This is a genomic window from Vreelandella azerica, from assembly GCF_013112225.1.
GTDB lineage: Bacteria > Pseudomonadota > Gammaproteobacteria > Pseudomonadales > Halomonadaceae > Vreelandella > Vreelandella azerica.
On the sequence record NZ_JABFHI010000004.1, the window covers coordinates 173,015 to 230,685 of the forward strand.

Genomic DNA, 57,671 nt, shown 5'->3' on the forward strand with positions numbered 1-57,671 from the left:
AGGGGTCAGTTTCAAGGCCTTGGCGGGCATCTGCCAGTAGTGACCCGGCATCTCGTCTTCATTGGGCAGGTCAATGTCCACCGCTATGGTGCGCTCATTACTGCCTAAGTCAAAGTCAATCTGAGTCTCGCGCGGCCAGTCAATCTCCTCCAGCCGCTCGCGTAACGCCTGTTGCATGGCATCCATATCCGTATAGACGCCTGACTCTTCACGCTGCTGGCGAGCAGACTCAGCGGCATCAAAATCAGACTTGCGCTTTTCCCACCGCCGATAAGCGCTGTCAAAAGCTTGCTGACGCCGACCTTGCTCGGCTTCCAGGCGCTTGCGTGTGGCCGGCCATAGGCGCTGCCACCATTTCATTCTGAGCGGCGCCGGTGGCGACGGTGCGGGTGCTGCAAAGGATTGAGGGGTATAGCCGCGGGTATCCGGGCAAGGCGTGCTCCAATGCAGCTGACCCAGCACATCAACAGCCGCATTGCGCTGATCACAGATAACCTGAAGACGCTCGCGGATCATCTCTTCGCCCTGGCGCTTGACCTCCCGGACATCCTCGCTGGAAAGCGGCTGGCCGTCTGGCCATTGGTAATCAACGTTACCCTTATCATCAACCGCCAGTCGCAGGTCGATATGGCCTGACTCAGGCAGGCGTGACGTGGTGTTATCAGGCCCGGAAGCGGGGGAAGCAGCGGATGATGGGCTTCTGGCTCCTCGCCGATTCAGTTTAGTGCGGTAAGCAAGTCCTGTACCTGGAATACCGGCATGGGCATGGGCGCCACTTGGCCCGATACTGACACTGGCGCCACGCGGCCCGACCGATAGCCCCAGCCCCCGTTTGCTAAGGTTGAGCCGCACGCCTGGTGCCAGCCTGATCCGTCGTTGAAATCGAAACGCCATTGACTATGTGTTACCCAAACGCTTGTATCGCATTGTCCAACTCAATTTTTAATCGGCTAGCTACTTAAAACAAATGATAAATTCAATCATGCAATGATTCCATCATCGCCTGTCGTCACTCCGACCTCGTTCCCGCCACTGATGGCAAACTCAAATTCGAGCACTCCACTGGTAGAGCCATTGGTCGCAGAAAGTGAATAGCTTGCCGTTGTGATACCACCGCTACTGAAGCTTGATGATGACGTCGATAAAGCTCCCCCGCCCTGCAAGGATACATCATCCAGAGTAACTGTAGAGGGATACTCCAGAGTAAAACTGATGCTGTTGCTGCCTGATGTCCATTGATCACTCAAAGTCAGTTCCAGGCGTAAAAGATTCGGGTCTGTTTCGGGTTCGGGTTCGGGTTCGGGTTCGGGTTCGGGTTCGGGTTCGGGTTCGGGTTCGGGTTCGGGTTCGGGATTTTGACAGCCTGGATATTGTTCTCAAGCGCTTGTTTATCATCTTCTGCGGCGGCTTGTGCCAGCGTAAATGCTAAAGATGAAAGCGTTAATGCACCGCTATCAAGTTGCTCAGCCCAGTAATTACGGCCCTGGCTTCAGCATCACGGCCTAACAAATGCTGATAAAGCGTATTCACCTGCTGTTGGGGAGTCTAGTCTGTCCAGCATAAAGTTCATCAAACTCAGGCGCTTGTGTGAACGCTTGGTTTACCGCATCAAGTCCACTGGCCTCAAGCTGTTCCGCCCAATAAAGGAGCCCCACCCAATCAGCGAGGCGGTTATAGACAGTCAAATAAAGCGTTTAAATATCAGTACGACCGGGCATCGTCCTTCTCTATGATTGATGATTATGTGACTGATTTACATATTAATTTAATAATTACAATTTGTAATACATAAGTAAACAATAACAACACAGTAAGGATAAGGAAAGGAACTAATAGGATGGTCGCAGCGATGATCAACAAACATCGCCCTCTTGATGGCAGGCGCCAGTATTTGAAAGGTGGATATGCAACTTAATGATTACGCCTGATAGTCGGCGACGTTAGTTTGGCACGAATTGCAAAAAATTGACCGGATTGGTCAACTCAGCACACGTGTTTATTTCTAGCATGATGTCTTGGCCCATTCTGGTGATGACCAGACTCCACGGCTGAAAACTACATCGGCTATCTCCAATAACAACAGCAAAGGCTACACAATGAAAATAACGCAATGTCTTTTCCTCGGTACCCTCGCTACATCCGTAATGATGGCTGGTCACGCCGACGCTGACGAGATTACTGACAACGAAATCCGAATCGGTTATCTGGCAGATATGTCCGGTGCTTACCGTGACCCCATTGGCCCACTGGGCCAAGACGCCATCGAGATGGCTATCGAGGAGGTGGGTGGCAACATCGCCGGTGCTAACATACAACTGTTCAGCGCCGATGATCGCAACAGCCCCGACGTTGGCTCCAGCGTGGTTCGCGGCTGGATTGATGAACAAAACGTGGATATGGTGACAGGGCTTGTTGCCTCATCGGTCACTCTGGCGGCCGTCAGGCTGCTGGAAGAGGAAAACCGCCTGGGATTGGTCAATGGCGCTGTCTCTTCCGGGGTGACGAATGAAAGCTGTTCTCCAAACCATATTCATTGGGTCTACGACACCTGGGCAATGTCCAACGGCACCGCCAGCGCCATCACTCAGGAAGGTAATACCGACTGGTTTCTGCTCAGTGCCGACTATTCCTTTGGTCATGCGCTTGAGCGCGATGTGACCCGCGTAGTGCAAGAAAACGGCGGTACCATCGTCGATTCCATTCGGCATCCTTTCCCCAGTAATGATTTCTCCTCCTTCATGCTACAGGCCCAGGCATCTGGTGCTGATGTGATAGCCCTGAATAACGCAGGTTCTGACACGACCAATGCCATTCGTACTGCAGGCGAGTTTGGTATTACTCAAGCGGGGCAGATTCTGGCTGGAATGGTACTGTTCAGTACCGATGTACGCAGTCTCGGGCTGGAAGCAGCACAAGGCCTACAGTTCACCACGGCCTGGTACTACGACCTGAATGATGAAGCACGCGCCTGGGCTGAACGCTTTAAAGAGCGCACTGGCAGCATGCCTACTCAGGTTCACGCGGGCCTCTATTCCAGCACCCTTCACTACCTGCAGGCAGTCGATGCCGCCGGCACCGACGAAGCACTGGCGGTCCGCCAACAGATGGCCGCTACTCCGGTTGACGATATGTTTGCCAGCGGTGGGTATATCCGCGAGGACGGCCGCATGGTTCATGACATGTACCTGGTGGAAGTCAAAACACCCAGCGAGTCGACTGATGAAGACGACCTGTTCCGCCTGGTAAGCACTATTCCTGCTGAAGAAGCTTTCCGCCCCTTGAGCGAGAGCGACTGCCCCCTGGTCAATAACAACCGTTAATCCTTCTCTCTTTCTGACAACAATACCAACGAAGGAGATGTGATCACCATGCAAAGCCGTATCCAGCAAAACACCATCGGTGCCGCATTTGCACGCAGCGCCAGAAAAAATGCCAGCTGTATGGCACTGACATTTAACCAACGTCAGTGGCGCTATGACGACCTGAACCGGTCTGTCAACCGAGTTGCCAACCACCTTCTGGCTAAAGGGCTTAAGCCAGGGGATCGCCTGGCCGTCTATGGTAAAAACTCAGATGCCTATGTAATCGCCTGGCTGGCAGCTAGCCGCGCTGGCCTGGTTCACGTACCGATCAACTTCGCTCTGAGCAGTGAGGAACTAAGCTATATCCTTGGGCAATCCGGCGCCAGCGGGTTATTAAGTGATAAAAGCCTGGCTGATACCGTCAACGCTGCCTGCCTATCGCATCACCTGACGCTCTCCGGCACGCTACACGCCGAAGAGAACACGGACTTAGATGTGCTTCAGATAGCCCTGGCCACAGGGGATGATGAGGAACCCGAGGTAGAGCTGGATAGCCAGAGTCTGGCACAGCTACTGTATACGTCGGGCACTACCGCCGCCCCCAAGGCAGCAATGATGACGCATCAGGCGCTGCTGGCCGAGTACATGGCCTGCATGGTGACTCTGGAAATCAAGAGCAGCGAGCCAATGCTTGCTGCTCTGCCGCTTTACCATTCTGCACAGATGCATGTCTTCCTGATGCCGGCATTGCTGTTGGGTGCCCCGGTGCACCTGCGCGAAGCGCCCACGCCGGATGACTGTCTGGCACAGATCCAACATCACGGTATTGCCTCGTTCTTCGCCCCGCCAACGGTATGGATCGGCCTGCTGCGCCACCCCGATTTTGACACCCACGACTTGAGCCACCTGAAAAAAGCCTATTACGGCGCCTCGATCATGCCGGTACCGGTACTCGACGAACTGCGCCAGCGAATCCCCGGCGTGGGACTCTATAACTGCTACGGGCAAAGTGAGATTGCCCCCTTGCCACGGTATTGAGGCCTGAAGAACATCATGACCGTCCCGCCTCGGCGGGCCGCCCCATACTGACGGTCGAGACACGCATTGTCGACGTCGAGATGAACGACGTGCCAGCAGGACAACACGGCGAGATTGTTCACCGTTCGCCCCACTTGCTCACCGGTTACTGGGACAAACCCGAGATGACTGAAGAAGCATTTATGGGTGGCTGGTTTCACTCCGGCGATGTGGGTTATATGGATGAGGCGGGATATCTCTTTGTGGTTGACCGCATCAAGGACGTGATCAATACCGGCGGCATCGTGGTTGCCAGCCGTGAGGTGGAAGAGGTGCTTTTTCAACACCCCTGCGTATCGGAAGTTGCTGTAATCGGCCTGCCTGATGATAGATGGATAGAGGCAATCACGGCTGTGGTGGTGCTCAAAGAAGGGAAAGAAGTGAGCGAAGCAGCGCTGATCGAGCATGCCAAAGGCCTCATGGCGCACTACAAGGTGCCCAAGCAGATCCATTTTGCTGACAGCTTGCCAAAAAGCACCGCCGGCAAGATCCTCAAGCGCTATCTGCGCAAGGAGCTCCACGCGTGACTATTAACACACCAGAGGATGAACTGACCCCACTGTTCCACGACATGATCTGCCGTTTTCTGGAGCAGGAAGTTGCCCCCACTACGATTCCTGGGAAGCAGCTGGCGAAGTACCGCGCGCACTGTGGCAGCACATGGGCGAAAAGGGGCTACTGGGTATCGATATGCCTGATACGCTGGGAGGTGCCGGCGCAGATTTCACCATCACTCAGCTCGTTATCGAGGAAATCTCGCGACATGGCTTTGGCGGATTGGCCAGCGCCTATAATATCCATGCCAATATTGTAATGCCTTACCTTTGGCACATCGCCACGCCCGCACAGCAAGAGCGCTGGCTGCCGGCCATGGCCAAAGGAGACGCGATCGGCGCTATTGCCATGACTGAACCCGGCGCTGGCAGCGACATGGCAGCCATGAAGACCCGCGCACAGCGTACCGAGCATGGCTGGCAGCTAGACGGCAGCAAGGTGTTTATCACCAACGGCCAGGTAGCGGATATGGTCATTGTCTGCGCCAAGACAGATCCCGGCGCCGGGTCCAAAGGTGTTTCACTGTTTTTGGTGGATACAAGCTTGCCTGGCTTCTCCCGTGGTCACCCCATCAGAAAAATCGGCCAGCACGCCAGCGATACCGCCGAACTGTTTTTCGACGGCATTGAATTGCCCGAGGATGCCCTGCTGGGTGAAGAAGGCGCGGGCTTTGTCTACCTGATGCAAGAACTGCCCAGAGAGCGTTTGGGCGTAGGGGCGCAAGCCCTCGGTGCTATGGAGGGGTCTCTTGCATTGACACTGGAATATGTCCAGGAACGCCGCGCCTTTGGTCAACGCATAGGCGATTTTCAGAATACTCGTTTTACACTTGCCGAGGTGCGGGCAGATATCGAAATGGGCCGCGCCTACCTGGAAAAGTGCATGTCCCAGTATCGTCACGGCAAGATGGGACCCACCGAGGCTGCGATTCTGAAACTTCGCCTTACCGAGATGCAGTGCTCCACAGCCAACACCTGTTTGCAGCTGTTTGGCGGCTACGGCTATACCCACGAATACCCGATTTCACGCTTCTATCTTGATGCACGCGTGCAGACGATTTACGCGGGCACCTCGGAAATCATGAAAGAGGTAGTGGCTCGTTCGCTGCTGGGCAAACCCTGACAGACATTCAGTTTAATCTGCTTATTCCGCTAAAGAAGGGTAAACGCATGCGTTTTGATTCTGTTGTCATCCTTAGCGGCGTCCGTACGGCCATTGGCGGCTTCGGTGGCAGCCTTGCGGGGCTTGCTCCATTTGAGCTAGGTACCATTACCGCCCGGGAAGCCATCAAGCGCTCTGGCGTCGACGCCAGCGACGTAGACCATGCGGTCTATGGCCATATCATCACCACCGCCCCACAGGATGCCTATCTTGCCCGTCATATTGCGCGAGAGGCAGGCATGCCCGACAGCGCTGGCGCCTTGAACGTCAACCGCTTATGTGGCTCAGGCGTACAGGCGCTGCTGTCAGCGGCTCAGCAGATCGCTCTGGGCGATAGCTGTCTTGCTCTTGCAGGTGGCGCGGAATCAATGAGCCGTGGCGCTACCTTGCTACCATCACAATCACGCTCAGGGCTACACATGGGCCATGCCGTCATCACTGACCTGACGTTAGGTATCCTGAGCGACCCCTTTGGCAGCGGCCACATGGGGATAACCGCCGAGAACATTGCCAAGCAGTACGGCCTTACCCGGGAGGACGTCGATATCTTCGCCATGGAGAGCCACCACAAGGCGGCGCGCGCCATCAGTGAACAGCGCTTTACCGAACAGATAGTGCCGGTTACTGTGCGTACAGGTAAAAAGGAATATATTTTTGATCAGGACGAGCACGTTCGTGCAGGCGTCACGTTAGACGACCTTGCCAGACTCAAACCGGCTTTCCAGAAGGATGGCATTGCCACCGCTGGCAATTCCTCGGGACTCAACGACGGTGCCGCAAGCCTGGTACTGGCAGATGCCGACGAAGCCCAGCGCCGTAGCCTGACTCCAAGAGCACGGCTTTTGGTAGGCACGAGTAGCGGTGTCGAACCGCATTTGATGGGGCTTGGCCCGATCCCTGCTGTCACCCGCTGTCTTTCCCAGGCAGGCCTATCGATCTGCGATATTGACGTCATTGAGTCTAACGAGGCTTTTGCGGCCCAAGCCATGGCAGTGGCCCACTCGCTCGACTTTCCTGCAGAGCGGCTTAATCCCAATGGCGGTGCGGTGGGGCTTGGGCACCCGGTTGGCGCCACTGGCGCTATTCTGACACTCAAGGCGCTGGCCGAACTTGAACGCACCGGTGGCCGCTACGGGTTAATTACCCTGTGCATCGGCGGCGGCCAGGGCATAGCAATGCTGATTGAACGCTGTTAATTCATCCGCACAAAGGATCCACAATAATGACAACTGTCACACCTAAAATTCTGCCTCCCACGGCGTCGGCAACCAACCCACCTCTTTTAATCAGCGAACTGCTGGAAAGCGGCGTGCGCATGGGAGGGGACAATCAGATTGTTTACCGCGACATAAGCCGTCACAGCTACACCCGCTTTCAGGAAAGGGTTCACCAACTGGCTCACCTGCTGACCTCCCAGGGCGTGCAGGCCGGCGACGTGGTCGCGATGCTTGACTGGGATAGCCATCGCTACCTGGAAGCTTTTTTGCTGTACCGATGATCGGGGCGGTGCTGCACACGGTGAACATTCGGCTCTCTCCCGAGCAGGTTCACTACACCATGGAACACGCCGAAGACGTCTACGTTCTTATCCACTCGGACTTTATTTCCTTGTTGGAGCCACTTCACACGCGTCTGCCGCTTATTCGCGGGTATCTGCTTTGCCAGGACGAGCCAGAAAAGCCCGATACCACCTTACCCCTTGCAGGGGAATATGAAGCTCTGCTTGCCAGCCAGCCCACCCACTACAATTTCCCCACCTTCGATGAAAACGCCGTAGCCACGCTCTTTTATACCACTGGCACCACCGGCAACCCCAAGGGCGTCTACTTCACCCACCGCCAATTGGTGCTGCACACCCTGACCGAAGCCAGCACACTCCAGGCGCCCGGGTTTGAGCTTATCAATCGCGACAAGGTTTATATGCCGATCACGCCGATGTTCCACGTTCACGCCTGGGGCATTCCCTATACCGCGACGCTGCTGGGTGCTACCCAGGTCTACCCCGGGCGCTACGAACCCGAGATGCTGATCAAACTCCTGGTCAACGAGAAGGTCGATTTCTCCCACTGTGTGCCAACACTGCTCGGCATGGTAGTGGGTGCCGAGGCGATTGAGTCAGGCAAGGTGGATCTCAGCGGTTGGAAAGTGCTGGTAGGTGGTAGCCCACTCACACAGGCGCTGTCACGCCGCGCCTGGGAGCTCGGCATCGATACCCGCAGTGCCTACGGAATGTCGGAAACCTGCCCGCTTCTGACGGCAGATATTCTGCCTGAGGATATTAACAAGGCTGACTTCGAGACGCAGCTACCCTGGCGGTGTAAGGCCGGCATACCCATTCCATTGGTACACCTGCAGGTAGTCAATGAGGATGGCGAGCCATTACCCCACGACGGCGAAATTGTGGGTGAAGTCCGTGTCCGGGCTCCCTGGCTGACTCAGGCTTACTACAAAGAAGTTGAGCGCAGCGAGGTACTATGGCGGGAGGGTTGGCTGCATACCGGGGATGTGGCAACAATGGATGCTCGCGGCTTCCTCCAGATCCGAGACCGTATCAAGGACGTCATCAAAACCGGGGGCGAATGGGTTTCCTCGCTTGAGCTTGAAAACCTGATTGCCCAGTCCCCTGACGTTGCCGAAGTCGCGGTGATCGGAGTAGCGGACGATAAATGGGGTGAACGGCCGGCTGCGCTAATAGTACCCAGCGATCTTAATGCACCGCCAGAAAACGAGGACATTCAGGCATTTCTCAACCAGTTTGTCGAGCAGGGCAAGATCAAGCGCTGGGCACTGCCTTCTTTTATCCGTATCGTCGATGAGATACCCAAGACCAGCGTCGGCAAACTCGATAAAAAGCGTATTCGCCAGAATGTATGAGTACTGGCCAGTCAGTCAGGGCGTTGGCATCACGCTGGCACGCCGATAGGCGGCGGGTGAGTTGCCTGTCCAGATGCGGAATGCGCGGCTGAAACAGGCCTGGTCTTCAAAACCGAGCCGTTCGGCAATACCCACGAGCGGTTCGCTGCTGCGGGTAAGCGCCTCGACAGCCATATCACGGCGTAGCTCGTCCTTGACCGCCTGAAAGTGCGTGCCCTCAATGTTCAAACGTCGCGAGAGGGTACGCACCGACATATTCAGCGCTTCTGCCACCTCTTTTACATTGGCAGGAGGGCCCTTTCGCAGTAACGCATACTCCTTGACCAGATACTCCCGGACGCGGTGCGAAAATAGCCTGTCTTCAAAGGACACATAAAACCAGTCCGCCGGCGCCCGCTTGAGGAACTCACCGAGCTGGCGTTTGGTTTGACGAATAGGCTCTTCCAGCAGCGCGCGATCGAAATAGAACACCGTCTGTGGGCAATCAAAGGTGACGCTCCCCGGGTAGAAGTACAAATAATCTGCGCTATGCTGAGGCTTTGCGTAGGCACACTCCATCATCGCTGGAGGAATCTTGCGCGCAATCAGCCAAGAGGCAATACCATGAAAAAGCTTGAGCATCAATTCATGTATCAGCACGCGATTGCCATTCAATGGCTGCTTTTCAACCAATGCAATACGCGCCAGATCCCCTTCCGTGCTGTAATCGTAGGCAAATTCATCAAGCAGAATATGGAAAAACATCGTATAGCGATGAAGCGCCACCTTGAGCGTCGGCGCTTCCATTAGGCTTAAACACAGGAACTTGAGAGTACCGCCGCGCAGGGGCGCGCAAAAAACCCCGGTGTTTCGTCGTCGTACTCATTAACCAACAGCCGATAGAGGGTGGCAAACTGAGCGACCGTCACCCGACCGTGGGATGAATGCAGCAAAAAAGGTGAAATACCTGCACGCTTAAGGTAACTCTGCTGCGACATCGCTACCTGCGGCAAGCCATCAAACAATGACCTGACAAAGTGCATCGAGATGGTTGCTGTCAGAATGCCCTCCTATTACCGACTGAAAATACTTTAGAAATAGCATACTACATCGCCTACTCCACCCCCAGCGCGAGCGTCATGGCAACTTCGGCATTGTCAGGCGCTTGAGTACTTCAATATTTGTGCGGTGCTGAAACCACTCTTCATACAGCACATTGTCGGGTCAGGTTTGCTGTGTGCATTGCCTGAACGGCGTGATAGCTTGAACAGCGTGACAGAATTATACCCGTACATGACTTCGTATAAGTCATGTACGTATTAATCAGAAACCCCTTACCCACCTAGCAGGAGCCACCATGAAAGACTCAGATTCAACCAAGAAACAGCCTAGCGACGGCCAAGAGCCTAAACAGCCTGAATCAAACAGGATCAGCCCTGCCGAGCAGTTTTTATCGTCGGCGGCTTCACCCTGCTTCAGAAACTGCTGCTGGTCATCACCGGGCTCTTGACCCTGAGCGCCGCCGCCAACGAGTTGTTCGGAGTTTACCAGCGAGGCAACGTCGAACTGGCCGATATTCTGCTGCTGTTCTTGTACACCGAAGTCGTCGCCATGGTGCTGGTCTCCTACACCGGACGCGGCTCGCCGTTTGTCTACCCAATCTTCATTGCCATCACCGCCATTGCCCGCTTGATCGTTCTGCAAGGCAAGGAAATGAACCCGCAGAATATCGTGTTCGAGGCCGGTGCCATCGTCTTACTGACTATTGCTGCCACTGTATTAATGCGTTTGCCACGAGAATAGATAAAAGAAATAAAAAGGACAGCCCGTTATTCCCTATTCCCACCACCACCCTGTCATTCCCGAGTGGGGTTGTCGGGAATCCAATTTGAAATTTTCAGCAGAGACCAATCAAAGAGACGGTTAACGCTTGCCTGAACCTTTTGTCCAGAAACAGACATTCATTACACGCAAAAAACCCCGGATAATATCCAGGGCATAAATAAACTTAAAGAACAGTCAACCTTCCAATACAGCGCGTATTAGAAGTAAAAACGTGTACCGATCATAATCTTGGTGGCGGAATCAGAAAGCTCATCACCATCAAAATTAATGTCGTCGGTAGAAATATTGTGGTTAACTTCGCCAGCAATCGCAACATTGTCATTAATGAAATACTTGATGCCACCTGACAAACCAACACTTAGTGCTGTTACATCTTCAAAATCGACATCAGCGGTGTCTTTGAAGTCTTCATCAAAATCAAAATTAGCACTTGCCAGCCCAGCAGAGGCTCCTACATAAGGTACCCAGTTGGTGGCATTATTGAAGTTATATTCAGTAAACAGGCCCAGATCAAAATTCAGAACACTGCCTGTTGCGCCAACGCCAGATTTCACACCTACCTGCCAATCATCGCGAATAAAGCGACCATATGTAATATCGAGGTTCAGTTCAAAATCATCCTGTGCATCAAGGTCCAGATTTCCCTGCACACCCAGTTCCTGTGTGCCTTGCTCAAGACGTGCTTCAGCCATCATTGAGGTCATACCCAACACAGCAACAAACGTGGACAAAATAATATTCTTTTTCATTTCTTTTACCTCTACGCATTATACGTTTCATCTTGCAAAAAGTAGCAAGCCGCGCGGATGCTACATTAGCGCTGAACGAATGGATAGAGGATTTGACGCTACTTAAGCAACTTAACTAACAACAATTATTAAATAAAAAATGAATTTTTCTCAGCTGCCCAATTTGACCTTTTGGCCAAAGCCACGGTTTTAAATCAGAATGGATTCGTGATTACCCCATTCAGGTATGACGAGCGGGTGGCGAATTCCTCCGTGAGCATTCGCTGCCAAAATACCACGCCGAACCCGTAGGGTGAATTCGCGAAGCAATCCACCGTCTAGCTGAAGGCAATAACGTCTAATTCACCACCGACATTTTCTCCCAACCGGGTTAGCGCCACGCAACATAGGGCCGCTTCAGCTCGGGAATGGCAATAGCCAGCTCGGTCTCGACGTAAGAAGCTATTCTCTGTGAATTTGCATAAAGACCTCCTCGCAGGAGTCGGTATAACCGCTACCATAAGTGGCCGAGCGAAACGAGGTCCGGCGCAAGAAGTGCGTGTACTTAATGGCTTGGTTACGTGTTTGCATGATTAACCATCTTAACGTGAGGAACGCCCGTGCGAGAAGAATTGTAAACTGAGCCAGCTATATTTGGGGTAGCGGTGCAGGTAGGCTAGGCATCCGAAGGATTTCTGCTTGCCCGAGGAGAACAGCCAGTAGAAGGTATCCGAGCGTCAGCAGACAGATCAATACGGGATTTACTGGCGGTGCCTGCGTGTTACGCTGGAGCCAAGCATAAACCTACGCAGCATGGAATGAACAGACATCTTGTAGCGGCTCTCCGTCGAGTTAGGCGGACGTTTACACAGATTTTTAAAGCACATTTCGCTCGCTGCTCTGGCGCTGCCCGTAACAAACAGAGGTTTTCCAATGAAATACCAACTTGCCGACCTGCGTAATGGCCCGCATGGCGATATTTTCGATACCCCAGAGGCGGCCACTGCTGCGCTGCATAAAGCGATTAATGAAGAGGCGGAGGCCAACATCCGCGACAGCGATATGCTGCCGGATGAAGCCTATGCTCAGGCTCGTGACACCTACTGGGTGGTTGACGTTGTTGAATCTCGTTGAATCGAACCGGAGCTGACGCCGGTACCGTTCACAACATGGCCGTTGGCGCTGAGTCATCTAAAGCAGTCAACGGCCATGTTCATTCAGCAGATTTTAGTCGGCAGGGGTGTTCTTGAGGGCTTTTTCAAGGCGTTCGATTTCGGCCTGCGCATTGATGAGTTCGCTTGCATCATACTGCACGCCCAGATAGTAGATTAATTGACCCTCGTTATCATACAGCGGCTGAATCATCAGCCGGTTGTAGAACAGGGTGCCGTCCTTGCGGTAGTTGCGCAGCGTGACCTCAACGGGTTCATGCACTTTAAGAGCAGCGCGGATTTTATCAAGCTCGGGTTGATCACGATCCTCCCCCTGCAAAAAGCGACAGTTACGCCCCAGAATTTCTTCCTGGCTATAGCCGGTCAGCCGCTCGAAAATGCTGTTGGCATAAACAATCGGGGTATCCGGCTGATCCGGGTCAGAGAGCGTGACGCCATTGACGCAGGTATTCAGAATCTGTGTCAGTACATGTGGAATAACGCCAGTATCTTTATCAGGGATAAATAGCATGGTTTCTCCAGCCGAGGGGGTGCGTTATCAAACCTATTAGTCTGTTTTCTGTTGACCAAGTTCTCGTTCGGCCAGTGTTTTCAGATCGCGCACAACGCGATCCGTACCATCCTTGACGGCAACACGGATAAGTTTTTCAAATGGCCGCAACCCAAGGCTCAGGCGTGCCATTTCGAAACTGAAGGTGAGCCGCGTGTAATCAAAGTGCGGCTCAAAAAAGTAGTTGATTTCAAAAGGGTCTTTGATCCCTTTAAAACACACCCGACGTTCAGGCTCTAGTGCAATGACCTTAAAATCGGCCTCGGAACGGCGCCCTTGATCTATTCTCACCTGCCGCGCCGTCCATCCGACGGCCAGCGGCCCGCTGCTTAAAGGGGTCAGCGATTGAACTTCAGGCGACCACCGCGGATAGTTGCGGACAAAATCGGTCACCACGAAGTGAAAGATATCAGACACCGAACAGCGAATCAGGATACTGGATTGAGACTTCACCATCGTTCAAACACTTCCTATGAGGACGGTTGACGGTAGTTCGCCATGCTGCGGGCATTTGCGCGAACAGGATCATCACCAGGCCCTGTTGCAGGTAATCATCACAACACGCTAGCAGAAAGCCTGGCAGACCCTCAAGGCATTATTTGCCCGAGTGGCTGATATCATCAGATCCACGGTTGCATGCGACCAGAAGGCCTTAGGCCACCGTCCAGTAACTGTAGGCAACCCAAAGGATTGTCATTGTTTTTTTGCATCTCTTTCAGGCGTGTTTTTGTCATCGATGACGCTCCCATAATCTGCCTTTTGCCTTGAACGCATCACGCCCAGAGAGTGATGGCGCTTACTCCACCCCCAATGCTTTCACCACGGCATCCACGGGTTCCGAGTAGAAGCTGGTCTGGAACTTGGTGAACAGCTCACCGGGAATGGTCGGGATATCCACGGCGCTGCTCATCGGCAGGGTGACGCGCTTGCCACTTCATCAAAGGCTACCAGATCCCACATGCCGACCAGGCCAATCCGCCGAGAACTCATGTTGTAAAAGAGATTGGCCACCGTGGTCTGTCCGCCAGAAACCAGAATGCTGTTGGGCGAGCATTCCTTGTAAATATGGCTCTTACCGGTACCCCTCGGGCCCAGTTCGCAGACGTTATAGTTATTCTCGACAAAAGGAATCATCCGCGCCAGCAGGTGCCATTGTACGTTTTCGTCCAGCTCAGCGGGTTCCATGCCAATCGAGCGGATCAACATCTCGCGCCACTGGGCCGTGGTAAAGCCGCGCCGCCCTTCAAACAGCTCATCCATGTTCATGTGAGGCATCTGGATCGGCTTGAGCAGGCTGACGCCAAACGGTGATGCGGATTGGCCTTCCTCATGGAAATAACTCAGGGTAGCAATCACCCAGATGCCACCGAACGTTTCTTGGTCTTGAAGGCAGTGATGGGTTTATCGCCCAGCACCGTCTTATCGGTGGCGTCCAGGGCGCTGCGCTGAAACAGAAAGCCGTGGTCCGCCGTTACCAGTACGGTACTGGTGTTCAGGTGCATCAGGACCTTGCGGGTCAGCTGATCCAGCTCTTCAATGGCATCCTCCACGGCAGCGAAGGTCTCGCTTTCGGTGCTGGCGGAATCACCCCGAGCATCCACCACGTTGTGGTAGACATACATCAGCTGAACGCCCTTGATCTTCTCGCGACCCTGCTCCAGCGACCAGCACGCTATCACTACCCGGCTGATAGGCCAGTTCACGATGAGAAAAGAGCGCCGCCATGCCCAGGGTGGTGTAGCTGGGCACCACCCCCAGCTGGCTGCTCAGGCTGGCCTGACTGTAACGCTTGGTATTGATGCGCTCGCCCAGCTCCAGCTGCAGCTTCACCCCCAGGGTGGATCTGCCACCCATATTGATGACCTGCACCCCCTCCAGACCCAAGGTATCCAGGGTTTCAACAAAGTGGCCGGGGGTGTCGCACCAGAACACAATGCGGTGGCCATCCTGGAAAAACGCCTTGCGCAAGCCCTGCTGAAGTTGTTCGAGCTGCATCAGGCCTCCTTGCCGGTTCAGGAACAAACATCATGGCTTGTCTAAAAAGACAGGCATAACGAGAAATGAAGAAATATTATCATGCCAAGCATAATGGAGCCTGCCCGTCGTTCCCGCATGTTTTTAGCGGGAATGACAGATTAACGCTCCACCACAAAAGGCCGCTGTAGCTCGGGGATGGCGATCTTGTCGGTGCGCATATCGGCCAGCACCCGGCTGACGGCGGTTTGTTTGACTTCGTACTTGGCCATGTAACGTCCTTGTTGTCTCTTTTGAAAACCGCTTTAACCGGGCTTGCCCATTGCTGCTTCCAGGGTATACCAAATAGCGTCCAGCTCCTCCTGTAACGCTAGGCTTTTTACCTCTTTTATTGATATTGATAGATCGCCAACGATCAACTCCAGCCATGTCTCCTCGACAGTTACGCGATGGAAGCCATCAACACCCGCCACTTTCTCAAAAATAGCCTCTACGTCGGGAAAAGGATACCCGTACTTTAAGATCAGGCTCGCCTCTCTGCCAGTGATCTCCACCACTATGCTGTTTGACACGTTGGCTCTCTGGTTTGTGACTGTAAAATTTTTTAAATGCGGTATGTTGAGGGTGCTGTTTCTGTTTCGTCGATCCTAAAAAAACGGGTTTCAATGGCAATTTTCTACAAACTCGTTAGGTGTTACCTAAAAAATAACGAATTTTCGCGGCTGCTCTTTGGCTAATATTAAGTAGTTATGCAAAAGTTATCGTGTTATCTACGCCATAACCGTTACAGACGCCTTTCACCGCCTGACAGAGCCTATCGAAAGAGCTATAGGCCGTCAGTGGTAACCAGCGATATTTGATTTCACGCCAAAGAATTTCGATCAGATTCAACTCAGGCGAGTATGGCGACAGATAAATCAGGTGAATACGGTGGGTCATCCAATCAATGATTTTCCGTCGAAATGCCTTGGAGTGATGCATTTTGGCATTGTCTAGCACAACAACAGCGAAGGCATCAGGATCTTTCTGTGCTGCAAATTGGTCAAACGCCTCTATAACCGTTTCACTATTCACCGTGTCCATTGTCATATGATGAAAGAACATCCCTTTTCTGGATAAAAAACCTAATACATTCAATCTCTTGCTATGAGAGTAAGCAGTGACTTCCCAGGGTTGCCCTATTGGGCTCCATGCATAAGGCAGTGATGAAGACTGCGAAAATCCAGTTTCATCAAAGAAGTAAAGATCACAGGTGCCGCTGTCTTCCCATTCTTTCAATGCGTTGATCAGGCCTTGCGTATTGCGGAAATCTGTCTCGTCACGCCGTGCCTTCAGCGAGTAGCGAACACGTTTACAACTGTTACCGTTTTTTTAGAGCACGACGTAGGGTATCTCGACTGACCACTTTCCCGGTTTTTCTTGAAACTTGGCATGCAGCACCGGCAACTGATGAGGATGATCTTCAACAAGCTGCTGCAATAACGCTATCTCGCCATCATTGAGAAGGTTTGGCCGCCCGTCGCGGGGTTTGTCTTGCAGACCGTCAATACCGTCTGCTTCCCACTGGGATAGCCATGTCGATACCGTATCGCGCTTGACCCCGAGAATGTCACGAATTTGATTGATCGTGTGCCCTTTATGGCTCAATAAGATGGCATGAGCGCGACGGCGTAAGGCTCGCTTTTCACCGTACTGATAAGCGTTATTTACAATGCGCTGTTGGTCTGGTGTCAAAGAGATGAAGCGTAACGGCTTGGACATGATGTATCTCCTCGTTGAGTTACATCTTTATACCCTATAATTATTGCATAGGCACTTAGCTTGGAAATTCTGAAGCAAACTCAGTAATCAATTTGCTTTTACCACTGCCTGTATCTCCCACGAGCAGCATGCATTGTTGTTCACCACCCAATAGCTGGTTGTTTTTTAAACGATGCAAAGAGTTCATTGCTTTAATTAAAGCCGCATGTTTAACAAAACAATTTCTAAATTTAACCAGTTGAGAGCGACTATTTTCAGGAAGCATAGCATTCATTCGTAAGGCTCCACATCATCAGCAATATTGTGCCAATCATCAACATGTTCAAAAATTTTTGAATCTGTCAAGCCGACTTCTGAAGAGTCACACATAGCATTATCTCTACTTTTCAAGTCACGATGCACACTTTCAAAAGTCGTATCACCATCAGTATCCACGCCTATGAAAGCAGCAACGCTTTTCATTCCTTTTAGGTTACTTTTCTTCTTGGCTAAAGCATTTTCCTTTATATCATCCATTCTCTCGCTGAGCTTCATATTTGCAAGTGCAAGCCCCTCATAATCGGTATTAATTTCTATATAATTATTCAACAACCTTCTCATGACTTGGTACTGGAAAATAGAGACGCCCTCTAACTGAAACTCCTGGCTAGTAGCATTAACCTTAATATACTTCTCCAATTCAGGTAAGAATACATACACAAAAGAAACATCAGACGGGTCTCGCTTAACACAAAGCTTATGCTTTTTCTGACCAGGAGGCGGGGGATGATTTTTTCTGAACTCTACTAGCATTTCGCTGCTATAGCTTATATGATCTACCTCTATCCCAATTGGTCGTAAATCGCGATAGACGGTAGGAAAACTTTCGATTTTAAATCTTTGTTTTTCAGCTCCTTGGTAAACAACTGGTGGAAAATCTTGACACCCAATCTGCCAAGATAAAGCAGGTATATTGGTTCTACGTTTATTTGGCTGCTGATTATAAATATCTACAACCCATATATGAAGCAGATGTAAAAATCTGTCAAATGGTAATAGCGCATCTTTCTCAGGGTCATAACCTTCTAAATCTTTTGCACTTGAGAAAGTTTTTCCCGGTATTTGATGAATAAACTCTGTATTGTAGGTGTTAAATATTCTCTCGACTAAAGGTTTTTTCCATGGCTGTCCAACTGGATTGTACTCAACGCTCATTCCTATTGAGGCAGAAAATCTCTCAAGATCTTTCGACCAAAACTCTGCGCCGTTATCAACAACAAGTGTTTCAATACGCCCTTGACATGGCCAATCTTTTTCGATATCGGGGTACTTTTCCAACAAGTCTTTTTTGTCCAAACACGCATTTAATACTGCACACCTGACAGAATTATAGCTCGGCCCTCTAAAGCTTAAATAAAAACCTACGATACATTTACTAAATGTATCAACCAAAACAGTTATAAATGGCCTTCCAATAGGGACATTCAAGTTATCATCAAGCAAGATCAAATCAAGAGCGGTATGATCGATTTCAACACGCTCCATAACCCTAGTAGATTTTGTAAAGCTATTGATCAATCGATACTTTTTATCTGCATATCGTTTACCATAACGCTTCAAATCACAAATATAAGGTGGAAGCTTTTTAACCCTATCGTAAAAGGCACTTTGCCCAACAGCTACAAACTTATCATCTGGATTTTCATTGTTATGGACTATTATTAAATCCTTGTAAAATTGATAAGTGGTCGCAACAGACCCCCTCACTCTTGTAAGATATTTCTTTTCGATTGCGTCCCAAAAAAGTATCTTTTGAAAAAGATTCAAAATCACAAAAATTATTTTTTATAGCTCTCACATCAACCAAGGAAAGCAAATCTTTACCGGCACGATACTTTGCATTCCATCTAGCTACGCTTTGCCAACCAGGCTTTTTATCTATAACACCTTCATTATACAATTCATAGATAATTGGCTCTATATTCTTCTTCGTCCAGCCTCCATTAAGCTTTTTATTGACCAATTTTATTACTTTATACCTGAACAAAGCTTTATCGGCGCACTCCTCATCAAGATCATCTATTGTTATGAATGCCACATCCTCAATTTCATCACGGCTTTTCTTATTCTCTGTATGAGAGAAATCTATGCCTGCTAAAGACTCATCAAAAAAGGATCTTCCAACATATGCCACCTCATGCCCAAAGAAGCAAATCGTCACCAATTTCTTTTTCCAATATATTGGCCTTTAATTTCCCAGAGGCTATTAACGAAACCAGTGAGCTAATAACTCTAGGACGGAAACTGATTTCATATAGAGCACAAATTTCATGCACGAAAATGGGGAGTGTGTTTTTACAAGGTCATAAACACTATCATACAACTCACAATGGCTTTGAAAACCAGCGTAACGATGTAGCAGCTTAAAATTATTCAAGACTGGATATTTTCTGATTTGAAGCTCAGTTACTAAGCTCAGCTCGAAACCTAACTGGCATGCTGCTTCTTTTTTTGCCTGGAATTTTTGAACAAATTCTGGATGGAGGGTTTTACTATGGGGTTTGACCTCAATAAAGGCTACTTTTTGATTATTATTTATTATCTTAAAATCAGGAGTATAAGGGTTAGTTTTCCCGTGAATTGAGTAAGTAAAGCCTATAGGCTGGGCAATGAAAGACTTAACTTGGGGGAGTATTCAAAATGGTAGCAGGCATCAAATTCTAGGGAAGACTCTACAGTGTGAGCAGAAGCAGTTTTGAAGCTAGCAAATTTGTAGAGGTTCTTGACACGGGAATGACGGAGCTTACGCCTGTACATGACAACACCCCATTTCGTAGGTTTACTACAAAAATAGGTTATGTCACGAGAAACCGCAAATTATGTCATTTTATCCGGAATTTATGTCAAAACAGACCGGAAACGACAGAAATGGAGGCGGCCCCAAAAGCCACATCCCGGCACACGCAGCCACCACTACCGTTGCTCCCTTCCGGGCCTGGCGGGGTTTGCAGTTTAGCGTTGCGGGAGGACCTAAGGGGCCACCATAACGGCGCTGTGTAGAAGAGTGCGCCTACGCTGTGGTGGCTACGCCCTGATTTGAACAGGGGACCCCATCATTATGAGTGATGTGCTCTAACCAGCTGAGCTACGTAGCCTTTTCCCTCACAGCGGGTGCAGATTATGCATGCTTGGTTAACGAAAGGCAAGCCTTGCATGTGAAGAATCTTTGGCCTTGCTCATGGGAAGAACCGACATTCCAGGCAGGACTTGCTGAACGCCGCACTATTTTATTGATTGAACGTTCAATAAAAAAATGCCACCATATGGCTTTCATTTACGCCCGGATGGCAGACCTGCCTTTAGGGTGTTTCAGGTTATCAGGAGATTGCTGTGCCTAAGGTAGGAATGGAGCCAATACGCCGTCAACAGTTGATCAAGGCCACCATGGAAGCCATTGACGAAGTGGGCCTGGCGGAAGCTACTGTTATTCAGATTGCCCGCCGTGCGGGCGTCTCCGCTGGCATTATTAGCCATTATTTCGGTGGCAAGAATGGCCTTTTAGAGGCCACCATGCGCCAGATTCTGACAGACCTTAACAATGCCGTGGCAGCGCGGCGCAAGGCGCTGGAAGACGATACGCCCCGCGCCCATATCGGCGCCATTATTGAAGGCAACTTCGACCGCACCCAGGTCACTGGCCCTGCGGCCAAAACCTGGCTGGCATTCTGGGCCAGCAGCATGCACAAGCCTCTGCTGCAACGCTTGCAGTACGTCAATGATCGCCGCCTATATGCCAACCTCTGCTACCAGTTTCAGCGGGTAATGCCCCGCCGTGATGCCAAAAACGCCGCCCATGGCCTGGCGGCCATGATCGACGGCCTGTGGTTGCGCGGTGCGTTGGCACCCGAAGGACTTGATGCCGCCGAAGCACGCTATCTGGCCCATACCTACCTTGATCAATTACTGCGTCATCATGGCTGCCACCAGTCGGCCTCTACCACCCCCACGTATTAACAGGAGACCAACATGGCCACTCAGGAGATTCAGCCGCTTTATATCAACGGTCGCCCAGTAAGCGCCACTTCCGGCGAAACTTTCAGTGTTTCCAACCCCTACGATGGCAGCCATCTGGCCACCATCGGCCAGGCAAGCCAGGCCGATGTAGATAGCGCCGTGGAAGCGGCCCAGCGCGGCCAGCGCGAGTGGGCCACCATGAGCGGCATGCAGCGCGCACGCATCATGCTGCGCGCCGTTGAGCTACTGCGCGAGCACAACGATGAACTGGCCGAGCTGGAAACCCGCAACACCGGCAAACCGATCAGCGAAACCGCCAGCGTCGATATTGTGACCGGTGCCGATGCGCTGGAATATTACGCGGGCCTGGCTCCGGCGATTGAAGGCAGCCAGATTCCGCTGCGCGATAGCTCTTTTGTCTATACCCGTCGTGAGCCACTCGGTGTGATTGGGGCGATTGGCGCCTGGAATTACCCCATCCAGATCGCCTGCTGGAAAGCTGCCCCTGCCCTGGCAGTCGGTAACGCCATTGTTTTCAAGCCCAGCGAAGTGACCCCGCTGACCGCCATCCGGCTGGCGGAGATTTTCACCCAGGCAGGCCTGCCGGATGGCGTATTCAACGTGGTACAGGGCGATGGTCGCGTAGGCGCCATGCTGACTGAACACCCGGGCATCGATAAGGTTTCCTTTACCGGTGAAGTGGGTACAGGCAAGAAGGTCATGGCCGCTGCCGGTGGCTCGACGCTTAAAGACGTCACCATGGAGCTGGGCGGAAAATCACCACTGATTGTGTTTGCTGACGCCGATCTTAACCGTGCTGCGGACGCTGCCATGATGGCCAACTTCTATTCCAGCGGCCAGATCTGTACCAACGGCACCCGAGTATTTGTTGAGCGCAGCGCCAAAGAAGCTTTTGAGGCCAAGCTGGTTGAGCGAGTCAAGCGTATCAAGGCCGGCGACCCCATGGATCCAGAGGTCAACTTCGGCCCCCTGGTCAGCTTTGAGCATCAGGAAAAAGTGCTTTCTTATATTGCCATCGGCCAACAGGAAGGCGCCCGCACCCTGGTCGGCGGGGAAAACTGGGACAGCGGCGACTGGGCCAAAGGTGCCTGGGCTTCCCCGACGGTGTTCACCGACTGCACTGACGAGATGCGTATTGTTAAAGAAGAGATTTTCGGCCCGGTGATGTCCGTGCTGGCCTTTGATGATGAAGACGAGGTGATTGAGCGCGCCAACAATACTCATTACGGCCTGGCCGCTGGGGTATTCAGTGAAAGCCTCAACCGTGCGCATCGGGTTATTCATCAGTTGCAAGCTGGTATCTGCTGGGTCAATACCTGGGGCGAGTCACCGTCTGAAATGCCGGTGGGTGGCTACAAGCAATCAGGCATTGGCCGCGAAAACGGTATCGAAACCCTTAACCACTACACCCAGACCAAGTCTGTGCAGGTTGAGATGGGTCCGTTTGAGTCAGTGTTTTAAGGAGACCCCATGTCTGAACTACGTGAATTTGACTACATCATTATTGGCGCAGGCTCGGCGGGTAACGTTTTGGCCTCTCGGCTGACCGAAGACAGCGACGTCAGCGTCCTGCTGCTGGAAGCCGGCGGCCCCGATTACCGTTTCGATTTTCGCACCCAGATGCCTGCGGCGCTGGCCTACCCGCTGCAGGGCAAGCGCTATAACTGGGCCTTTGAGACCGACCCGGAACCGCACATGGATGGACGACGCATGGAATGCGGCCGCGGCAAAGGGCTGGGCGGTTCCTCGCTAATCAACGGCATGTGCTACATTCGCGGCAATGCCCTGGACTACGACAACTGGGCCAAACAACCTGGCCTGGAAGACTGGGATTACCTCAGCTGCCTGCCCTACTTCAAAAAGTGCGAAAACCGCGATATCGGCCCTAACGACTATCACGGTGGCGACGGCCCGGTCAGTGTGGCCACGCCAAAAGCGGGCAACAACCCGCTGTATCGCACCTTTATTGAGGCTGGCAAGCAGGCTGGTTACCCGGAAACCGAGGACGTCAACGGCTACCTGCAGGAAGGCTTCGGCCCTATGGACCGTTTTGTCACTCCTAAGGGGCGGCGGGCATCCACCGCACGCGGCTATCTGGATATCGCCAAACAGCGCAGCAACCTGACCATCGAAACCCATGCGGTCACTGATGTGATCGAGTTTGAGGACAAGCGTGCCGTGGGCGTGCGTTACCAGCGTAAAGGCCAGACGCACCAGGTGCGCGCTCGCCGCGAGGTCTTGCTGTGTGGCGGGGCGATTGCCTCGCCGCAGATCCTGCAGCGCTCTGGGGTGGGTAACCCTGACTGGCTGAAAGAGCTGGATATCCCAGTGGTTCATGATCTGCCAGGCGTGGGTGAGAACCTGCAGGATCACCTTGAAATGTACATTCAGTATGAGTGCAAGGAACCGATCTCCCTCTACCCGGCGCTGAAATGGCACAACCAGCCCAAGATTGGCGCGCAGTGGCTGTTTAATGGCACAGGGGTCGGCGCCAGCAACCAGTTCGAAGCCTGTGGCTTTATACGCAGCGATGATGCGGAGGAGTGGCCGAACCTGCAGTACCACTTCCTGCCCATCGCAATCAGCTACAATGGCAAAAGTGCCGTTCAGGCCCATGGCTTTCAGGCTCATGTGGGCTCGATGCGCTCCCAAGCCGCGGGCGTATCCGCTTGACCTCTAAAGACCCTCATGCGGCGCCCAGCATTCTGTTCAACTATATGTCCCAGGAAAAAGACTGGCAGGAATTTCGCGATGCCATTCGCCTGACCCGGGATATCATCGCCCAGCCGGCGTTTGACAAGTACCGTGGCCGTGAAATTGCCCCCGGCCCGGATGTACAGAGCGACCAGGAACTCGACAGCTTCGTCAAGCAGCATGCCGAAACCGCTTATCACCCCTGTGGCAGCTGCCGCATGGGAGAAGACGAGATGGCGGTGACCGACGGCCAGGGGCGCGTTCATGGCCTTGAAGGCCTGCGGGTGGTAGATGCTTCCCTGTTCCCGGTGATTCCCACCGGCAACCTTAATGCCCCGACTATCATGCTGGCGGAAAAGATTGCCGACCAGGTGCGCGGCAAGACGCCCCTGCCCCGTGCTCAGGTCGATTACTACGTTGCCAGCGGCGCGCCTGCCAAACAGACCTGAAAAATACGCACTTTCTGGTCAAAATCGCGGTCAAAACGCCATGGCATCTTGTCATGGCGTTTTTTTGTTGCCGGTAAATAACACCAAAAAACTTGCACTCGCCGCCCGGCCTCTGCCAGTATTCAAACATGCGTTTAAATTCTTCATTTCACAATGACCCTGACGCTACCTAACTCAAATAACAGGAGTGCGCTATGTCCACTTTACTAATCATCCTCTTGGCGATTATCGGCCTGCTGGTGGTGATGCGCCGCGAAGCAGGCGCCAAGGCCGCCCTGGCAGTGCTGGTGGTGCTCGGTGTTGTCGGCCTGGCGCTGGGGGCAGCCGTCATCGGCACCGTCCTGCTGATAGGCGCCGCAGTCACGGCCATCGCCGGTCTCCCCGCCCTGCGCCGTCAATGGCTGACGCCGCGAATCTTTGCGATTTTCAAGAAGGTCGCGCCCAAGGTCTCGGATACCGAACGCACCGCGCTGGAAGCCGGCAGCGTTTCCTGGGATGGCGAGCTGTTTTCCGGCAAGCCCCAATGGGAAAACCTGCTGGCCTTCAAGGATGACGGCCTGCGCGATGACGAACAGGCGTTTCTGGATAAGCAGTGCACCCAGGCAGCAGGTATGTGCAACGCCTGGGATATCGCCCGTGAGCGCGCCGACCTGCCTCAGGCGCTTTGGGACTATCTGAAGAAGGAAGGCTTCTTCGGTATGATCATTCCCAAGGAATACGGCGGCCTGGGCTTCTCAGCCAAGGCACAGTCCATGGTGCTGCAAAAGCTTTCTTTCAATGAAACCCTGATGGTTACCGTCGGCGTACCTAACTCCCTCGGCCCAGGTGAGTTGCTGCTTAAATACGGTACGGATGAGCAGAAAAACCATTATCTGCCGCGCCTGGCCGATGGACGTGAAATCCCCTGCTTTGGCCTGACAGGCCCGCGTGCAGGCTCGGATGCCACCTCCCTGCCGGATACCGGCATCGTCTGCAAGCAGATAGTGGATGGCAAAGAAGTGTTGGGCGTACGCCTGAATTTTGAAAAGCGCTGGATCACTCTGGCACCGATTGCCACCGTGGTTGGCCTGGCGTTTCGTCTGTTTGACCCGGACAAGCTGATCAGTGAGGAAGAAGATCGCGGTATTACCCTGGCGCTGATTCCGCGTGAAACCGAAGGCATGGACATTGGCCGTCGTCACCATCCGATTGGCAGCCCCTTCATGAACGGCCCGATCAAGGGCAAGGATGTCTTTGTCCCGCTGGATACCATTATCGGTGGCAAGGAAATGGTTGGTGAAGGCTGGCGCATGCTGGTGGAGTGCCTTTCCATTGGGCGCTGCATCACCCTGCCCTCCGGCGCAACAGGAATTGGCCGCTATGCCCTGGGCTGGAGCGGTGGCTTTACCCGCATTCGCCGCCAGTTCAACGTGCCGGTGGCAGAAATGGAAGGCGTTCAGGAACCCCTGGCGCGAATTGCCTCGCTGGCCTATATCTCGGCAGCGACCGTCTATCAGACCGCCAACCTGATCGATCATGGCGAAAAGCCGGCGGTACCCTCGGCGATACTGAAAAGCCAGTTGACCGAGTTCCAGCGCGTGCTGCTTAGTGATGCCATGGATGTTCACGGCGGCAAGGCCGTCACCCTGGGGCCACGTAACTATATCGGCATTGGCTACAGTGCCAACCCGGTGGCGATTACCGTGGAAGGCGCCAATATCATGACCCGTAACCTGATGATCTTTGGTCAGGGAGCGATTCGTTGCCATCCTTATGTGCTTGAAGAATTGGCCGCGAAAGATGCCAACGACGTCAAGGCCTTTGATAACGCCTTCTTTGGCCATGCCGGCATGATTTTTGGCAATGCTGCTCGCGCCTTCACCCAAGGGCTGGGGCTGGGCAAACCGGCGGTTCCCTTTGAAGGTCCAGCCAAGGCCTATGCCGAGGATATTGCCCGGCTTTCTGCAGGCTTCAGCCTGTGTGCCGATGCGGCCATGGCCAGCCTGGGGTCATCCCTGAAGAAACGCGAAATGATCTCGGCACGCCTGGGAGATGTACTCTCCAACCTTTACCTGGCGTCCATGGTACTCAAGCAGTGGCAAAGCAGCGACAAGGTAGACGGTGAAGAAGCCCTGCTGCATTACAGCTGCCGTTTCCTGTTGCAGCGTGCCGAGCAGGCGTTTGTGGAAATTTTCGACAACCTGCCCAACCGTGCGCTTGGCAAGGCGCTGAAGGTTATGGTCATGCCCACCGGTCGGCGCTGGAATAAACCCCATGACGATCTGGCGCGTGCGATTGCCCAGCGGGTCTCCACCCATAGCGCTCTGCGCAGCAAGCTGATCGACAACACCTGGAGCCAGGATGGCGAGGTGCGCAACCCGCTGGCCCGCTATAACGCCTTGCTGGCGGACTATGAACGGGCTGAAGCCCTATATCGCACTGTTAATAAGGCCTATGCCAAGGGTGAACTTCCGCCAACCGCCTTGCACCCTGAACAGCGGATAGAAGCCGGCCTGGAAAAGGGCTTGATCAGTGCAGAGGATGCTCAGTTCATGCGCACTTTCGAAGCTGAAGTACTGGAAATGCTGACCGTCGATGACTTCGCCTATGACGCTTTTGCCAACGACAAGTCCACCCTGATTGATCACAACGCTAAAGTGTCCAAAAGCGCGGCGGCTCAACCCGAGGCTGAGACCAGCTAGGAAGCCGCGAGCGCTCAATCGCTTTAATTGATCAACCTTTAGCCCCGGAGAAATCCGGGGCTTTTTTGTGCGTGATCGTCGTCTTTATTTCTACATACTCATCAGATAACGATAATTGAAAGTGTTTGGTTTCGAACATTGGTATTAAGACGATAGTCTAAACAAGCTCTCAAGAACCTTTCATTCCAATGCTTTTATAACAACTTATGCATTTAAAACAACCACTTGTTTTGAAAACAAGCCACATGGTCGAAGGCTTTCATAAAGTGACAGTCAGGCGTAAAAACGTGTTGCAGGTTCAATTACGATCAACTAGGCTTTCGTTTATGAAAAAATCGATCACAAAAACATTTCAAGCTTCTAACCGAACCTGAAAACAGCACAGCAGCAACATAAAAACGCCATTCTGGTTAACAACCATAAAATTCAATCACCAGAAAACCTAACAACCCGATAACGAACAACAACGACGTCAGCGAGATTTGCATGTCATTACACCTGCAACACATCGATCATATCGTCGGTGCTGAAACCCATATAAGTGGCATTGATCTGGAGCTCCAACCGGGCTCTTTCAATGTCCTTCTGGGGAGAACACTGGCGGGTAAAACGACTTTGATGCGCCTGATGGCTGGCCTTGAGCCACCTACTCGTGGGCGGATCAAAATGGATGGTAAGGATGTGACCGGGGTTTCGGTGCGTCATCGCAACGTTTCCATGGTTTACCAACAGTTCATCAATTACCCAAGCCTTAACGTCTATGACAACATCGCCTCGCCGCTCAAACTGGCCAAGGCCTCCAAGCAAGAAATCGACAAGCGGGTGCGCGAAACAGCTGCCATGCTGGGGATTGATCACCTGCTGGACCGCCTGCCGCTGGAGCTTTCCGGTGGCCAGCAGCAGCGCACCGCCATGGGCCGCGCCCTGGTCAAGGATGCCGATCTGATCCTGTTTGACGAGCCTTTGGTCAACCTGGACTACAAGCTGCGCGAAGACCTGCGCGACGAGTTGCGCGAGCTGTTCAAGGCGCGGAACTGCATTGCGGTTTATGCCACCACTGAGCCTAACGAGGCGCTGGCCCTGGGCGGTAACACGGCTGTTCTACATGAAGGCAAACTGCTGCAATACGGCCCAACGGAACAGGTCTACCGCGAGCCCAACGGTATCCTCAGCGCTGAAATGTTTTCTGAACCGCCGATCAATATCGTGCCGGGCCACCTTACCGACAATGAAATCACCTTTGATAAGGATATTCATTTCCCTTGCGATGAAGGTCTGCGCAACCTGCCCGCCGGTGAATACCGTTTTGGCGTGCGCGCCTCCCACGTCAGCCTGAAGCCCAATGCGGCGGATGACCTGGAACTGGAAGTGGCCGTTGATGTGGCCGAAATCAGCGGTTCTGAAACCTTTCTCCACGTCCGCCACAAACTGTTCCCCCTGGTGCTTCACCTGCTGGGCATTCAAACGCCTGAGGTGAACCAGCGCATCAAGGTCTACTTCCCCACCCATAAGCTGTTTGTGTTTGATCAGCAGGGCAATATCGTTCATACGCCGGAAACACGGGGAGGCAGCCAGCATGTCTGAGATCGTACTCAAAACCCTTGCGCATACTTACAGCGCTAATCCGCAGTCGCCTGAGGATTATGCCATCCGCAAGATGGAACACGTCTGGCATCAGGGCGGTGCCTATGCCCTGCTGGGGCCATCCGGGTGTGGCAAATCCACCCTGCTGAATATTATTTCTGGCCTGCTGGAGCCTTCCGAAGGAGATGTGCTGTTTGACGGCCAACGGGTAAACGAACTGCCACCTGAAGAGCGCAACATTGCGCAGGTTTTCCAGTTCCCGGTGATCTACGACACCATGACGGTGTTTGATAATCTGGCGTTTCCGCTGCGCAACATCAATATTCCTGACCACCGCATCACCCCCAAGGTCGAGGAAGTCGCCGATATCCTGGAGTTGACCCCACTGCTCAAGCGCAAGGCCAAGGGGCTGACGGCAGACGAGAAACAGAAGGTCTCCATGGGCCGTGGTCTGGTGCGTGACGATGTCTCGGCGATTCTGTTCGATGAGCCGCTGACGGTGATTGACCCTCAGCTCAAGTGGAAGCTGCGCCGCAAGCTGAAGGAGATTCACCAGCGCTTCAATATCACCATGATCTACGTCACCCACGATCAGCTCGAAGCCTCCACCTTTGCCGACAAGATTGCGGTGATGTATGAAGGCCAGGTGGTCCAGTTCGGTACGCCTCAGGAGCTGTTTGAAGTTCCTGCCCACACCTTTGTTGGCTACTTTATCGGCAGCCCCGGCATGAACTTCATGGATGCCACCTATCGCGCCGGTGAGGTCATCTTTGCGGATATGGCACTGCCTGTCCCGCAGAAGTTTGTTGATGCCGTTGCCAATACTGAAAGTTCGAATGTGAAAATCGGTATTCGCCCCGAGTTTGTCTCCGTGCATGCGGCCAAACGTGATGGTGCCCTGCCTGCGCGCATGCGTCAGGTGCAGGATTTGGGCACCTATTCCATCGTCACCTTTGAGCTGGGCGGCCAGACGTTCAAGGCGCGCCTGTCCGAAGGTCACCCAGCGTTCGGGGAAGATATCTATCTCACCTTTGACCCCGACCAGCTGGGGCTGTTTGTTGACGAATACCGGGTGGAGGTTACCTCATGAATAATAAAGTCCAAAATAACCGCGCCTGGCTACTGGTACTGCCAATGCTGGTGCTGGTGGCATTTTCCGCCATCATTCCCCTGATGACGGTGGTGAACTATTCCGTGCAGGATGTACTCGGCCCGAATGCCAGTTTCTTTACCGGTACCGAGTGGTTCCGCACCATGCTCAACGACCCGGCCCTGCATGCGGCCTTTGGTCGGCAGGTCGCCTTTTCACTGATCATTCTAGCCATTCAGGTGCCGCTGGGCATCGGCATTGCGCTGTTGATGCCGAAGAAAGGCTGGCAGGCGTCTGCCGTGCTGATCCTGATTACCCTACCCTTGCTGATCCCATGGAACGTGGTAGGCAGCATCTGGCAGATCTTCACGCGTAATGACATTGGTCTGATGGGCTGGAGCCTGAGCGAGCTCGGCCTTGACTACAACCTTACCCGTAATGCCGGTGATGCCTGGTTCACCATCATCCTGATGGATGTGTGGCACTGGACGCCCCTGGTGGCGATGCTTTGCTACAGCGGTTTGCGTTCGATCCCGGAAGCTTACTATCAGGCAGCGCGCATTGACCGCGCTTCCAAGTGGGCGGTGTTCCGCTATATCCAGCTACCCAAGCTGACCAACGTCCTGGTCATAGCGGTACTGCTGCGCTTTATGCACTCCTTCATGATCTACGCCGAGCCCTTCGTGCTGACCGGCGGTGGCCCAGGCAGCTCAACCACCTTCCTGAGCCAGTCGCTGACCACCATGGCCATCGGCCAACAGGATCTTGGGCCTTCAGCCGCCTTCTCGATCATCTACTTCCTCGTCATCCTGCTGGTGAGCTGGGTGTTCTACACCACCATCATGCATATGCAGAAAGACAAGAATTCACAGGGAGGCGCGTAAGATGGCTTACCAGATTGAAAACACCCAGCAGGGTGAAAAGTACAATACTATTTTCAGCAAGGTACCGGCCGCCGAGCGGCGCAAGCGTAACTCTCGCTCCCGGCTGCGCAAGCGGATTCTGCTGGGCACCTATATTGTGCTTCTGATGCTGCCGATCTACTGGCTGCTCAATATGTCGCTGCAGACCAATAGCGAGATTCTGGGTTCGATGACCCTATGGCCGCAGAACCTGACGTTTGACAACTACATCGGCATCTTTACCGACTCCAGCTGGTACATGGGGTACGTCAACTCCATCCTGTATGTAGTGATGAACATGATCATCACCATGCTGGTGGCGCTACCTGCGGCTTATGCGTTCAGTCGCTACAAGTTCATCGGTGACAAGCACCTGTTCTTCTGGCTGCTGACTAACCTGATGGCGCCGCCGGCGGTCTTCCTGCTGCCCTACTTCCAGCTTTATTACTCGGTCGGGCTGTTTGACACCCATATCGCTGTGGCCCTGGCCCACTGCCTGTTCAATATTCCGCTGGCGATCTGGATTCTGGAAGGCTTCATGAGCAGCGTACCCAAGGAAATTGACGAAACGGCGTATATCGACGGCTACAGCTTTCCCAAGTTTTTCGTCAAGATCTTTATCCCCATGATCAGTTCGGGTATCGGCGTCGTCCTGTTCTTCCTGTTTATGTTCTCCTGGGTGGAGCTGCTGCTGGCCCGTACCCTGACGTCGACCGACGCTCAGCCTATCGGGATGATCATGACACGTACGTCAACGGCATCAGGGATTGACTGGGGCACGCTGGCCGCTGCCGGTATGCTGACCATCATCCCCGGTATCCTGGTGGTTTACTTCGTTCGCAACCATATCGCCAAGGGCTTTGCCCTGGGCCGCACCTAAGAGGAGGAAATCTCATGACTTGGATGGTATGGACCTTACCCACGGCTATTTTCTTTTCTTCGATTGCGGCCATGCTGGCTGGCATGACGATCTGGGAGCTGCGTTCTCCTACGGTCGAAAGAAAAGGCTTTTTACCGATTTCAACCACCCGGGGTGACCGCCTCTTTGTCAGCTTGCTGTCAGCGGCTTTTATTCACCTGGGGATTATCGGCTTTACGACATTGCCCCTTCTGGTGGCATCCGCCATTTCAGTTTTATGGCTGCTTATATTGATGCGCTGGGGCTAAGCCCTTCGGCCAACTGGCACTGCGCATCTGAAACAGCCTTAAGTTCAGGAAAGACCCAAGCGGCAAGGATGCCAAGTAGTTATTGAAAGTAGCGATAGAAAGTAGCGATAAAAAGCAGTACCAACGCCAGTCTTGCTAAAAGCCTGGTTGATAACTCCTCAACGTAAAACGAGGTCATCATGCAACACAATAATTTCAACAAGCACGTCAACATCAGCCCGTTCAAACTCACCACGCTGGCGGCGAGTCTGATGCTGGCTTCCGGTTCTCTCTCCGCTGACGACCACGATGCTCGTGCTATTGCGGAGCGCCTGGTTGACGAGCATTTCCAGAACTCGACCCTCACCCGCGAAGAGCAGATCGAGGAGCTGGTGTGGTTTGCTGAAGCCGCTGAGCCTTTCCGCGACATGGAGATTCAGACTGTCGCTGAAGGTCTGACCACCCACGTCTATGAAAGTGAAGTGTTAGCTGAGGCGTTCAGTGAACTTACCGGTATCAATATTACCCACAACATCATCGGCGAAGGTGATGTGGTTGATACCATGCAGAACCAGATGCAGTCGGGTAACAGCATCTATGATGGTTTCGTCAACGATACCGATGCCATCGGCACCCATATCCGCTATGGCACCACCATCAACCTGAGCAATGCCATGGAAAACGAGTGGGCGGACTACACCCTGCCAACGCTCGACCTGGATGACTTTATTGGCCTGCAATACGGTACTGGCCCGGATGGTAGCCTCTACCAGTTGCCTACCCAGCAGTTCGCCAACCTTTACTGGTTCCGCTATGACTGGTTCCAGCGTGAAGATTTCCAGGAACAGTTCCGTGAAATCTACGGTTACGACCTGGGTGTACCCACCAACTGGACGGCTTACGAAGATATCGCCGAGTTCTTCAGCGTCCACGTTGATGAAATCGATGGTACCAAGGTGTATGGCCACATGGACTATGGCCGCCGTGACCCGTCACTGGGCTGGCGCTTCCATGACTCCTGGCTCTCCATGGCTGGCATGGGTAGCCCGGGCGTACCATCAGGCAACCCGGTGGATGACTGGGGTATCCGCGTCAATGAAGATAGCCAACCGGTCGGCGCCAGCGTCAGCCGTGGCGGTGCCACCAACTCACCGGCGTCTGTGTTTGCCATGCAGAAAGCGGTTGACTGGCTGGGCGATTACGCGCCGCCGGAAGCTCAGGGCATGACCTTTGGTGAAGCAGGCCCGGTACCGTCGCAGGGTCATATTGCCCAGCAGATCTTCTGGTACACCGCCTTCACTGCGGATATGACCGAACCTTCCTTGCCGGTCACCGATGACGAGGGTAACCCGCTGTGGCGCATGGCGCCGTCTCCCACTGGCCCGTATTGGGAAGAAGGCATGAAAGTCGGCTATCAGGATGTGGGCGGCTGGACCTTCTTTGATTCCACGCCTGAAGACCGCCGTACTGCTGCCTGGCTGTTTGCACAGTTTACGGTTGCCAAGAGTACGTCTCTTGAAAAACTGATGGCTGGCCTGACGCCTATTCGTGAATCTGACATCTTCTCTGAGCAGATGACCGAAATGGCCCCCAAACTGGGTGGTCTGGTGGAATTCTACCGCAGCCCCAACGAATCCAACTGGACGCCAACGGGTACCAACGTACCTGACTATCCGCGTCTGGCACCGCTATGGTGGCAGAACCTGGCACCAGTCATGAGCGGTGATATGACGGCTCAGGAAGGTCTGGACAATCTGGCAGCCGATATGGATAACACCATGTTCCGTCTGGCACGTGCCAACGTCTTTGACACCTATGCACCGAACCTCAATGAAGAGCGCGATCCTGAGTACTGGCTGAATATGGAAGGCTCACCCAAGGCGAAACTCGACAACGAAATGCCACAGGGCGAGACCGTTCCCTATGACGAAATGATGGAAGCCTGGATGTCAGCCGGTACGCGCTGATTCCTGGATGGCGAACCCTGCGGGGTTCGCCAGTATGCCTTCGTACATTGAGGAAGATGAACTGACTTGAATTGCACTGCTGTTCAAGGCGAATTGTTAATGCCCAAAAGTCGCCTTTTCAGCCCTGATTTGCTCGCAAAAACACCATGCCCTCGTTGGGCAGAACAAACGAGGCTTCTTTATCTGTAATGGGTCACTTATGAAACTTCGCAATAGCAATCTTGATAAGCTGGCTAACGATGATTTCGACGTCCTGATTATCGGCGGCGGAATCAACGGTGCCTCAGCGGCGGCAGCGCTGGCGGGCAAAGGGGCCAGAGTAGGTCTGATTGACCGCGGCGATTTTGCTGGCAGTACCAGCATGCACTCCTCCAACTTGGTTTGGGGTGGCATCAAGTATATGGAGAGTAAGGATTTCGGCTTGGTGCGTAAATTATGCAAAAGCCGTAATCATCTGATCAAAAACTATCCTTCCACCGTGGAAGAGATCCGCTTTCTGACCACCATCAGCAAAGGGTTTCGCCATCACCCCAGCTACCTTTACGCGGGCACTTGGCTTTACTGGCTGATGGGCAATGCGTTTACCAAGATTCCCAAGCTGTTTACTCCCAAGGGAATCAAGAATTCTGAACCTATCGTTAATACCGAGAATGCCGTGGGTGGTTTTGAGTATTCCGATGCCATTTTGCACGACAATGATGCACGCTTTGTTTTCAACTTTATCCGGCATGCCATCGACTATGGCGCCAGCATTGCCAACTATGTGGAGTCCAACGGGGCGTCCTATGAAGATGGCCGCTGGGTAGTACAGGCGCGTAACGTGATTGACGGCTCAACCTTCCCGATCCGTGCCAAGGTACTGGTCAACGCGGCAGGCCCCTGGGTGGATCATCACAACAAGCTCACCGGCCAGCAGACCCAGCATCAGCACCTGTATTCCAAGGGTATCCACCTGATCGTACCCCAGCTGACGGACTCCAAGCGGGTACTGGCATTTTTTGCCAACGATGGCCGGCTGTTCTTCGTCATCCCCATGGGTAACCGTACCTGCATTGGTACGACCGATACGCATATGGAACAACCGGAAGTCGATGTCACTCAGGAAGATATCGATTTCGTGTTGGAGAATATCAATACGCGTCTAACACTGGAAAAACCCATTACTACGGCGGACATTATTTCTACCCGTTGCGGCGTTCGCCCGCTGGCCATCAAGTCAAGTAAAGGCAAAGACCGGGATTTCCAGCAGTTATCGCGTAAACATGTGGTGGACACCAATGCCGACAGCGCTCACATCAGCATTTTTGGCGGCAAGCTGACCGACTGTCTTAATGTGGGTGATGAAATTAGCGATGAAGTAAGCAAGCTCGGCATTGATATCCCCTTCCCGGACTATAAGTGGTACGGCGAACCTTCCGAGGACGTCAAGCGCGAGTTCATGCAGCAGGCCGAGCGTATGGGGCTTGACGAGATGACGCCTGAAACATCGTCTGAGCCGCTCAGCAAGCGCCTGTGGCGACGTTATGCGGCCCAGTCGCTGGATATGCTTGAGCAGATTCGCCAGGACCCACGTGAGGCCGAATTGCTGATTGAGGGCACCGAATATATCCGCTGCGAACTACGCCAGACGCACCGCAGTGAAATGGTCACCAAGCTTGACGACTTCCTGCGCAGACGTGCCAAGGTATCCCTGGTGGTTCCCCATGAAGAGCTGCGCCACTCTGAAGGATTGAAAGAAGCCTGCCACATGCTGTTCGGCGATCAGGCAGAAGAACGCTTCAATGAATATTTCGATAAAGTACCGGATACTGCGCGCTTTACTGAAAATAACCAGAATCGCGTTAGTGCTTGAGCCCTTTATAGCCGAGCGCCAGCGCTAAGGCCTAATAAAAAACCCCACCGGCATTTCACTGCCCGTGGGGTTTTATGTTGCGGATATGTTCAGATCAGTTTGATTTGACCCGTGCTACCGCATCCAGCCAGCCTTGATACAGATCTTCCCGGGTAGCTTCATCCATTTTGGGAGTAAAGCTCGACTCGCAGCGCCACAGCCCCTGAATTTCTTCCAGGTTGGCGTACCAGCCCAGGCGCAGCCCCGCCAGGTAGGCGACACCCAGCGCCGTGGTTTCCAACACCGCTGGGCGGTCGACTTCAACCCCTAGCATATCGGCAAGAAACTGCATTACCCAGCTGTTTTTGACCATGCCGCCATCAACCCGCAGCTTACCGGGCGTGGCCGCCATATCGTCGTTCATGCAGTGCTGAAGGTCACGGGTCTGATAGCAGACGGCCTGCAAGCCTGCCGCAACGATCTCGGCAATGCCGGTATCCCGGGTCAGGCCGAAGATGGCACCGCGCGCTTTAGGGTCCCAGTGAGGTGCGCCCAGGCCGGTAAAGGCAGGCACCAGATAAACGCTGTGACCGCTGCGGGTTTCCCGGGCCAGCGCCTCGGTTTCGGCTGCATCGGCAAACAGGTTGAGACCATCCCTGAGCCACTGTACGGTCGCTCCGGCCACAAAGATACTGCCTTCCATGGCATAGGTTGGTTTACCGTTCAAACGGTAGCCGATGGTCGTCAGCAGGCGGTTGCGTGATGTGGCGGGTTCATCACCCGTATTGACGATCATGAAACACCCGGTGCCATAGGTGCTCTTGCCCATACCGGGAGTAAAACAGGCTTGCCCGAACAAGGCGGCCTGCTGGTCACCGGCAACCCCGGCAATGGGTAGTTCCGCGCCCAACCACTCCTTGGCAATGCTGCCAAAATCGTCGCTGGAGTCTTTGACCTCTGGCAGCAGACTGGCAGGTATACGGAACAGCGCCAGCAGCGCTTCATCCCACTGTTGCTCATGAATATTGAACAGCGCCGTGCGCGAGGCGTTGGTCGCATCGGTGACGTGGTGCTGGCCGTTGGTCAGGCGCCAGATCAGAAAGCTGTCGACGGTACCAAACGCCAGCTCGCCGCGTTCTGCACGCTCACGGGCGCCGTCAACGTTATCCAGAATCCAGGCAATCTTGGTGGCGGAAAAATACGGATCAATCAACAGCCCGGTACTGGCTTGAACGGCCTCGGTATGCCCTTCATCGCGCAAGCTTTCACACAGCTGAGAGGTACGACGATCCTGCCAGACAATCGCATTATAAAGCGGCTTTCCGGTCTGGCGATCCCACACTATGGTGGTTTCACGCTGGTTGGTAATCCCGACCCCCGCAATGTCCTGAATATCAATACCCGTCTTGGCAATCACATCCCGACAGGTTGCAATGACGGTATCCCAGATATTTTCCGGGTTGTGTTCTATCCAGCCGTCGTTGGGAAAGTGCTGAGGAAATTCCTGCTGGGCAACGCTGACAACTTGACCCTGGCGGTCAAACAGAATAGCCCGTGAGCTGGTCGTGCCTTGATCGATAGCGAGTATGTAAGATGGCATGGAAAGTTTCGCTTTATTTTGTTGGTTTTCGTTTTACGACACTACAAGGCTACTTTACTGCCTCTAAAGGCTCAAGTACGAAAATATACCTGAGCAATATTATAGCCTGTCATTATGAATTTTAGTTAAGGACAACGTTAGATGTGTCTACAGGGTGCGTTGGTTATCAGCTTTGGCAATATGCAGGGCCACATCATGCTGGGTGAGCAGGCGCATGATTGCCTCAGGGGGATGACGATCGGTAAAGAGTGCATCCAGCTGAGCGATATTGCCCTGGCGAACCACGGGGTTACGATGAAACTTGGAATAGTCGGCGGCCAGGTAGACGCGTCGTGAATTGGCAATAATGGCCTGCGCCACTCTCACTTCCTGGTAGTCAAACTCCAGCAGTGAGCCATCCTCATCAATGCCGCTGATACCGATAATGCCGTAATCAACCTTGAACTGATTGATAAAGTCGATGGTGGCCTCGCCAATGATACCGCCATCTCGGGAGCGAACCTGGCCGCCAGCAACAATCACCGTAAAATCTTCCTTATGCTGCAGAATGGCTGCAACGCTCAGATTGTTGGTGATAATTTCCAGCCCATGATGATCAAGCAGCGCCTTGGCAATGATCTCGTTACTGGTGCCGATATTGATAAACAGCGAGGCATGGTCAGGGATGTGAGCAGCCAGGGTGCGGGCAATGCGTTCCTTTTCTTCAAGGTGCAGGGTTTTGCGCGTGCTGTAGGCGGTATTGACGGTGCTTGACTCTATGCCCGCCCCACCGTGAACCCGGCGGATACGACCTTCTTCGGCCAGAGTATTCAGATCACGCCGGATGGTTTGCGGCGTGACAGCAAAGTGTTCGGTCAGCTGTTCAATGCTGACGTAACCGTGCTGGCGCACCAGTTCTACGATCGCGTCTTGTCGGTAATGTTGGTTCATGGCCAGGCCCGTTGATAATTTTCGCTTTTAATGACTGCAAGCCTAGCAAAATTTTCATACATTTATAGCGGCCAACGCCAAAGTATCATAGGAATACCCACCAGCATGACCACCAGGGAAAGCGGTAAGCCCAGTTTCCAGTAGTCGCTGAACCGATAGCCTCCCGGCCCCAGCACCAGGGTATTGGACTGATGACCTATCGGGGTAAGAAACGCACAGGAAGCGCTGACAGCCACCACCATCAGAAACGGGTCGAGCGACACTTCAAACCCTCTTGCCAGGCTGGTGGCAATCGGTGCCATCAATAAAGCAGCAGCGGCGTTATTGATCACGTTGGAAAGCAGCATGCTAAGCAGAAAAAGCCCTACCAACGTCGCCGGTATGGGCCAACTGCTGCCCAGCTGGAGCAAACCGTCAGCGATCAGCGCTGCCCCACCGCTGGTTTCCAGTGCCTGCCCAACGGGAATCATGGCACCCAGCAGCACAATCACTGGGCCATCAATCGCCTGGTAGGCTTCTCGTAGAGGCAGAATACCAATCAGCAAGGAAACCAGTGCCGCCGTGCTTAACGCCACGGCCGCTGGTAACAGATCCAGCAGCATCGCAACAATCGCCAAGGCAAAGATAGTCACTGAAAGCAGCAGCTTGCGCGGCTGGCCAAGCTGAAGCTCACGGCTGGCTAATGGTAGACAACCGAGGGTCGCCAGGCTTTCATGCATTTCTTCTTCATCACCTTGTAGCAGCACCACGTCACCCGCCTGAAAACGAATATCCCGCAGACGCTGCTTGAGGCGTTCACCATCTCTGGCAACGGCCACCAGATGCATATCAAACTGATGATGCAACCTGAGCCGGCGAACGCTGCGATTAATCATTATTGAATCATTGCGTATGACAGCTTCTACCAGCTGCAAGCCTTCTGTGTCTACCTGTTTGTCAGCATCTTCCTCTTCGCTTTCATCTTCCTGGTCAGCACTGATGACACTTAGCCCCAGCTTGTCTTCCAGCTGCTTGAGTTCTTCTGGTCCAGCTTCCAACAGCAAAATGTCGCCTGGCTTAAGGGCCGCATAGAAGGCATTGCCCGTGCGCCGCTGCTCATCGCGTACCACAGCCAGAATAGGCAGAGACTCCTCAAGTTCATGGCGTAGCTGTTGCAAGGTCATGCCATTAGCCTTGGCATCTTCGTCTACTTTGAGTTCAACCAAATAATGAGCGGTATCAAACATTCCTTCTGTAGAAGCACTGCCAGCACGCTTGGGCGTTAGCCGCCAACCAATCAGGACAATAAACACAAGCCCAGCAAGCGCCACCACCGCCCCCACCGGAAAGAAGCTGAACATACTGAAGGCTTCACCGGTGACGCTGCCGCGATAACTGGAAATGATAATATTGGGAGGCGTTCCAATCAGGGTGGTCAGACCACCTAGCAGGGATCCAAAAGCCAGCGGCATCAACAACAGTGACGGCGAGGTATTATGCTCGCGAGCAAGACGCAGAGCGACAGGCAACAACAAGGCCAGCGCGCCCACGTTATTCATTATGCCGGAAAGCACCACCACGGTGCCGACCAGTACCGCCAACTGCAGTATCAGGCGCTCGCCCGCTTTAAGTACCTGTTCCGAAATGGCATCGACCACACCAGAACGTTCAAAACCACGACTCAACACCAGCACGGCGGCCACGGTAATCACCGCCGGGTGGCCAAAACCGCTAAACGCCTCATCCGCGGGTACCAGCCCTAACATCACCGAGCCCAGCAGAGCGGACAGCGCCACCAGGTCGTAGCGAAATCGCCCCCAGATAAATGCCAATAGCGTTAATCCCAACACGCCAAACACCAGGGTGCTGGGTGCTATCCCGTTGACACTTATTGTCGGTACACTGATATCCATGTGTAATCACTTTGCGAAAAAACAAACTTTAAACACAAAGCGGGCATCTGCGCAATGCAGATGCCCGCTGATCAGTGCTTTTAACGCCTGCCTATCAAGCCGAGTGAATCACGTGCTTGCCAAGCGTAAAAACAGAACTGGATTATACTTCAGTTTCTGCGGCGTCCTGTTGATTTTCAGTATCCTGCTCAGGCGTTGCTTTTGACTCATCTTCCGCGGCTTCGTCTTCAGCGGCCTCGTCCTGTGTGGTGTCTTCAACGGCGGCTTCGCTTTCAGCAGCCTCTTCCCCGGCAGCGGCCTCTTCGCCTGCAGATCCTTCTGCACTTACAGATGCATCGTCGCTGGCTTCTACTGGCATGTCAGTGGCTTCAGCATCCGTCGTATCATCGACTTCCGCCATACGCGATTCCAGAGAGTTTAGCTCTTCACGCCAATTGTTCAGCTGTGTCTCAAGGCGTTCCAGCTGCGATTCACGCTGGTCAATATTGTCATTGACCGACGTCAGCTCTTCACGACCGATCTCAAGCGCTACCTGCAGGTCGCCAAACTCGGTGCGCACCTCTTCAAGGCTGGCCTGCTCGTCTTCACGTTGCGCAGTCAAGCCTTCGATTTCTTCCTGCAGTGCATCACGCTCATTGGTCAGGGTATCGCGTTCCTCCACCAGGGCGTCACGCTCTTGCTGGGTGGCAGCAATTTCTTCCTGAAGGGCTTCCAGATGGGTATTGGCTTCTTCAATCTGACCATTAAGGCTCTCAAGGTCAGCTTCCGCCTGCTCGCGAGCCTCTACCGCAGAGGCACGTTCCTGCTCAGCCTGCTGGCGTGCTTCTTCGGCTTCCTGGCGGTCAGCTTGCGCTGCCTGAAGCGCTTCTTCAGCTTCCTGACGCGCCGCTTGTGCCTCGTCTCGCGCCTGTTCTACCTCGGCAAGCTCGCTGTTAAGTTCTTCCAGGCGGGCTTCATGGGTTTCAACTTCACCCGTCAGTGACTCAATTTGCTGCTCCAGAGATTCCCGCTGTTCATCCAGTGATGCCAACGTTTCCTCTGCTGCGCTGATTGCTGCTTGAGTTGATTCCAGTTCTGACTGCGTTGACGCCTGCTGCTCTTCAAGTGCGGCCATTTCTTCTTGCATGGCAGCCAGGTTCATCTCAGCTTCTTCAAGCTCGCTGAGCTGGGCACTCAGTTCCTGGCGTGACTGCTCAGCTTCGGCCAACTGGCCTTCTACCATATCAATGCGGTCTGCCCGGGAACCGGCGCTGGATTGAGCGATCACTGCCCAGATAACCGCAATCGCCGCAATACCGGCGATGCCTCTCACACGGTTATCCTGCATCAGGGTTTTCATATCAGGCTTGGAAGCGGAAGTTGAGCTGCTGCCTTCGGATGGTTTGTTCGTATCTGACATGGATGCTTCTCTCTCTCGAAAGCGCTGTTAATTATTGCCATTATGCATGACAGCGGACGGTGATTGGCAAACGAAAAAAGCGTTACCCTTACAGCATACACAGCTGTGTGCATCTGGCTAGTCACACAAGCAAGCTGAACGTTGAAATACCTTATGCTAAAGATGTGACAGCTCTGTTGACATTCTCATTAGCGTACCCAGTCGTGCCCGCTTTGCCAGGGTCAAACCAGTCAAGCTGAGCATTAAGCGCCACCACATCGCCAATCACAATCAAGGCAGGTGAACTGATTTCACCGCTGTAAAAGCCAGGCGGTAGCGAAGTCAGGGTTCCAATATGAACCTGCTGGTGGCGGGTAGTTCCCTGAGCGATCAAGGCCATTGGCGTATCTGCCGACAAACCATGAGCCATCAGTGAAGAGCAGATGTGCAGCAGATTCCCGAGCCCCATATAGAAAACCAGGGTCTGGCCTGGCTGTGCCAGGCAAGGCCAATCCATTTCGCCCCCTGCTTAAGGTGGCCGGTCACAAAACGCACAGACTGGGCATAATCGCGGTGGGTTAACGGGATGCCAGCATAAGCAGCACAACCGGAGGCAGCTGTGATGCCTGGAATCACTTCAACGCTGACATTGTTGGTTACCAGGGTTTCCATTTCTTCTCCGCCACGCCCAAAAATAAACGGGTCTCCCCCTTTTAGGCGAACCACCGTGCGGCCAGCCTGGGCCCAATCCACCAATGCCTGATTGATATCCTGCTGTGCTACGCTGTGGTTAGAGCAGGCTTTACCGACATAGTATTTTTGCGCGCTCGCTGGGATAAGCGCCAAGATTTCTTCGCTGACCAGACGGTCATAAAGGACAACGTCGGCGGCGATGATCCGTCGATAGGCTTTCAAAGTGAGCAGTTCGGGGTCACCCGGGCCTGCGCCCACAAGGCTGACGCTTCCCGGACGCTGCACAGGAATGCGGTCTAGAAAGGTAGCGTCCACAACAGTACGATCAGGAAACAACAGCCGATACCTCACAAACAAAAAAACGTTAGGGATAACGGTAGCCAATATTTTAAAGAATAAAAAAGAATATATAATAAGATTTATATTCAATTAAAGAATATAAGAAGCCAACTAACGCGAGGAGGCACATCATGGCCGACCATGAAACATCACCCAGCCAGGCGGCAGAACCCATGACGCTGGAAGCTTGCATGAAAGAGGCAGAAGCGCTTCCAGAGTGGCAGATTATCGACCGCGATGGCATCATGAAGCTGACACGCCGCTTTACCTTTAGCGACTTTGCCCAAGCGCTGGCATTCACCCAGCGGGTGGGGGATCTGGCCGAACAGGCCAACCATCATCCCAAAATCACCACTCAGTGGGGCGAAGCAAGGGTAACCTGGTGGTCCCACGATAAAGGTGGCCTGTGTCATGACGATTTCACTCTTGCCGCCAGAACTGACGAGGTAGCCAAATAAATGTTTGAGCATATTGAGCGAGTCCCTGGAGATGCCATTCTCGGGCTGATCGAAGCTTTCAAGAAAGATACCAACCCCCAGAAGGTCGACCTTGGCGTCGGGGTTTATCGCGATGAAAACGGCACTACGCCGGTAATGCGCGCTGTCAAGGAAGCGGAAGCTCGCCTGCTCAAGAATGAAACCACCAAGACCTACATTGGTTCCCACGGTGCGCCTGAGTATGGCAAGGCCGTTCTGCCCATGGTGCTGGGCGCCAGTTCACCAGTACTGGAAGCCAATCGTGCCAGCGCCACCCAGTCACCCGGCGGCACCGGTGCCTTGCGCCTGGCGGCAGACTTCATTGCTGCTCAGCTGCCGGATAAAGGTATCTGGGTCAGCGACCCTACCTGGCCGAACCATCTGGGCATTTTCTCGGCAGCCGGCATAAAGCTGCAGAAATACCCCTATGTAGACGCTGATAACCGTCTCGACTTTGATGGCATGCTGGCAGCCATCAAGCAGATTCCACAAGGCGATGTTGTTGTGCTGCATGCCTGCTGCCACAACCCGACCGGCTTTGACCTTTCCCAGCAGCAGTGGCAAACCGTGCTGGACGTCGTTCGCGAGCGCCAGTTGCTACCGCTGATTGATTTTGCCTACCAGGGATTTGGTGCGGGGCTTGACGAAGATGCCTACGGCGTTCGCCTGATGGCGGAACAGCTGGATGAAGTCATCATTACCAGCTCATGTTCCAAGAACTTTGGTATCTATTGCGAGCGTACCGGCTGCCTGATCATGGTCGCCAAGGATGCTGAACAGATGGAGAACGTGCGCTCCCAGGTGGCCATCGTTGCCCGTGAGAACTACTCCAACCCGCCGGCCCATGGCGGTTCGATTGTCAGTGAAATCCTTCACGACCCAGAACTGACTGCCATGTGGCGCGAAGAGCTGACTGAAATGCGCGACCGCATCAATACCCTGCGGCGCGATTTCGTCGAGGCCCTCAAGCCTTATGGGCTGGCTGAGAAATATGCCTGCGTTGCTGAACAGCAGGGCATGTTCTCGTACACTGGGTTGACCCCAGAACAGGTTGACCGCCTGCGCGATGAATTCGGTATCTATATGGTGCGCTCTGGTCGCGCCAATGTGGCTGGATTCTCCCATGCAAACCTGCCCTACCTTGCCAAGGCGATTGCGGCTGTTAACGACTAGACGCCAACATTGAGCCTGAAAGCGCCCAGGGGGAGACTCCTGGGCGTTTTTTTGCGTAGAATCACCGCCTTTGCAATCCTCCAGACAGCGAGACTGACGATGGCAGTAAACACGTCCTACCCTTGGTATAAAAAGAAGATACGGACGCCTTCTTTGCACTTTTTCAGAACAATATCGCCAACTTTGTGATTATTGCCATCACCATGCTTGGGATGGGTTTTCCCGCTGACATTGTCTATGGGCAGGTGCTGCCCGGAGCAGCGGTTGCCGTCATGGCGGGCAACTTCTACTATGCCTGGAGCGCATCGCGGCTGGCACGCAAGGAAAACCGCAACGATGTCACCGCCCTCTCCTACGGCATTTCCACCCCCGTGATGTTTGTATTTCTGTTTGGCGTGCTCTTGCCTGCCAAACAGTTGACCGGCGATGCGGAAATGGCCTGGAAGATTGCCGTTGCTGCCTGCTTTATCAGCGGTGCCATTGAGACATCCATCAGCTTTATTGGCCGCTGGGTGCAGTACCACCTTCCCCGCGCCGCCATGCTGGGTGCAGTGGCAGGCGTGGCGCTGACCTTTATCGCCGGTGAGATGCTGTTCAAGACCCTGGAAATGCCGATTATCGGCCTGGTTGTGCTAACCCTGATTATTGTTGGCCTGGTGGCACGGGTCAGCATGCCTTTCCGCATCCCGACCTCCCTGTTTGCGATTATTGTCGGCACCCTGATGGCCTACCTGATTGGCGATGCAGGAAGTGAGCGTTTCAGCGATGCCTTCACTCATCTGGGCTTTTACCCGCTAGTACCGGGACTGGACTGGTATGAAGGGCTAGGGCTGCTGTTTACCAGCATGCTGGCGGTATTGACCGTGGTGCTACCCATCACTCTTTACAACGCCATCGAAACCATCAACAACGTAGAAGCCATGGAAGCCGCGGGCGATGGCTATGATGTCAGGGAGTGCCAGGCTGTGGATGGTGCCGGTACCATGCTGGGCGCCCTGTTTGGCGGGGTCTTTCCGACCACGGTGTATATTGCCACCGTGGGTGCCAAGTGGATGGGCGCCGGACGCGGTTACAGCCTGTTAAACGGCGCTGTTTACGCCATCGCCACCATGTTTGGCCTGATTGCAGCGCTGGCAGCGATCATTCCGGTTTCCGTAGTGGCGCCTATTCTGGTATTTGTCGGCATTTCGATGATTGCCACGGCCTTCCAGGCCAACGACACGCGTTACTATCCCGCCGTTGCCCTGGCCATGCTGCCCTACTTTGCCAACTACGTGATGACCCGCTTTAACCGTGGCGCGGAGGAGGTGGTCAGTGACATCTCCAACGCCATTGTACTGATGGGCCAGGGCGCCATGTTCATGGCGATTTTCCTGGGTGCCATTACCGTCTCAGTGATCGACCATCAGTTCCGGCGCGCCGCCGCCTTCGCGCTGACGGCGGCGGGCTTCTCTTTTGTCGGCCTGATGCATGCGCCCAAGCTGACTCTGAATGCTGCCCCGGATTTTGTGATTGGCTATCTGGTCATGGCGGCCATGCTGGTCTATTTCAGTGGCAGCAACGCCGCAGCCTGTAAAGCCCTTGGACTATCGATCACCCCGGTGAGCGCGCCTCGCCGGGGTGATCTTCTTCTGGCAGATCCTTGCCGGGTTTACGCTTGGGGCTGGAAAGAATACTGACCAGCACCCGCCAGGCGACCAAACCGGCCAACACATTCCCCACGGCGGCTCCCATGGCAATGCCCAACCAACCGCCTAGCACCGAGCCTAGCCAGATGCATGGCAGGTAGCAGATAAATAACCGCGCGGCTGACAGCAGCATGGAACGTAAAGGCCAGCCCAGCGCATTGCCCGCTGACACCACCAGCATGCAGATACCCAGAGCCGCATAGCTGGGTAACAGAAAACGGATCAACAGGATCAGGGCATCCTGTACCGCTTTTTCGCTGGTCAGGGCGGCGGCTACCCAAGGCGCCAACAATGCCAGCGCAATGCCCAAACCAAGTTGCCAGACCAGCGCCACTTTGAGGGCCAGCCGCATCAAGCGATGTATCTGCCCCCAATCACCGGCCCCGTAACAGCGCCCGAGCCAGGGCGGTAACGACATCGTCATGGCCAGAATCACCATCAGTGAGACCGTTTCCAGACGGCTTGCCAATCCCCAGGCCGCCACATGGGTTTCGCCCATGGACGCCACCACCGTAATCGCCAGCATGGCAGCCAAGGGGGCATTAACTGGCCAATCATCGCCGGCCCGGCTATCTGCATGAAGGGCCGCGATGAAACTAAAGCCTCTTTATAAAGCCCCGTCATCTCCAGCCATTGGCGCAGGATCAGCCGTCGGCCAGTAATCACCAGGCCAGTAGAGAAAGCAAGGGTTGTCGCCCAAGCAGCCCCGGGCAGGCCCAGGCCTTCCCAGGGGCCAACCCCGAAAATCAGCAAAGGGTCCAGCGCCAGATTGACGGCACTGCTGAGTACCATCATCTTACCAGGCAGTTGGGTGTCGCCGTGGGCGCGAAAAACGCTGTATACGAAATACAACAGCGCGCCCAGCCAGGCGGCAAGCAGCTGCGGCCACCAATAACGGTTGATGTAGCTCAGGGTCGTCTCATCGGCGCCTAGCTGGGTGAAAATAACGTTCTGAAATATCCCCAGCAACAGCGCCAGCAGGGCAATCACGCCGCTTCCCATCATCAATACCATGCTACCAAGGCGTTTGGCACGCTCGTTTTCACCCGCGCCGATTGTCCGCGAAATCAGTGCGGCAATCGCAATCCCCATCCCGACCTGAACACCAATAATCAGAAAGGATAGCGGGAAGGTAAAGGATTGTGCGGCCAAGGGCGCTGTGCCCAGGCGGGCAATAAAGGCACTATCAACCAGCTGGAAGCCCAGCAGCGCCAGCACCCCAATCGCCATTGGCCAGGTTTGCTGCCATAGGGTTTTACCTAAGCCATGCTGCAATGCGATCTTGATGGCACAACCTCCAGACCTTGATGGATAAAGCCACAAAAGCCACCCCAGTCTTTGACTGAGGTGGCTATCATTATGGCATCTTAAAACATGCTAAAGAGATTACTGACGAACACCTTCAAACGTCACGTAAAGTTCCAGGGTATGCATGGCCTCCGGAAAGCTGCTCATATCAATACCGTAATCAGCCAGGGTTAATTCAGTGCTGCCTTCAAAACCAGCGCGATAGTTACCCCAGGGGTCTTCGCCCTCACCCATCAGGGTCACCGGCATTTCAAAGTTCTGGGTTTCACCGCGCAGAGTCAACTCACCCGTTAGTACGCCAGAGTTTTCATCCGTTGGCTCAAAACCGGTTGATGTGAAGGTTGCCGTTGGATATTCACTGGCGTCGAGGAAGTCTTCACTGAGAATATGACGATCACGTTCAGCATGATTGGAATTCAGACTGTTAACCTGTACTTCCATATCAATTGAAGATGCTTCCAAGTCTTCCGGATCATAAAAGAATTCGCCATCAAAGTTTTCAAAGCTACCCAGAATATATGAAAACCCCAGATGATTGATCTTGAACTGGATAAACGCATGCTGACCTTCAATATCAACAGCATAAGTATCCGCCTGGGCCTGACTAAGCGGTACCAGACTAACAGCGGCAATAGCAGCAGCAATGGCAGTTTTATTCAACATAATAAACTTCCTTTCGCAGATTTATAGAATCGTTATTTAAACAAGGGTTATTTATCGCGCAATGAATAACGCGGGTCGAGCATACGTTTCAAGGTCGCTTGACGATCAACCCAATGGTGCTTGAGAGCGGCCAGCATATGGCCTGAGGCCAAAATGATCAGCGCCAGAGCGCTGTACCAGTGAATATCTCCCGCTAAGCTCGCCTGGTTGGGTAAATCATGCAGGGTGGCGGGAAGATCAAACCAGCCAAAGACATCAATCGGGCTGCCTTTCGCCGTTGACATTAAATAGCCACTAACAAACACCGTCAGTAACAGCACGTAAAGCAGTAAATGGCCTGCATGGGCAGCAATGTTTTCCCAGCGTTTACCCTCGGCAACAGGTGTTGGTTGAACAAGACGCCAAAAGATTCTGAATAGAATAAAACCTAATAGCAGAACACCCAGCGAACGGTGAATCCAGGGGGCCTGATTATACCATGGGTCATAATACCCGAGCTCCGTCATCCACCAGCCCAATATAAAAAGGCCAATAATCACAACGGCACTCACCCAGTGCATAAAAATGGCGATAAGACCCCAGCCCGCCTGACTGTTTTTCAACATAATGTTGCCCTTATTCAATGTCATAGTGCTGCCGAAATCCAACATGCCTGAAAATATAAACGTGCAACCACAAGACTGAATTAGCTGACTCAACAACATGCGAAGCTATGATAGCGTTTAAAAAAGAATTTAACTGCTGAAAAAAGCTGAACACTTCATTCGGAAAAAATACCGCTCACAAAACAATATGGCAGAAATAACAACCGGGCAGTGGCGCCCGGTTGTTGTGCCTTTGCAGACGTCGTGTGATTAACCAGCCAAGGCATCCAGGCCACGGGCCAGATCACGTTGAATATCATCCAGGTGCTCAAGCCCGACCGCAACGCGAATAAGCCCCGAAGTAATGCCGACGGCCTCCCGCTGTGCCTCGGAAAGGCGACCATGGGTAGTGGTAGCAGGATGAGTGATGGTGGTTTTGACATCGCCGAGGTTACCGGTAATCGACAGCATTCGGGTCGCATCAATCACCTGCCAGGCACCCTGCTGACCATTGATGACTTCAAAGCCCAAAACGGCCCCAAAGCCCTTTTGCTGTCGGCGTGCCAGTGCATGTTGAGGATGATCCTCAAGGCCACTGTAGTAAACACGGCTGACGGCCGGATGCTGTTGCAGCCACCTGGCAAGGCTTAACGCCTGTTCGCAGTGCGCTTTCATGCGCAGCGACAGGGTTTCCAACCCCTTGGTAAACACCCAGGCATTAAAGGGGCTCATGCAAGGTCCACAGGTGCGCACCACACCGAATACCTCTTCCAACAGCGCATGGCTACCCACTACAGCACCGCCCACGGCACGCCCCTGGCCATCAAGATACTTGGTGGCCGAATGGATGATCAGATCGGCTCCCAGCGCCAAAGGCTGCTGTAACGCTGGTGTCAGAAAGCAGTTATCAATTGCCAACAAAACGCCATGCCGCCTGGCCAGTGCCGCCAGGGCAGGCACATCAGCAATTTCAGACAGCGGATTGGATGGCGTTTCGGCAAACAACATTTTGGTCGCTGGGGTGATAGCATCCTCCCAGGCCTTCAGGTCTGAAAGTTCTACGTAACGGGTGACAATCCCGAACTTGCCGAGATACTTATCAAACAGGCTGACCGTTGAACCAAACAGCGAGCGCGAAGCAACAATTTCATCCCCGGCATTCAGTAGTGCCATGGCCGTCGCAAGAATTGCCGACATGCCAGAACTGGTCGCCACACAGCGCTCACCGCCTTCCATTGCCGCCAGGCGTTGCTCAAAGGTGCGCACTGTTGGGTTGGTAAAACGTGAGTAGACGTTACCGACTTCTTCCCCGCTGAACTTGCGTGCCGCCTCAGCGGCACTGGAGTATACAAAGCTTGAGGTGGGAAAGATGGGCTCGGAATGCTCCTGCTCAGCCGTGCGATCATGGCCAGCACGCACTGCCAGGGTTTCAAGCGACATACCCTCTAGCGACGCCTCATCCAACGACTGAGACCACTCTTCATCTTGCCCAGTTTTTTTGAATAGGGTCTTTATGCTTAGTAAGCCCATCATGCATAGGAAGCTCCTCTTGCTCGGCCATCAGTCATCCAGATCGTCATCCTGGTTATGCATATCCACCAGGGCATGATCACCGGCACTATGATCTTTGGCGGAATCACTGCGACTTTCCTCAAGCGCTTGCAGATAAGCGCTATCGATATCGCCGGTCACATAGTTGCCATCAAACACCGAGCAATCAAATCCGTCAAAAGCCGGATTAACCTCACGACAGGCTTCTTTCAGGTCTTCAAGGTCCTGATAGAACATGCGATCAGCACCGATCAGCTCCCCAACTTCCTCTTCACTGCGGCCATGGGCGATCAACTCTGACGCCGCAGGCATATCAATGCCGTACACGTTCGGGTAGCGTACCGGCGGTGCCGCCGAGGCAAAATAGACGTTGCGCGCCCCAGCATCCCGGGCCATCTGGATAATCTGCTTACAGGTCGTACCGCGCACGATGGAGTCATCGACCAACAGGACATTCTTGTCCTTGAACTCCACATCAATGGCGTTCAGCTTCTGGCGCACGGATTTCTTGCGCTGGGTCTGCCCCGGCATGATAAAGGTGCGGCCAATATAGCGGTTCTTCATGAAGCCTTCACGGTAGGTCACGCCCAGATGCTGGGCCATTTCCAGTGCTGAAGTGCGTGACGTATCGGGAATCGGGATGACCACATCGATATCGTGATCAGGCCATTCACTCAACACCCGATCGCCCAGCTTGCGGCCCATCTGCATGCGGGTGCCATAGACGTAGGCACCGTCCAGGATCGAGTCAGGGCGCGCCAGATAGACGTGCTCAAAAATGCATGAACGCAAGACCGGACGATCAGCACATACCTGAGTGTGTATCTTGCCTTGCATATCGACAAAAATCGCTTCGCCGGGCGCCAGATCCCGCACCAGCTCAAAACCACCCACGTCAAGCGCCACTGATTCAGAGGCAATCATCACTTCCTGCTGGCCCTCTACCTGACGAGTGCCAAATACCACCGGACGAATGCCAAAGGGATCGCGAAAGGCCACCATACCAAAGCCATTGATGATGGCGACTGCCGCGTAGCCGCCCTTGCAGCGACGATGCACACGACGCACTGAGTCAAAAATGTCTTCCGCTTCCAGATGCAATCCCTGCTTGCCCAGTTCATGAGCAAACACGTTGAGCAACACTTCTGAATCGGAACTGGTATTGATATGACGCAGATCGGTCGAGAACAGCTCCTGCTTCAGCTGGTCTGAATTGGTGAGATTACCATTGTGCGCCAGGGCAATGCCGTAGGGCGAGTTCACATAAAAAGGCTGTGATTCTGCCTCACTGGACGAGCCAGCTGTCGGGTAGCGAACGTGGCCAATACCCAGGTTACCCTTCAAGCGAGCCATATGGCGGGTATGGAACACATCGCGCACCAAGCCGTTGCTCTTGCGCAGTAGAAAGCGTCCTTCGCTCCAGGTCATCATGCCCGCAGCGTCCTGGCCTCGGTGCTGAAGTACGGTCAAGGCATCATAAATCGCCTGATTCACCGTTTGCTTGGCCAGAAGGCCCACTATACCGCACATACTCTATACCTCACTCGATACGATAACACAGGTAACCAGAAGCACTGAGATTCGGCACCCTAGCTATACAGACAATGGCAATCAGCCGGTTGTTAACGCTTACTCGCTTGCTATCAGCCGCTTATCCAGCATTGCGCTGAGGTAGCTGGGGCAGAGGAATATCCTTTAATGAATCTGGCGCCTGTGGCAGACGGCCTTCCCACTGGTCGAGCTGACTCAATGCCCACTCGCGCAGCTGCTCAAATGTCGGCCTCAAGGTGGCTTCCTGCCAGGCCTCAAGTTCGACCAGTGGGGTCAGGGTAATCATCACCGTCACCACCACCAGAATCGCCGCGCCACGGGCAGCACCGAAGGCAGCCCCTGCCAACCGATTCAAGAACCCCATGCCGACCCAGACAATGGCGGCATGCACAAGGCGGATGACAATACCACACAGCAAAATTACTGCAAAAATCACCAGCACAAAGGCCAGCACCAAACGTGCATCGGCGTTGTCGATAAACTCCGCCAGCAAATCGGCTACCGGCTCCGCCAACACCCTTGCAACCAAAAGGGCAACCACCCAGGCCGCCAGACCCAGGGCTTCGCGTATCAGGCCACGTGCAAACCCCGCCAGCGTGGAAAGCGCCAGCACGGCCAGAAACAACGCATCAATCCAGGTTAACGCCATAAATTAGTCTCTCACCCGCACCAGCAGGCCCTGATAATTGACCCGCTCTTTTACCAGGGCCATGGCGCGCTCACCCTGTGCGGAAGTTTCAAAAGGCCCCACCAGAACCGCCGTCAGCTCTTCGTTGCGTTCACGGGTAAAAACGCTGAACCCCTGCTCTTCCAGTTCGGTTCTCAAACGCTCAACGTTTTCAGGGTTGCCAAAACTACCGATCTGCACCCCCATTCGCCTTCAGCGTTGGCTGCGGGCATGGCATCGTTACTGCTGGTTTCACCAGCGTCTTCTGAACGGCTGGGTGATACAGTATTCAAAGGCTCAGGGCTTGAGATATCGTCTGGTGCTTCCACGGCAACTGATGAAACAGGCGCTGGCTCATTGGCCAGCTGAATACTTTCTGGCTGCTCAGGGGCCACCACTTCACGGCGCGGCACATCGATTGGCCGCTCTATAGTGAAAGAAGGCTGCTGGCGATCTGCCCTGGGTTCAGGCTCGCTCATTAACCAGGGCAGTAGAATAATGGCCAGAGCCACTAGAATGACCGCACCGCTGATGCGTTCTGTTTTGCCGTATTTCATGTCTTTCTCCCTCCTCTCAGCATGCGCCTGCGATGTGGTCACACCGGCTTAGCGCACGTCGCCTGTGGCAGATCAATTGCCAACAGTTCCCCTACGGTAAAAAAGCCAGTGGCAAGTACGCGATCTTCGGGCATCAGCTTGCCTTTCAATCCTTCAGCCCCAAGCACTGGCGTTGCAGCACACCCATGCACAAAACCGCCCTGGCGTTCAATTTCTACTGCCAGTGATTGTGCCGAACGCCCTCTTGGCCCCGACAAGCCAACACAAATCCAATCGGTCACCACTGGGATCAAATGCGCCACAACGCCTTCGATATCTTTGTCATCCAGCATGCCAATCACACACCAGAGCCTGCCGTTTGCCTGCGCCCCAAGGCGTTTTGCCAGGTAGGCTGCCGCATGCGGATTGTGCCCGACGTCCAGGCACCATTGGCCTATCCATTGCATTCGCCCGGAAAGCACAACCTTGCCCAGCGCTTGCCGGGTTGTCTCAGCGTTGAGATCACAGCCTGCCAGCATCAGCGCCTGTAGCGCCGTGGCGGCGTTATCCAGCGGTAACCCAGGGTCAGGCAAGTTATACAGGGTTAACCGCTGGCCATCAGGGTTCTCGCCCTGCCACTGCCAAAGTTCGCTTTCAACCGACGAACGCTCAAAGGTAGAACCCAATTCGTACAAAGGGGCACCCAGCTTGCGGGCGGTGTCTGCCACGCTGCCGGGCAGGCATTGGCTCCCCAACACTGCTGGTCGGCCAGAACGGAAGACACCTGCCTTCTCGCGCCCTATCTGGGCCAGATCAGTTCCCAGAAAGTTGGCGTGATCCAGGGCAATGGTGGTGACGATGGCGACATCAGCATCAATGATATTGACCGCATCCAGGCGCCCACCCAGCCCGACTTCGAGAAAGACGATATCCAGCCTGGCCTGGGCCAGACACCAGAGCGCACACAGGGTGCCGGCCTCAAAATACGTCAGGCTGATTTCAGGCGAGCGGCAGCGCGCTGCTTCAACCTGTTCAAAACCGGCCACCAGCTGCTCATCGCTGGCTTCGTTACCCAGTAGCGTCACCCTTTCGTTGTAGCGTACCAGGTGAGGTGAGGTATAAGTGCCCACTCGCATGCCGTGGGCGGCGGCGACAGCTGTCATCATGGCAAGCGTTGACCCCTTGCCGTTAGTACCAGCGACGGTAACTACTCTGGGGGCAATCGGATGGTCGAGCAACTGCATACGCCGAGCGACATCCGCTACCCTCTCCAACCCCATATCAATGCCGACAGGGTGAAGTTGCTCAAGATAGTCGAGCCATGCGGCAAGCGACCTAGCCATGACGGGGGTGTCATCCCCATGGCCAGAGGAGTTGGACGCTGCCCCTTGCTCAGGCGCTGAATCCTGAGCGACCGGCTTGGCCCCCTCCTCTGGCGAAGCTGGCTCAGCAGCAACAGACGCTTCATCCACAACAGGTTCGCTAATATCAGCCGCCGCCAATGGCTCTTCAGCCGGCACCTCGCTCAAGGCTTGATGATGGGTCAGCTTGCGCAGAATGCCGCCCAGGCGCTCACGCATCGCATGGCGATGCACGATCATGTCGACGGTGCCATGCTCAAGCAGGAACTCGCTGCGCTGGAAGCCCTCAGGCAGGGTCTCACGCACGGTCTGTTCAATCACCCTGGGGCCAGCAAAGCCGATCAGGGCATTCGGTTCGGCGACATTCAGATCACCAAGCATCGCCAATGACGCTGAAACACCCCCGAACACCGGATCAGTCAGCACCGAAATATACGGCACCCCTGCCTGCTTGAGTTTTTCCAGTGCCGCTGAGGTCTTGGCCATCTGCATCAGAGAGAACAGCGCTTCCTGCATGCGCGCGCCGCCCGAGGCAGAAAAGCACACCAAAGGAATCTGCTCTTTCAGCGCCAGGCTTGCCGCGCGCACAAACTTCTCGCCAACCACCGCGCCCATGGAGCCGCCCATAAAGGTGAACTCAAAGGCAACGGCAACAATCGGCAGGCCATCCAGCTGACCCTTGAAGGCCACCAGGGCGTCATTTTCACCGGTTTCCTTCTGTGCCGCGGTCAGACGATCCTTGTATTTCTTAGAATCACGGAACTTGAGGCGGTCATTAGGCGCGATGTCCTTGGCGACTTCTTCACGGCCTTCCTTGTCCAGAAACCAATCAAGGCGCTTGCGCGCGGTCAGGCGCAGATGGTGGTCGCACTTGGGGCAGACGCTCTGATGCTTATCCAGTTCAGGAAGATAGAGCACTCCCTCGCATTTCGGACACTTACGCCACAGGCCGTCTGGCACGCTGGCGCGGCGGTCTTTGCGCTGTATACGCCCCATGGAGGGAACAATCTTATCTAGCCAGCTCATATCAAAAAGGCTTCCATTATACGTCAATGCCCGGCATGGCCAGGCGCTGATAGGTTGTCAGACGTTAATACCCGGTGATTGACAACATGGATACACCCACGCGGGTAAAACAACGTAACGCCTGTGATTAAATGTCAACTGCAACAATCTACCTAGCCATTCATCAACTAGGCATCCATGGCCGTGCGCATCTCGTTGAGCACGGTTTTAAGCTGCCCGGCGATGGTTTCAGGGGCATCGGCACTGGCGGCTATGCGTGATACCAGCGCGCTGCCCACTATCACGCCATCCGCTACCTTGGACACCTCTGCGGCAGTCACGCCATCGCGAATGCCGAACCCGACGCATAGCGGCAGATCGGTCATTTCACGCAGCGGCGCCAGATGCTCCGCCACATCGTCTGCATTCAGAGTGGCGGCTCCAGTCACCCCTTTCAGGGAGACGTAATAGAGGTAACCTTCACCGTGGGCGCATATTGTAGCGGCACGCTCATGGGAGGTGGTAGGGGCTACCAGAAAGATGGCGTCCAGCTGATGCGATTTAAGCAGCGGGCCGATTTCTTCCGCTTCTTCAGGCGGCATATCCACAATCAGCACCCCGTCTACCCCGGCGCGGGCAGCCTGGTCAGCAAAGGCCTGATAGCCGATACGTTCGATCGGGTTCAGGTACCCCATCAGCACGATAGGCGTTGTGGTATCGGTCTGGCGGAAGGTGGTGATCATGTCAAACAGATCCACCAGACGGGTGCCTTGCTTGAGCGCCCGCTCGCAGGCTTTCTGGATCACTGGCCCATCGGCCATGGGGTCGGAAAAGGGTACACCCAGCTCGATGATGTCAGCACCGGCTTCTACCAGGGCATGCATAAAGCCGACGGTATGCTCAGGCGCCGGGTCACCGGCGGTGATATAAGGGATCAGGGCCTTGCGGCCCTGCTGCTGAAGGTCACTGAAACGTTGTTTGATGCGGCTCATTACTATCCCTTAAATTTCGATACCGTCGAGCTTGGCGACCGTCATGATGTCTTTATCGCCACGGCCTGAAAGATTCACCACAATATGTTGATCAGTGCGCATGGTGGGTGCCAACACCTTGGCATGCGCCAGGGCGTGCGCGGTTTCCAACGCAGGCATGATGCCTTCCATCCGCGTCAGCTCACGGAAGGCTTCCAGCACCGCATCATCGTTGGCGGCAACATAGTTGACCCGCCCGACGTCTTTCCACAGCGCATGTTCCGGGCCGACACCTGGGTAGTCCAGGCCAGCAGAAATCGAGTGGGTATCCGACACCTGACCCGCCTCGTCCGACATCAGGTAGGTACGGTTACCATGCAGGACACCGCGCGGCGCATTGGATGACAAAGGTGCGGCGTGACGACCGGTTTCAACTCCGTCACCACCGGCTTCCACGCCGTACATGGCCACTTCTTCGTCTTCCACGAACGGATAGAAAAGCCCCAAGGCGTTGGAGCCGCCGCCCACACAGGCAATCAGGGCGTCCGGCAGGCGGCCAATCTGTTCCATTGACTGGATACGCGCTTCACGCCCCACCACGCTGTTGAAGTCACGCACCAGCTGCGGATAAGGATGCGGACCTGCCACCGTGCCAATGATATAGAAGGTGTTATCGACGTTGGTAACCCAGTCGCGCAGGGCTTCATTCATGGCATCCTTGAGCGTGCGCGTGCCGGATTCGACCGGAATAACCCGCGCGCCAAGCAGACGCATACGGTAAACATTCAACTTCTGACGCTGCACATCGGCCGCGCCCATGTAGACATCGCACTCCAGCCCCAGGCGGGCGGCGACCGTTGCCGTTGCGACCCCGTGCTGGCCGGCACCGGTTTCCGCAATGACCCTGGGTTTGCCAGTCTTCTTGGCGAGCAGTGCCTGGCCGATGGTGTTGTTTACCTTATGGGCGCCGGTGTGGTTCAGGTCTTCACGCTTTAGCCAGATCTGGGCACCGCCGAGTTTTTGCGACCAGCGCTCGGCATGATAAAGCGGCGAGGGGCGGCCAACAAAATAGGCAAGATCACGATCAAATTCTGCCTGAAAGGCAGGATCATTGCGCATGCTGGCATAGGTGTTTTCCAGGTCTTCCAGCGCGAAACTCAGCGTCTCCGACACAAAACGCCCACCGTAAGGACCAAAATGGCCACGGGCATCCGGCATTTGCGTCAGGTCGCTGAACCTGGTCTTGGTACCAGCCTGGGAAGCGGTGTTGGAGACGGTTGCAGAGACAGTCACAAGGATACCTCTCAAGATTGCCCGAACGGGCAAAAGTAGATGAAATATATACTATCTGGCAGTCAGGACGGCGTTTGGTTCGCCGTTTGCACGGCATCCACAAAGGCTTGCATTCTGGTGACATCCTTGATGCCTGGGGCACTTTCAATTCCACCCGAAACATCAAGCGCATAGGGAGCCACCCGATGAACCGCATAGCCTGCATTATCTGCCACTAAGCCACCTGCGAGGATAACAGGTTTTGTCAGGTTTGCGGGAATTCTCGACCAGTCAAAGGTGTCCCCGGTACCACCCGGAACGCCTGGACGATATGCGTCCAGCAGCAGCCCGCTGGCATTGCCGTAGCGCTTGGCAGCGGCAGTCAGATCCAACCCGTCACGCATGCGTAACGCCTTGATCCAGGGGCGGTCATAACGTTCGCACACGTCCGCTGGCTCATCACCATGAAACTGCAGCAGATCAAGGTAGGGCAAACAGGCGGCTATGGTGTCTTCAGGCTGATCGACAAAGAGACCAACGCGGGTCACAAACGCCGGCACATCAGCGGCCAACTCGGCAAGCTGTTCAACGTTGATAGCGCGTTTACTGTCGGGCCACATCACGAAACCGATGGCATCAACGCCCATGGCAACCGCGGCGGCTACGTCCTGACGACGGGTTAACCCGCAGAACTTGA

At 54.0% G+C, this 57,671-nt stretch carries 45 protein-coding genes, 1 tRNA gene, 1 other RNA gene and 11 pseudogenes (2 of these 58 running past the window's edge); 22 read left to right on the forward strand and 36 right to left on the reverse strand.

Annotated elements, in window-relative coordinates; translation table 11 throughout:
- From HLB35_RS10915 to HLB35_RS18900, 3 genes are all read right to left on the reverse strand, one after another.
- Positions 1 to 894: the 5' portion of a DUF4236 domain-containing protein gene (locus HLB35_RS10915; protein ID WP_171702601.1), read on the reverse strand. The gene continues 330 nt to the left of window position 1, outside the view; the window shows 894 of its 1,224 coding nt (coding positions 1-894); the start codon lies at positions 892 to 894; its stop codon lies beyond the left edge, outside the window.
- An 86-nt stretch (positions 895 to 980) separates the two neighbouring features.
- Positions 981 to 1,247, reverse strand: a complete 267-nt coding sequence (locus HLB35_RS10920) for a hypothetical protein (RefSeq protein ID WP_171702602.1) — start codon at positions 1,245 to 1,247, stop codon at positions 981 to 983.
- Between the two features lie 279 nt (positions 1,248 to 1,526).
- On the reverse strand, positions 1,527 to 1,685 hold the full coding sequence (locus tag HLB35_RS18900; RefSeq protein ID WP_171702603.1) for a hypothetical protein: 159 nt from the start codon (positions 1,683 to 1,685) through the stop codon (positions 1,527 to 1,529).
- Positions 1,686 to 2,147: 462 nt separating this feature from the next.
- On the opposite strand from HLB35_RS18900, the gene HLB35_RS10930 reads away from it, so the two are divergent.
- The 6 genes and pseudogenes from HLB35_RS10930 to HLB35_RS10950 all read left to right on the forward strand — a co-directional run bounded on the left by HLB35_RS10930 (position 2,148) and on the right by HLB35_RS10950 (position 8,969).
- Entirely contained in the window at positions 2,148 to 3,320 is a 1,173-nt protein-coding gene (locus HLB35_RS10930; RefSeq protein ID WP_422822449.1) for an ABC transporter substrate-binding protein, read from the forward strand.
- A 120-nt stretch (positions 3,321 to 3,440) separates the two neighbouring features.
- Positions 3,441 to 4,432, forward strand: a pseudogene (locus HLB35_RS18430) (AMP-binding protein); the annotation flags it as partial.
- Between the two features lie 126 nt (positions 4,433 to 4,558).
- The gene (locus HLB35_RS18435; RefSeq protein WP_328731757.1) at positions 4,559 to 4,906 is read left to right on the forward strand and encodes an AMP-binding enzyme; all 348 of its coding nucleotides are present in this window, start codon (positions 4,559 to 4,561) and stop codon (positions 4,904 to 4,906) included.
- 44 nt (positions 4,907 to 4,950) lie between these two features.
- Positions 4,951 to 6,056: pseudogene (locus tag HLB35_RS10940) on the forward strand (acyl-CoA dehydrogenase family protein).
- Between the two features lie 47 nt (positions 6,057 to 6,103).
- Complete coding sequence (locus HLB35_RS10945) at positions 6,104 to 7,291, forward strand: acetyl-CoA C-acyltransferase (protein WP_171702605.1); 1,188 nt, start codon at positions 6,104 to 6,106, stop codon at positions 7,289 to 7,291.
- Positions 7,292 to 7,317: 26 nt separating this feature from the next.
- Positions 7,318 to 8,969, forward strand: a pseudogene (locus HLB35_RS10950) (fatty acid--CoA ligase).
- A gap of 15 nt (positions 8,970 to 8,984) precedes the next feature.
- Here HLB35_RS10950 and HLB35_RS18905 read toward each other — a convergent pair.
- The gene (locus HLB35_RS18905) at positions 8,985 to 9,224 is read right to left on the reverse strand and encodes a helix-turn-helix domain-containing protein (RefSeq protein ID WP_422822450.1); all 240 of its coding nucleotides are present in this window, start codon (positions 9,222 to 9,224) and stop codon (positions 8,985 to 8,987) included.
- A gap of 240 nt (positions 9,225 to 9,464) precedes the next feature.
- Positions 9,465 to 9,991, reverse strand: a pseudogene (locus HLB35_RS18910) (AraC family transcriptional regulator ligand-binding domain-containing protein); the annotation flags it as partial.
- Between the two features lie 442 nt (positions 9,992 to 10,433).
- On the opposite strand from HLB35_RS18910, the gene HLB35_RS10960 reads away from it, so the two are divergent.
- Entirely contained in the window at positions 10,434 to 10,751 is a 318-nt protein-coding gene (locus HLB35_RS10960) for a phosphate-starvation-inducible protein PsiE (protein ID WP_268895916.1), read from the forward strand.
- Positions 10,752 to 10,990: 239 nt separating this feature from the next.
- Here HLB35_RS10960 and HLB35_RS10965 read toward each other — a convergent pair whose 3' ends face one another.
- The gene (locus HLB35_RS10965) at positions 10,991 to 11,542 is read right to left on the reverse strand and encodes an opacity family porin (RefSeq protein WP_171702606.1); all 552 of its coding nucleotides are present in this window, start codon (positions 11,540 to 11,542) and stop codon (positions 10,991 to 10,993) included.
- A 912-nt stretch (positions 11,543 to 12,454) separates the two neighbouring features.
- Between HLB35_RS10965 and HLB35_RS10970 the strand changes: the two genes are divergently transcribed.
- On the forward strand, positions 12,455 to 12,655 hold the full coding sequence (locus HLB35_RS10970; RefSeq protein ID WP_171702607.1) for a hypothetical protein: 201 nt from the start codon (positions 12,455 to 12,457) through the stop codon (positions 12,653 to 12,655).
- 93 nt (positions 12,656 to 12,748) lie between these two features.
- On the opposite strand, the gene HLB35_RS10975 is transcribed toward HLB35_RS10970, so the two are convergent.
- The 12 genes and pseudogenes from HLB35_RS10975 to HLB35_RS11030 all read right to left on the reverse strand — a co-directional run bounded on the left by HLB35_RS10975 (position 12,749) and on the right by HLB35_RS11030 (position 20,112).
- Entirely contained in the window at positions 12,749 to 13,204 is a 456-nt protein-coding gene (locus tag HLB35_RS10975; RefSeq protein WP_171702608.1) for a PAS domain-containing protein, read from the reverse strand.
- A gap of 36 nt (positions 13,205 to 13,240) precedes the next feature.
- Positions 13,241 to 13,699, reverse strand: a complete 459-nt coding sequence (locus HLB35_RS10980; protein WP_171702609.1) for an SRPBCC family protein — start codon at positions 13,697 to 13,699, stop codon at positions 13,241 to 13,243.
- Between the two features lie 450 nt (positions 13,700 to 14,149).
- Positions 14,150 to 14,599, reverse strand: a complete 450-nt coding sequence (locus tag HLB35_RS10985; RefSeq protein ID WP_479694264.1) for a BREX system Lon protease-like protein BrxL — start codon at positions 14,597 to 14,599, stop codon at positions 14,150 to 14,152.
- Positions 14,596 to 15,238 (reverse strand): annotated as a pseudogene (locus HLB35_RS10990) (PglZ domain-containing protein). Before HLB35_RS10990 ends, HLB35_RS10985 begins: the two are co-directional and overlap by 4 nt.
- 284 nt (positions 15,239 to 15,522) lie before the next feature.
- On the reverse strand, positions 15,523 to 15,789 hold the full coding sequence (locus tag HLB35_RS10995; protein WP_171702610.1) for a hypothetical protein: 267 nt from the start codon (positions 15,787 to 15,789) through the stop codon (positions 15,523 to 15,525).
- Between the two features lie 175 nt (positions 15,790 to 15,964).
- Positions 15,965 to 16,978: pseudogene (locus HLB35_RS11000) on the reverse strand (IS630 family transposase).
- Positions 16,979 to 17,033: 55 nt separating this feature from the next.
- Positions 17,034 to 17,252, reverse strand: a complete 219-nt coding sequence (locus HLB35_RS11005) for a TniB family NTP-binding protein (RefSeq protein WP_235937142.1) — start codon at positions 17,250 to 17,252, stop codon at positions 17,034 to 17,036.
- Positions 17,249 to 18,724, reverse strand: a complete 1,476-nt coding sequence (locus HLB35_RS11010; protein ID WP_171702611.1) for a DDE-type integrase/transposase/recombinase — start codon at positions 18,722 to 18,724, stop codon at positions 17,249 to 17,251. The genes HLB35_RS11005 and HLB35_RS11010 overlap by 4 nt, the downstream gene beginning before the upstream one ends.
- Positions 18,666 to 19,178 (reverse strand): hypothetical protein, encoded by a 513-nt coding sequence (locus HLB35_RS11015; protein ID WP_171702612.1) that lies wholly within the window; start codon positions 19,176 to 19,178, stop codon positions 18,666 to 18,668. Before HLB35_RS11015 ends, HLB35_RS11010 begins: the two co-directional genes overlap by 59 nt.
- 45 nt (positions 19,179 to 19,223) lie before the next feature.
- Positions 19,224 to 19,652, reverse strand: coding sequence for a TnsA endonuclease N-terminal domain-containing protein (locus tag HLB35_RS18915; protein ID WP_422822451.1), 429 nt, complete (start codon positions 19,650 to 19,652; stop codon positions 19,224 to 19,226).
- Between the two features lie 243 nt (positions 19,653 to 19,895).
- An RNA gene (gene ffs, locus HLB35_RS11025) (signal recognition particle sRNA small type) lies at positions 19,896 to 19,992 on the reverse strand.
- Positions 19,993 to 20,035: 43 nt separating this feature from the next.
- Positions 20,036 to 20,112, reverse strand: a tRNA-Met gene (locus HLB35_RS11030).
- A gap of 235 nt (positions 20,113 to 20,347) precedes the next feature.
- On the opposite strand from HLB35_RS11030, the gene betI reads away from it, so the two are divergent.
- From betI to HLB35_RS11085, 11 genes and pseudogenes are all read left to right on the forward strand, one after another.
- Positions 20,348 to 20,971, forward strand: coding sequence for a transcriptional regulator BetI (gene betI, locus HLB35_RS11035; protein ID WP_328731634.1), 624 nt, complete (start codon positions 20,348 to 20,350; stop codon positions 20,969 to 20,971).
- Positions 20,972 to 20,983: 12 nt separating this feature from the next.
- Entirely contained in the window at positions 20,984 to 22,453 is a 1,470-nt protein-coding gene (betB, locus tag HLB35_RS11040) for a betaine-aldehyde dehydrogenase (protein WP_171702613.1), read from the forward strand.
- Between the two features lie 9 nt (positions 22,454 to 22,462).
- Positions 22,463 to 24,135: pseudogene (betA, locus tag HLB35_RS11045) on the forward strand (choline dehydrogenase).
- A 194-nt stretch (positions 24,136 to 24,329) separates the two neighbouring features.
- Positions 24,330 to 26,816, forward strand: coding sequence for an acyl-CoA dehydrogenase (locus tag HLB35_RS11050; protein WP_171702614.1), 2,487 nt, complete (start codon positions 24,330 to 24,332; stop codon positions 26,814 to 26,816).
- A 486-nt stretch (positions 26,817 to 27,302) separates the two neighbouring features.
- Positions 27,303 to 28,400 carry an ABC transporter ATP-binding protein gene (locus HLB35_RS11055; protein ID WP_171702615.1) on the forward strand — a complete coding sequence of 366 codons (1,098 nt, stop codon included), beginning with the start codon at positions 27,303 to 27,305 and terminating at the stop codon, positions 28,398 to 28,400.
- Positions 28,393 to 29,490, forward strand: coding sequence for an ABC transporter ATP-binding protein (locus HLB35_RS11060; protein ID WP_171702616.1), 1,098 nt, complete (start codon positions 28,393 to 28,395; stop codon positions 29,488 to 29,490). The genes HLB35_RS11055 and HLB35_RS11060 overlap by 8 nt, the downstream gene beginning before the upstream one ends.
- Complete coding sequence (locus tag HLB35_RS11065) at positions 29,487 to 30,374, forward strand: carbohydrate ABC transporter permease (RefSeq protein ID WP_171702617.1); 888 nt, start codon at positions 29,487 to 29,489, stop codon at positions 30,372 to 30,374. The genes HLB35_RS11060 and HLB35_RS11065 overlap by 4 nt, the downstream gene beginning before the upstream one ends.
- Position 30,375: 1 nt before the next feature.
- Positions 30,376 to 31,272: a carbohydrate ABC transporter permease gene (locus tag HLB35_RS11070; protein WP_171702618.1), complete on the forward strand. Its 897-nt coding sequence runs from the start codon at positions 30,376 to 30,378 to the stop codon at positions 31,270 to 31,272.
- A 14-nt stretch (positions 31,273 to 31,286) separates the two neighbouring features.
- Positions 31,287 to 31,559 (forward strand): DUF2160 domain-containing protein, encoded by a 273-nt coding sequence (locus HLB35_RS11075; RefSeq protein WP_171702619.1) that lies wholly within the window; start codon positions 31,287 to 31,289, stop codon positions 31,557 to 31,559.
- Positions 31,560 to 31,738: 179 nt separating this feature from the next.
- Positions 31,739 to 33,505 (forward strand): ABC transporter substrate-binding protein, encoded by a 1,767-nt coding sequence (locus tag HLB35_RS11080; RefSeq protein WP_171702620.1) that lies wholly within the window; start codon positions 31,739 to 31,741, stop codon positions 33,503 to 33,505.
- Between the two features lie 199 nt (positions 33,506 to 33,704).
- Complete coding sequence (locus HLB35_RS11085; protein ID WP_171702621.1) at positions 33,705 to 35,357, forward strand: glycerol-3-phosphate dehydrogenase/oxidase; 1,653 nt, start codon at positions 33,705 to 33,707, stop codon at positions 35,355 to 35,357.
- Between the two features lie 94 nt (positions 35,358 to 35,451).
- Here the strand turns inward: HLB35_RS11085 and glpK are convergent, their stop codons facing one another.
- The 5 genes and pseudogenes from glpK to cobA form a co-directional block, all read right to left on the reverse strand.
- On the reverse strand, positions 35,452 to 36,936 hold the full coding sequence (gene glpK, locus HLB35_RS11090) for a glycerol kinase GlpK (protein ID WP_171702622.1): 1,485 nt from the start codon (positions 36,934 to 36,936) through the stop codon (positions 35,452 to 35,454).
- Positions 36,937 to 37,083: 147 nt separating this feature from the next.
- Positions 37,084 to 37,866, reverse strand: coding sequence for a DeoR/GlpR family transcriptional regulator (locus HLB35_RS11095; protein ID WP_171702623.1), 783 nt, complete (start codon positions 37,864 to 37,866; stop codon positions 37,084 to 37,086).
- Between the two features lie 62 nt (positions 37,867 to 37,928).
- Entirely contained in the window at positions 37,929 to 39,758 is a 1,830-nt protein-coding gene (locus tag HLB35_RS11100) for an SLC13 family permease (RefSeq protein WP_171702624.1), read from the reverse strand.
- 142 nt (positions 39,759 to 39,900) lie between these two features.
- Positions 39,901 to 41,157, reverse strand: a complete 1,257-nt coding sequence (locus HLB35_RS11105) for a coiled-coil domain-containing protein (protein WP_171702625.1) — start codon at positions 41,155 to 41,157, stop codon at positions 39,901 to 39,903.
- A 151-nt stretch (positions 41,158 to 41,308) separates the two neighbouring features.
- Positions 41,309 to 42,114 (reverse strand): annotated as a pseudogene (gene cobA / locus HLB35_RS11110) (uroporphyrinogen-III C-methyltransferase).
- 185 nt (positions 42,115 to 42,299) lie between these two features.
- On the opposite strand from cobA, the gene HLB35_RS11115 reads away from it, so the two are divergent.
- From HLB35_RS11115 to HLB35_RS11125, 3 genes and pseudogenes are all read left to right on the forward strand, one after another.
- Entirely contained in the window at positions 42,300 to 42,626 is a 327-nt protein-coding gene (locus HLB35_RS11115; protein ID WP_171702626.1) for a 4a-hydroxytetrahydrobiopterin dehydratase, read from the forward strand.
- Positions 42,627 to 43,817 (forward strand): amino acid aminotransferase, encoded by a 1,191-nt coding sequence (locus HLB35_RS11120; protein ID WP_171702627.1) that lies wholly within the window; start codon positions 42,627 to 42,629, stop codon positions 43,815 to 43,817.
- 99 nt (positions 43,818 to 43,916) lie between these two features.
- Positions 43,917 to 45,496 (forward strand): annotated as a pseudogene (locus HLB35_RS11125) (NCS2 family permease).
- Here HLB35_RS11125 and HLB35_RS11130 read toward each other — a convergent pair.
- The 13 genes and pseudogenes from HLB35_RS11130 to HLB35_RS11185 all read right to left on the reverse strand — a co-directional run.
- Positions 45,411 to 46,735 (reverse strand): annotated as a pseudogene (locus HLB35_RS11130) (MATE family efflux transporter). The pseudogenes HLB35_RS11125 and HLB35_RS11130 sit on opposite strands and share 86 nt — an antisense overlap.
- A gap of 156 nt (positions 46,736 to 46,891) precedes the next feature.
- A complete protein-coding gene (locus HLB35_RS11135) occupies positions 46,892 to 47,476 on the reverse strand; it encodes a YceI family protein (RefSeq protein WP_171702628.1) in 585 nt (194 codons plus the stop codon).
- 47 nt (positions 47,477 to 47,523) lie between these two features.
- A complete protein-coding gene (locus HLB35_RS11140; protein ID WP_171702629.1) occupies positions 47,524 to 48,081 on the reverse strand; it encodes a cytochrome b in 558 nt (185 codons plus the stop codon).
- Between the two features lie 249 nt (positions 48,082 to 48,330).
- Positions 48,331 to 49,500 (reverse strand): O-succinylhomoserine sulfhydrylase, encoded by a 1,170-nt coding sequence (locus tag HLB35_RS11145; RefSeq protein WP_171702782.1) that lies wholly within the window; start codon positions 49,498 to 49,500, stop codon positions 48,331 to 48,333.
- Positions 49,501 to 49,620: 120 nt separating this feature from the next.
- Entirely contained in the window at positions 49,621 to 51,141 is a 1,521-nt protein-coding gene (purF, locus tag HLB35_RS11150; RefSeq protein WP_171702630.1) for an amidophosphoribosyltransferase, read from the reverse strand.
- A gap of 121 nt (positions 51,142 to 51,262) precedes the next feature.
- Entirely contained in the window at positions 51,263 to 51,811 is a 549-nt protein-coding gene (locus HLB35_RS11155) for a CvpA family protein (protein ID WP_171702631.1), read from the reverse strand.
- 3 nt (positions 51,812 to 51,814) lie between these two features.
- Positions 51,815 to 52,030 (reverse strand): SPOR domain-containing protein, encoded by a 216-nt coding sequence (locus tag HLB35_RS18440; RefSeq protein ID WP_328731648.1) that lies wholly within the window; start codon positions 52,028 to 52,030, stop codon positions 51,815 to 51,817.
- The gene (locus HLB35_RS11160; RefSeq protein WP_328731650.1) at positions 51,985 to 52,386 is read right to left on the reverse strand and encodes a hypothetical protein; all 402 of its coding nucleotides are present in this window, start codon (positions 52,384 to 52,386) and stop codon (positions 51,985 to 51,987) included. The genes HLB35_RS18440 and HLB35_RS11160 overlap by 46 nt, the downstream gene beginning before the upstream one ends.
- A gap of 38 nt (positions 52,387 to 52,424) precedes the next feature.
- Positions 52,425 to 53,708, reverse strand: coding sequence for a bifunctional tetrahydrofolate synthase/dihydrofolate synthase (gene folC / locus HLB35_RS11165; RefSeq protein ID WP_171702783.1), 1,284 nt, complete (start codon positions 53,706 to 53,708; stop codon positions 52,425 to 52,427).
- A gap of 102 nt (positions 53,709 to 53,810) precedes the next feature.
- Positions 53,811 to 54,752 (reverse strand): annotated as a pseudogene (gene accD, locus HLB35_RS11170) (acetyl-CoA carboxylase, carboxyltransferase subunit beta); the annotation flags it as partial.
- 167 nt (positions 54,753 to 54,919) lie between these two features.
- Positions 54,920 to 55,723, reverse strand: coding sequence for a tryptophan synthase subunit alpha (gene trpA, locus HLB35_RS11175; protein ID WP_171702632.1), 804 nt, complete (start codon positions 55,721 to 55,723; stop codon positions 54,920 to 54,922).
- Between the two features lie 9 nt (positions 55,724 to 55,732).
- The gene (gene trpB / locus HLB35_RS11180) at positions 55,733 to 56,920 is read right to left on the reverse strand and encodes a tryptophan synthase subunit beta (RefSeq protein ID WP_171702784.1); all 1,188 of its coding nucleotides are present in this window, start codon (positions 56,918 to 56,920) and stop codon (positions 55,733 to 55,735) included.
- Between the two features lie 137 nt (positions 56,921 to 57,057).
- A protein-coding gene (locus HLB35_RS11185; protein WP_171702633.1) for a phosphoribosylanthranilate isomerase crosses the window boundary here: on the reverse strand, positions 57,058 to 57,671 show its 3' portion. 22 nt of this gene lie beyond the right edge of the window; 614 of the gene's 636 nt are visible here — the last part of the coding sequence; its start codon lies beyond the right edge, outside the window; its stop codon occupies positions 57,058 to 57,060.

Excerpts from the sequence above, each read along its gene's own strand:
- HLB35_RS10930 (WP_422822449.1), top strand. The coding sequence starts at position 2,148 with ATGGCTGGTCACGCCGACGCTGACGAGATTACTGACAACGAAATCCGA.
- HLB35_RS18435 (WP_328731757.1), top strand. The coding sequence starts at position 4,559 with ATGGATGAGGCGGGATATCTCTTTGTGGTTGACCGCATCAAGGACGTG.
- HLB35_RS10945 (WP_171702605.1), top strand. The coding sequence starts at position 6,104 with ATGCGTTTTGATTCTGTTGTCATCCTTAGCGGCGTCCGTACGGCCATT.
- HLB35_RS18905 (WP_422822450.1), bottom strand. The coding sequence starts at position 9,224 with ATGTCGGTGCGTACCCTCTCGCGACGTTTGAACATTGAGGGCACGCAC.
- HLB35_RS10965 (WP_171702606.1), bottom strand. The coding sequence starts at position 11,542 with ATGAAAAAGAATATTATTTTGTCCACGTTTGTTGCTGTGTTGGGTATG.
- HLB35_RS10970 (WP_171702607.1), top strand. The coding sequence starts at position 12,455 with ATGAAATACCAACTTGCCGACCTGCGTAATGGCCCGCATGGCGATATT.
- HLB35_RS10975 (WP_171702608.1), bottom strand. The coding sequence starts at position 13,204 with ATGCTATTTATCCCTGATAAAGATACTGGCGTTATTCCACATGTACTG.
- HLB35_RS10980 (WP_171702609.1), bottom strand. The coding sequence starts at position 13,699 with ATGGTGAAGTCTCAATCCAGTATCCTGATTCGCTGTTCGGTGTCTGAT.
- HLB35_RS11005 (WP_235937142.1), bottom strand. The coding sequence starts at position 17,252 with ATGAATGCTATGCTTCCTGAAAATAGTCGCTCTCAACTGGTTAAATTT.
- betB (WP_171702613.1), top strand. The coding sequence starts at position 20,984 with ATGGCCACTCAGGAGATTCAGCCGCTTTATATCAACGGTCGCCCAGTA.
- HLB35_RS11050 (WP_171702614.1), top strand. The coding sequence starts at position 24,330 with ATGTCCACTTTACTAATCATCCTCTTGGCGATTATCGGCCTGCTGGTG.
- HLB35_RS11055 (WP_171702615.1), top strand. The coding sequence starts at position 27,303 with ATGTCATTACACCTGCAACACATCGATCATATCGTCGGTGCTGAAACC.
- HLB35_RS11060 (WP_171702616.1), top strand. The coding sequence starts at position 28,393 with ATGTCTGAGATCGTACTCAAAACCCTTGCGCATACTTACAGCGCTAAT.
- HLB35_RS11065 (WP_171702617.1), top strand. The coding sequence starts at position 29,487 with ATGAATAATAAAGTCCAAAATAACCGCGCCTGGCTACTGGTACTGCCA.
- HLB35_RS11070 (WP_171702618.1), top strand. The coding sequence starts at position 30,376 with ATGGCTTACCAGATTGAAAACACCCAGCAGGGTGAAAAGTACAATACT.
- HLB35_RS11075 (WP_171702619.1), top strand. The coding sequence starts at position 31,287 with ATGACTTGGATGGTATGGACCTTACCCACGGCTATTTTCTTTTCTTCG.
- HLB35_RS11080 (WP_171702620.1), top strand. The coding sequence starts at position 31,739 with ATGCAACACAATAATTTCAACAAGCACGTCAACATCAGCCCGTTCAAA.
- HLB35_RS11085 (WP_171702621.1), top strand. The coding sequence starts at position 33,705 with ATGAAACTTCGCAATAGCAATCTTGATAAGCTGGCTAACGATGATTTC.
- glpK (WP_171702622.1), bottom strand. The coding sequence starts at position 36,936 with ATGCCATCTTACATACTCGCTATCGATCAAGGCACGACCAGCTCACGG.
- HLB35_RS11095 (WP_171702623.1), bottom strand. The coding sequence starts at position 37,866 with ATGAACCAACATTACCGACAAGACGCGATCGTAGAACTGGTGCGCCAG.
- HLB35_RS11100 (WP_171702624.1), bottom strand. The coding sequence starts at position 39,758 with ATGGATATCAGTGTACCGACAATAAGTGTCAACGGGATAGCACCCAGC.
- HLB35_RS11105 (WP_171702625.1), bottom strand. The coding sequence starts at position 41,157 with ATGTCAGATACGAACAAACCATCCGAAGGCAGCAGCTCAACTTCCGCT.
- HLB35_RS11115 (WP_171702626.1), top strand. The coding sequence starts at position 42,300 with ATGGCCGACCATGAAACATCACCCAGCCAGGCGGCAGAACCCATGACG.
- HLB35_RS11120 (WP_171702627.1), top strand. The coding sequence starts at position 42,627 with ATGTTTGAGCATATTGAGCGAGTCCCTGGAGATGCCATTCTCGGGCTG.
- HLB35_RS11135 (WP_171702628.1), bottom strand. The coding sequence starts at position 47,476 with ATGTTGAATAAAACTGCCATTGCTGCTGCTATTGCCGCTGTTAGTCTG.
- HLB35_RS11140 (WP_171702629.1), bottom strand. The coding sequence starts at position 48,081 with ATGTTGAAAAACAGTCAGGCGGGCTGGGGTCTTATCGCCATTTTTATG.
- HLB35_RS11145 (WP_171702782.1), bottom strand. The coding sequence starts at position 49,500 with ATGTCGCTTGAAACCCTGGCAGTGCGTGCTGGCCATGATCGCACGGCT.
- purF (WP_171702630.1), bottom strand. The coding sequence starts at position 51,141 with ATGTGCGGTATAGTGGGCCTTCTGGCCAAGCAAACGGTGAATCAGGCG.
- HLB35_RS11155 (WP_171702631.1), bottom strand. The coding sequence starts at position 51,811 with ATGGCGTTAACCTGGATTGATGCGTTGTTTCTGGCCGTGCTGGCGCTT.
- HLB35_RS11160 (WP_328731650.1), bottom strand. The coding sequence starts at position 52,386 with ATGAAATACGGCAAAACAGAACGCATCAGCGGTGCGGTCATTCTAGTG.
- folC (WP_171702783.1), bottom strand. The coding sequence starts at position 53,708 with ATGGCTAGGTCGCTTGCCGCATGGCTCGACTATCTTGAGCAACTTCAC.
- trpA (WP_171702632.1), bottom strand. The coding sequence starts at position 55,723 with ATGAGCCGCATCAAACAACGTTTCAGTGACCTTCAGCAGCAGGGCCGC.
- trpB (WP_171702784.1), bottom strand. The coding sequence starts at position 56,920 with ATGCCGGATGCCCGTGGCCATTTTGGTCCTTACGGTGGGCGTTTTGTG.